We start from the raw sequence: 57671 nt of genomic DNA, 5'->3' as shown, positions 1-57671 counted from the left end.
GTAAGCGGTGTAGCTCTTGCCCTCGGGCCCGGTCAGGGGCGGCACGGCGTCGTACTGCTTGTCCCGGCCGTCCTTCTGGCCCAGCTGGACGAAGATGCCGGGGTAGAGCACCGGCGAGGAGCCGACGCGTACGGCCTTGGGGTCGTTGCCGGTGGCCTGCAGGGCCTCCGCGTTCTGGGTGAACGAGGCCCGGTCGATCAGGCCCTCCTTGTAGAGCGAGTTGATGTACTTCAGGCCCTCGCGCCACTCCGGCTTGTCGACCGGCGTCTGCACCGTGTCGCCGTTCAGCTCCAGCAGGGACGGCACACCGTTGCTGGCGCCGAACGGGGCGTACGCGAACGCGCCCATCAGGTAGCCGATCAGCGTGCTGTCCTGGGTGTCGGTGGTCATCGGGATCTCGTCGGCCTTGCCGTTGCCGTTCGGGTCCTTGGTCTTGAACGCCCGCAGGACGGTGCGCAGCTCCTCGGTGGTCTTCGGCATCGGCAGGTTGACCTTCTTCAACCAGTCCGAGTTGATCCAGAGCTTGTTCCAGTACGTGCAGTGGTAGCAGTCGGACCACTGCGGCAGCGCGTAGATGTGCCCGTCCGGCGTGGTCGACATCGCCTTGAGCACGGGGTTGCTGTCGAGCGCCTTCTGGACGTTCGGCGCGTTCTCCTTGATCAGATCCTCCAGCGGTACGGCGACGCCCTGCTGGCCGAGCTTCTGGACCTCGGGCTTGGTGAACGCGTCGATGTACGGCGTCAGCAGGAACAGGTCCGGGTAGTCGCCGCTGGAGATGGCGATCTGGCGCTTCTCCTTGGCCGGCCCGCCGTCCATGGTCGTGGTCGTGAACTGGAACTTGATCTTGAACTTGTCGCTGAGCATCTTGGTGGTGGCGTTGGTGTCCAGCTTGGTGTCGGCGTCGGCCGCCGCCATGGCCGTGATGACGACCTTGTCGCCGTCCATCTTGGCCTGCGGGGCATCTTCCTTGCTTCCGGAGCAACCAGCCGCGGTCACCAGCGTCGCGGCAACCCCGAGGGCGATGAATGATCTTCTCATGGTTCCTTATCCCTTGACGGCGCCGACGAGGACGCCCTTGGTGAAGAAGCGGGCGACGAAGGGGTAGATGATGAGTACCGGCAGGCTCGAGATGACGATGAGCGCGTACCGCAGCACATTGGCCAACTGCATTTGACGCATCGACTCGGCCAGATCGACGGAACCGGTCCGGCCGGGGCTGTTGAGAATGAGGATGTTGCGCAGCACGATCTGCAGCGGGAACAGATCGGGGTCCTTGAGATACACCAGGGCGTCGAAATAGGTGTTCCACTGGTAGATCGTGTACATCAGGGCGAGGACGGCCAGCAGCGGCTTGGAGAGCGGCAGCACCACCGACCACAGGGTGCGGAGCCCACCCGCCCCGTCCAGCTGCGACGCCTCGTAGAGCTCGTCCGGGACGGTGTTGGCGAAGAACGTGCGGGCGATGATCACCTGCCACACGCCGATCGCGTTGGGGATCAGCAGGGCCCAGCGGGTGTCCAGCATGCCGAGGTCGTGCACGACCATGTAGGTCGGGATCAGGCCGCCGGAGAACAGCATGGTGAAGATGAGCAGCGTCATGATGACGTTGCGGCCGTAGAAGGTCTTGCGGGACAACGGGTACGCGATGGCCACGGTCAGCGTGACGCTGATGATGGTGCCGGACACCGCGTAGATCAGCGAGTTGTAATAGCCCTGCAGGACCTCGGAGTTGTTGAGGGCCGAGCGGTACGCCTCGAGCGAGAACTCGACCGGCCAGAAGCTGACCCGGCCCGCGTTGACCGCCTCCGGGCTGCTGAACGAGCTGGCCACGATGTAGATCAGCGGGAACAGCACCAGGGCCAGAAGCACGACCAGCATGATCGTGATGACGATCAGGAACATCCGGTCGCGGAAAGGCTCGCGAACCTTGGCCGGCTTCTTCGCGATAGTCGTCGCTGTCATCGCCACAATCCGTTTCCGGTGACCCGCTTGGCGATGAAATTGACCACCAGCAGCAGGCAGAGATTGACCACCGAGTTGAACAGGCCGACCGCGGTGGCCATGCTGAAGTCGGCGTTGATCAGACCCGTCTTGTAGACGTAGGTCGGGATGATTTCCGACTGCGCGAGATTCAGGCTGTTCTGCAGCAGATAGGCCTTCTCGAAGCCGATCGCCATCATGTTGCCCACGCCCAGGATCAGCATGATCACCGCGGTCGGCATGATCCCCGGCAGGTCGATGTGCCGGATCCGCTGCAGCCGGCTGGCCCCGTCGACCTTGGCCGACTCGTGCAGCGCGGGGTCGATGCCGGCCAGCGCGGCCATGTAGATGACGGCCGAGTACCCCGCCGTCTGCCAGACGTCGGACCACACGTAGACGTGCCGGAAGAAGTCCGGATCGCCGAGGAAGTCGATCGGCCCGCCTCCGACGTGCCCGAGCCCGTCGTTGACGATGCCGTTCGGCGCCAGCAGCAGGATCGTGATCGAGACGACGACCACGGTCGAGATGAAGTAGGGCGCGTAGGTGACCATCTGCACGGTCCGCTTGAACCAGCCGTTGCGGATCTCGTTGAGCGCGACGGCCAGCAGGATCGGGATCGGGAAGCTGGCCAGCACCAGGTAGAACGCCAGGATGAAGGTGTTCTTCAGCAGCGTGCCGAAGACCGGGTTGGTGAACAGCCGCTGGAAGTTGTCGAACCCGACCCAGGGACTGCCCCACGGCCCCAGCACCGGGCTGTAGTCCTTGAACGCGATGACGTTGAAGGCCATCGGGATGTACTTGAAGATCACGAAGTACGCGATCGGGATGAGCGCCAGCAGGTAGAGCTGCCAGTGCAATCGCCAGGACTTCTGCGCCTGCGACCAGCGGCTCCGCCGGCGCACGGCCGGGGCGGGACGCCTCGGCTGCTCGGTCGCGCTCGGCGGCGCCACCGAGTGCGTTGTCGTGGTCGCCATCAGGCGCCGATCTCGGGAAACATGGCCGAAACCTAGGCTCAATAATTTCCTTCGTCAAGTATTGATTTCCGTGAGTCGCGGGTTCTAGGCTCGGCCCACTCTGTGCCGCCTCCCCGCTCTGACCAGGAGGTCTTTTCCGTGACCCGTCCCCACGCTCGTCTCGCCGCCGTCCTCGGCGCGACGATGCTGCTGGCCCTGAGCGCGAGCGCTACCGCCGCGCAAGCCGCCACCGGCCCCAGGCCGAGCCCGCCCCCCGCGGCACGGGCGCTGCCCGGCCCGGTCACCACGACCGCCGAGGGGCCGTCCGCCTCCACTCCGGACCCATGGGCGGTCAAGCCCTACATGGGGTGGAGCAGCTACAGCATGCAGGTCTACTCCGGCAACGGTAAGTGGATCACCGCCGACCAGCTGATCAAGCAGTCGGACGCGATGAAGAGCAAGCTGCAGAAGTACGGATACAACTACATCAACGTCGACGCCGGCTGGAACGACGGGGTCGACGCCAACGGCCGCCCCAAGCCCAGCGCCACGCTCTACCCGCAGGGTCTGCAGAAGGTCATCGACCACGTCCACAAGAACGGCCAGAAGTTCGGGCTGTACATGATCCCGGGCATCTCCCCCGAGATCTACAACGCGAGCCTGCCGATCGCCGGCGCGCCCGGCTGCACCACCCACGACATCGTCAAGCAGCCGATCCAGCAGGCCGACTACTGGAACATCGGCTACCGGCTCGACTTCACCAACCCGTGCTCGCAGAAGTACATCGACTCGATCGTCGACAACTTCGCGAAGTGGGGCGTCAACTTCGTCAAGTTCGACAGCGTCACCCCCGGCTCGGGCATCAGCGACCTGTCGCTCGACGCCCGCGACGACGTCGCCGCCTGGTCGTCCGCGCTCAAGAAGCACAAGATCTGGTTCGAGCTGTCCTGGGCGCTGGACCCCAAGTACGCCGACTACTGGCGCTCCAAGGCCAACGGCTGGCGGATCGACTGGGACGTCGAGTGCTACTGCGCCAACGAGGCGCTCACCCAGTGGCAGAACATCGCCCGGCTCTTCCCCGACCTGGCCACCTGGTGGCGCCACGGCGGCAACGGCGGCTGGAACGACCTCGACTCGCTCAACGTCGGCAACGGCAGCATGGACGGCCTGACCCAGGACGAGCGGCGCACTGCGATGACCCTGTGGGCGATCTCGGCCGCCCCTCTCTACCTCGGCAACGACCTGACCAAGCTCGACCCGTACGGCCTGAGCCTGCTCACCAACCCCGAGGTGATCGCGGTCGACCAGGCCGGCACCCCCGCCCGCCCGGTCTCGGCGACCGCGCAGCAGCCGATCTGGTATGCGCTCAACCCGGACGGCAGCTACACCGTGGCCCTGTTCAACCTGGGCCGCACCGACAAGGACATCACCGCCACCTTCGCCGACTTCGGCCTGACCGGCGCCGCCACCGTCCGCGACCTGTGGGCGCGCAAGGATCTGGGCAGGTTCACCGGCTCCTTCACCGCGGACACCGTGCCGATCCATGGCGTACGCCTGCTGAAGGTGACCCCGCAGCCCGGGGCCAAGGTGGCCGTCAACGACGACGCCCTGCGCGTCGGCTATCAGGGCGACTGGACCCGCAACGGCGGCAAGGAGGTCGCCGCCACGTCGCAGCCGCTCGACCTGACGGTCACCGACACCGGCACCCCGGCCCCGCCGGCGACCAGCGGCCCGGTCCGCATCATCACCCACGACGACAACGACACGGGCATCGCCTACGCCGGCACCTGGTCACAGAGCACCGGCCGCGGCCTCGATGACTACAACGACAACGTGCACTACACCGAACGCAACGGCGACTCGTTCCAGTACACGTTCACCGGCACCGGCGTCTCGTACGTCACCGAGATGGACAGCTCCCAGGGCGAGGTCGACATCTACCTTGACGGCACCCTCGTCAAGACGGTCAACGCGGGCCGCGCCGAGGGCGAGCCCCGCCTGTCCCAGCAAGCCGTCTTCTCGGTCAACGACCTGCCCAACGGCAGCCACACCTTGATGGCGGTCAAGAAGTCCGGCTCCTTCATGCTGCTCGACCGCATCGACGTGCTGCAGCCCAGCCTGCTCGACCCGCCCACGGCGTCGTTCGACAAGAAGGCCCCGGCCGACATCCAGGTCAAGCTGCTGCAGTCCGGCTTCCTCGGCATCACCGGGCTCAAGGAGGGCACCGACTACACCGTGTCGGGCTCCACCGTCACGCTGCGCTCGGCCTACCTGGCCACCCGCCCGGTCGGCGCGACCCGGCTCGACTTCTCCTTCCGCGGCGACTACCTGGACGACATCCACGCCACCACGAAGAACGGCGACGCCGTCACCTACACCTTCACCGGCACCGGCGTCGACTGGATCACCGCCACCGCCCCCGACCAGGGCCTGGTCGACATCTACATCGACGGCGCCCTGGCCAAGCGGGTCAACACCAACAGCGCCACCCGAACCACCCAGCAAACCCTCTTCAGCGTCGCCAACCTGAAGAACAAGCAGCACACCTTCAAGGCCGTGAAGGTCTCCGGCGACATCCTCCGCACCGACGTCATCCGCTTCACCACGAGATAACCCATGCATGAAAGGCCGGGAAGCGATGACGCTTCCCGGCCTTTCGTCTACAGAAGCGTACTTCTCAGAACTACGGTTCTGTGACTCACAGCACTCCTCCGGGTCGGCCTTCCGCCGTGGTCAGGTAGTTCTCGAGCGTCGCGGTCATCAGGTCGGCCAGCGTGCGGTTGTTGCCCGGCTGGTTCCAGTGGTTGCGGGCGACGAAGAAGATGGCGACCGCGGTCCAGGCGGCGACGGCCGCGGCCGGCTCATTGGTGTCGCGGGCGCGGAGGGCGGCGGCGATCGTGTCGGCCAGGGCGGCGCGTTTGACCAGCTCGCGTTCCCGCAGTTCGGGGCTGGCGGCGATGACCCGGCCGAGCAGGACGGCGCCCTCGCGGTACTGCTCGTAGAGGGTGTCGGCGGCGTGGGCGAGCCCGGCCACGGCGGCGGGCAGCGGCGGCACCCCCTCGGGCTGGGTGCGGATGGCGGTCGCGATGAGCTCGTCCGAGGTCTCCTGGCCGGCGAAGACCACCTCGCGCTTGTCGGCGAAGTGGTGGAAGAACGTGCGCCGGTTGAGGCCGGCCCGCTCGGCGATCTGGGCGACGGTCGTCTTCTCGAAGCCCTGCTCGTCGAAGAGCAGCAGCGCCGCCTCCCGCAGGCGTTCCTCCGCGCCGGGTTCCCATCTCGCCATGACGGCCAGCCTACGTGATTGCACTCAGTGGCATCACGGGCGTACGGTGATGCCACTGAGTGCAATCACCTGGGGAGCCCGTCATGAACGACCTGTCCGGCCGCACGGCCATCGTCACCGGCGCCAACTCGGGCGTCGGCCTGGCCACCGCCCGCGCCCTGGCCACCGCCGGCGCCCACGTCGTGCTCGCCGTCCGCGACCTGAACAAGGGCCGGGCCGCCGCCGCCACGATCCCGGGCCGCACCGAGGTCCGCCGGCTGGACCTCGCCGACCTCGCCGCCGTGCGCGCCTTCGCCGACGGCTGGGCCGGCCCGATCGACCTGCTCGTCAACAACGCCGGCGTCTCCGTGCCGGAGCTGCGCCGCACCGCCGACGGGTTCGAGATGCAGTTCGGCACCAACCACCTGGGGCCGTTCGCGCTGACCAACCTGCTGCTGCCGCAGATCACCGACCGGGTGGTGACGGTGGCCTCGCAGGCCGAGCGGATGGGCCGTCTCGACCTCGACGACCCGAACAACGAGCGCCACCGGTACCGCCAGACCGCCGCCTACAACCGCTCCAAGCTGGCCAACATGCTGTTCACCGCCGAGCTGCAGCGCCGCCTGGACGCGGCCGGCTCCAAGGTGCGCGCCCTCGCCGCCCATCCGGGCCTGGTCCGCAGCGAGATCTACACCGACGCCGGCCCGATGGCCAACCTGATGGTCCGCACCCTCGGCCAGAGCCCCGAGCAGGGCGCCCTCCCCGTCCTCTACGCCGCCACCGAGGACCTCCCCGGCGACAGCTTCACCGGCCCGAGCCGCCTCGCCCACATGCGCGGCGCCCCCGAGCTGATCAACCGCTCCGCCACCGCCCGCGACGCACAGCTGGCCACGCGCCTGTGGTCCCTCTCCGAAGAGCTCACCGGCACGCGGTTCCCGCTCGGCTAGGGGGCGCCCGTGGCGATGGCGGCCAGCTTGGGCAGCAGCCACGGGGCGATGACCTGCTGGACGCCGGACGGGGTGTAGTGCAGCCCGTCGCTGCGGACCCGCAGGCCGTCGACTTGCCAGGCCACCCCGGCGTGGAACAGCACCACGGACAGGACCGCGAAGGCCCGGATCCCGTCCAGCGCGGGCCGGTGACCTCGCAGCGGCAATGGTCTCGGGTCGTCCTTCGTGGTCATCGCGCGGGCGTACCCGCGACCGGTCCACTCATTCCGGGGGATCGTCCGGCTGCACCGCCGTCGCGTCGCCGTCGTCGGTGGCCAGGTCGTCCGGGTGGCCGGTGGTGCTGGTCGCGGTCAGGGCGGCGGCGAACAGGACCATCTGGTTGACGGCGCTGAGGAAGATCAGCAGCCCGACCGAGCCGGCGACGAGGTGATAGGCGGGATTCGCCTCGGTGCTACGGACGTACAGCCGGCCCAGGGTCTTGAGGAGTTCCAGGCCGAGCGCGACCAGGACGGCCGGTCCCAGGACGCGGCGCAACCGCATCCGCAGCCGCGGCAGCGCGGTCAGCATGCCCGCCGCCAGCACGGTGTTGACCCCGATGGCCAGCAGGAGCCCGACCGTGGCGGGCAGCCACGGCGACACGGCGACCAGCCGGTTGGCCGCCTCCGTGGTCACGTAGGCCACCAGCAGCGAGGCGATCAGCAGGACGCCCAGCCCGGCCAGCATGACCAGGTCGACGAGCACGCGGACGACGAACCGGCCCGGGTACTCGGGCAGCTCCCAGATCTTGCGGATGGACGAGCGCAGCACGTCGGCCCAGAACCAGGCCGTGACCGGCAGGCCGATGAACGCGATGACGCCGGCCGTGTCCCGGGCGTCGCGCCACGTCCGCACGTCGACGTACGGCAGGTTCTCGGCGACGTAGCGTTCCACCGCGCGCAGCACCGCCGGGTCGTCCAGCACGAACCCGAAGACCGCGAAGCCCAGCAGGCCGAGCGAGAACGCGGCGAAGAACGAGTAGTAAGTCACCGCCGCGGCGAGCCGGCCGCCGTCGGCCTCGTCGTACCGCCGCCCGGCCCTGATCAGATGGTCGAGCCAGCCGACCCGGCGCCGTAAGCGCTGCCACATCACGGCGCTCGGGTACCCCGGAGACCTCCCCGCTACGCCGACGTCAAACAGGGACAACTTGTCCTTGGATAACGGCGGCCTTCTCCGGGGCGGCCGGGCGCGCGATGCTTGATCCAACGAACGGGGAGGGCGAGAGATGGACCGGGCGCAACTGGCCGACTTTCTGCGGGCGCGGCGTGAGGCGCTGCAGCCGGAGGACGTCGGGCTTCCCCGGGGGCCGCGGCGCCGGACCGGGGGTCTGCGGCGTGAGGAGGTGGCCGCGCTGGCCGGCATGTCGGCCGACTACCTCGGGCGGATCGAGCAGCAGCGGGGGCCGATGCCGTCCGAGCAGATGCTGGCCTCGCTCGCCCGGGCGCTGCACCTGAGCCTGACCGAGCGGGATCATCTTTTCCACCTGGGCGGGTTCTCCGCGCCGCAGCGGATCCTGCGGGACGACCACATCAGCCCGATGATGATGCGCATCATCGAACGCCTCTCGGACATGCCGGCGATCGTGATGTCCCGGTTCGGCGAGACCCTGTTGCAGACCCGGCCGGCGGTGGCCCTGCTCGGCGACTACACCCGGTTCACCGGGATGTCGCGTTACCTGGTCTACCGCTGGTTCACCGGTGAGCCGACGACCCGCTACCTGTTCCCGGAGGAGGATCACGGCGCGCGGGGCCGGGTGTTCGCGGCGGAGATCCGGGCCGCGTACTCGGCCGACCCCACGGGGCGGCTGCAACTGGTGAGCGCGCTCACACCGTAAGCCTATTGCTTCGAATTCGAAGCGAGGTATTGTCAAGAAGTGCTTCGAGTTCGAAGCAACAAGCCAAGGAGAGTCGTCATGAAGGCAGTGCGTTTCCACGAGTACGGCGACCCGAGCGTCCTGCGTTACGAGGACGTGGAGCAGCCCACCCCCGGCGCCGGCCAGGTGCTGGTCAAGGTCGCCGCGACCTCGTTCAACGGGGTCGACGCCAACATCCGCGGCGGCTTCATGCAGGGCCCGATCCCGGTCACGCTGCCGCACACCCCGGGCATCGACGTCGCCGGCACGGTCGAGGCGCTCGGCGAGGGCGTCACCAGCGTCCAGGTGGGCGACCAGGTGATCGGCTTCCTGCCGATGGACAAGCCCGGCGCCGCCGCCGAGTACGTACTCGCCCCGGCCGAGGTGCTGACGCCCGCGCCGAAGAGCATCCCGCTGGCCGACGCGGCCGCGCTGCCGATCGTCGCCCTGACCGCGTGGCAGGCGCTGTTCGAGCACGCCGGGCTCAAGGCCGGTCAGCGCATCCTGATCAACGGCGCCGGCGGGGCGGTCGGCGACTACGCGGTGCAGCTGGCCAAGCGGGCCGGCGCCCACGTCATCGGCGTCGCCAGCGCCCGCACCAGCGGCAAGGTCCAGGCCGACGAGGTGCTCGACCCCACCGCGATCACCGTCGGCGAGCCGGTCGACGCGGTGCTCAACCTCGCCCCGGTCGCCCCGGAGCGGCTGGCCGCGCTGGTCCCGCTGATCCGCGACGGCGGCGTCCTGGTCAACACCACGGTCTGGATGCCCGCCCCGTCCGACGAGGCGCGCGGCGTGCGCGGCATCAACCTCTTCGTCCGCAGCGACGCCGCCCAGCTGGCCCAGCTGGCCGGTCTGGTCGACCAGGGTGAGCTGCGGGTCGAGATCGCCTCGCGGGTGCCGCTGGCCGAGCTGGCCACCCTGCACGCCGACGCCGCCGAGGGCAAGCTGCCCAGCGGCAAGACCATCATCTTCGCCTGACCTGCACCGAAGGAGAGATCCGCATGATCCCCGACGACGACCCGGCCCGATCACTGACCATCGCGAGCCCGGACGACCCCGGCACGAAGTTCATCTCGCTGGTCGGTAACACCTACGCCATGCTGATCACCGGCGAGCAGACCAACGGGCAGTACTGCCTGATCGACATGCGCGTCCCGGACGGCGGTGGCCCGCCGCCGCACCGGCACGACTTCGAGGAGATGTTCACGATCCTCGAAGGCGAGATCGAGTTCACCTTCCGCGGCGAGAAGCACGTGGCCAGGGCCGGCACCACGGTCAACATCCCGGCCAACGCCCCGCACAACTTCCGCAACGTCTCCGGCGCCCCGGCTCGCATGCTCTGCATGTGCACCCCGGCCGGCCAGGACGAGTACTTCACGCGGATCGGCGACGAGGTGGCCGGCTGGGACGCCCCGCCCCCGTCGCTCTCCCCGGACGAGATGGCCGAGCGCCGCCGCCGGGCGGGCGAGCTGGCCTCGACCTACCGCAGCGAGTTTCTCTAAGTCGCCGGACGGGGCGGGGCGGTCTCGGCCAGGCTAGGAGGGTGCGGTCATGGCGCGGGTACGCCGCCGGGATGGTGCTGACCATCCTCGGATATCTCGCGCTGCCGCTCGGGGGATGGCCCGCGGCGGGCTGGGCGGTCGTCATCACGCTCGGCCCCGTGGCGGCCGTCGTGACCGCCGCCCGCCGGCTGCCCCGCACCGCCCGGGCCCCCTGGCACCTGCTCGCGCTGGGCATCTTCGCCAACGGCGTCGCGGTGGTGCCGTTGACCATCGCCGGCAACGACTCGTACCCCACCGTGGCCGACGCGTTCTATCTGGTGTTCTACCCGGCCGTGCTGATCAGCATCGGGCTGATGATCCGCCGCTGGCCGCCCCCGCTGATCCGGCCGGCCCTGCTCGACGCGGCCACCATCACCGCCGGCATCGGCGTGCTGGCCTGGGTGTACGCGATCGAGCCGGCCCTGCGCGACGACGCCTACACCGTTTTCGGGCAGCTCGTCCGGGTGGCGTACCTGGTCGGGGATCTGCTGTTGATCTTCTTGGCGCTGATCCTGGTCCGCAGCGGCAACTCCACCGGCGCCCGCCGCGGGCGCCGGGGCCTGACCCCGCCCTGGCTGGCCACCGGCCTGCTCACCTTCCTGGCCGGTGACCTCGTCTGGCTGATCGTCGGCGACCGCGTCGTGCCCGGCTGGGTGGAACGCGGCATCGACGTCGTCTACTTCGCCGGGTTCGTGATCCTCGGATACGCGGTACGGCACACCACCACCACCGACGAGCAGCGCGCCACCGCCACGCCCCGGCCGCCGGGCATCCCGCTCATGTCGATGTTGCTGCTGGCGCTGCTCATGGCGCCGGCCGTGCTCGTGCTGCAGATGTCGCGGGGCTCGTTCCAGCACGGCGCGGCCATCGCGACCGGCTCGACCATCATGTCGATCCTGGTCGTCACCCGGCTGACCGTGCTGCTGCGCTTCGTCGGCCGGCAGACCGACCAGGTCCGCGAGCTGGCCCGCCGCGACGAGCTGACCGGTCTACCCAACCGGCGGGCCTGGACCGGCGAGCTGCCCCGGGTGCTCGAGCAGGCCCGGCACAGCGGGCACCCGGTCAGCGTCGGCATGGTCGACCTGGACCACTTCAAGAGATTCAACGACACGTACGGCCACCCGGCCGGTGACCAGCTTCTCCGGGAGGCCGCCGCCGCGTGGCTGGGGGTGTTGCGCCAGTCGGACATCCTGGCCCGCTACGGCGGCGAGGAGTTCATCCTGCTGCTGCCCGGCACCGACGTCGACACGGCGGCCGCGGCCATCGAGCGCCTGCGGCCGGTGACGCCCGCCGGCCAGACGTTCTCCGCCGGCATCGCCGCCTGGGACGCCACCGAGACGTCGGACGAGTTGATCGCCCGCGCCGACGCGGCTCTCTACGCGGCCAAGGCCGCCGGCCGCAATCGGAGCGTCGTGGCCGAGCGGACCGGAACCGCTTCCTTCCAATCACAATCTTGAATGTATGGGAGCGCTCCCGTAACGTTCTTGCCATGGTGTGGAAACGGTTCGTAGTCATGGTCGCGCTCGTGGCGGGCGCCCTCGGAATCATGAGCGGCGCCGCGGTCGCCGCCGGCCCGGCCTCCCAGGTGGCCGCGGGTTATCTGCACTCCTGTGCGATCAGGAGCGGCTCTCTGTGGTGCTGGGGTGGCAACGGCAGCGGTCAGGTGGGGGACGGCACGACCACCGGCCGTACGGCCCCGGTCCGGGCCGGAAGCGCTTCCAACTGGGCCGCCGTGGACGCCGGGACCAGCCATACCTGCGCCACCCGCACCGACCGCTCGCTCTGGTGCTGGGGCAGCAACCGCCGCGGCCAGCTCGGCGACGGCACGACCACCAACCGCACCTCCCCCGTCCAGGTCGGCACCGCCACCGCCTGGGCCTCGGTCAGCGCCGGGGACGCGCACACGTGCGGCGTCCGCACCGACGGCAGCCTGTGGTGCTGGGGCTTCAACCGGCTCGGGCAGCTGGGCACCGGCAGCGCCGACTACTACGCGACCACCCCGGTCCGGGTCGGCACGGCGAGCACCTGGGCGAGCGTCGCCACCGGCTTCGGGCACACCTGCGCCACCCGCACCGACGGCACGCTGTGGTGCTGGGGCGACAGCAGCAGCGGCCAGCTCGGCCTCGGCGCCGTCGCCTACACCACGACCCCGGCCCAGGTCGGCACGGCCACCACCTGGTCGCAGGTCACCACGGGGTACGCCTACACCTGCGCCGTCCGCACCGACCGCACCCTCTGGTGCTGGGGCGAGAACGGCTACGGCCAGCTCGGCGCCAACGTCACCTTCCAGCGGTCGCCCCTGCAGATCGGCTCCGGCGCCGCCTGGACCGCCGTCGACGCCGCCTTCGACACCACCTGCGCGACCCGCACCGACAACACCCTGTGGTGCTGGGGCAACAACTCGGCCGGCCAGGTCGGCGACGGCACGACCACCAACCGGTACGCGCCGACGTCCGCCGGCTCCGCCGCCACGCGCGACTTCGCCGTGGCCTACCACGCCTGCACGATCCGCACCGACGACAGCCTCTGGTGCTGGGGCTACAACGCCGCCGGCCAACTGGCCGACGGCACCACCACCAACCGCGGCACCCCGGCCGCGGTGAGCTTCCCCGCCTGAGATGGGGGAGGCTCACCGCGCCGCGGTCACTCCTTGACCGGGATCGACTGGGACTTCAGGGTGGCGATCGTGCTCGTCTGGGCCGCCTCGAGGGCCTGGACGAGCGTGCCCTGGCCGGTGACGGCCTTCTTGAAGCCGTCGGAGGCGTCGGCGTAGGTCTTGGTCATCGTCGGGCCCCAGGTGAAGTCGGGCTTCACCTGGGTCGAGGCCTCGGCGAAGACGTCGTAGATGGGCTGGTTGCCGTAGAAGGGGACGCCCTCCTTCAGGGCCGGCAGCGACGCGCCCTCCTTGGTCGCCGGGTAGAGCTGGGCTTCCTTGTTCAGCAGGGTCAGGGCCTCGGTGGAGGTGTTCAGCCAGAGCGCGAACTTGGCTGCCTCGTACGGGTGCTTGGAGTTCTTGAAGACCGCGGTGGACGAGCCGCCCCAGTTGCCGGCCACCTTCTCCCCCGCGGTCCACTGCGGCATCGGGGCGACCGCCCACTTGCCGGAGGTCTTCGGCGCGCCGGCCAGGATGGAGTTGGCCCCCCACACGGCCGAGACCCAGGTCCAGGCGCTGCTGGAGTTGTACGCGTTGTCCCACTCGGGGGTCCAGGGCGGCACCGAGGAGACCTGCTTCTTGTCGATCAGGCCCTGCCAGTAGCCGGCGACCTTCTTGCTGGCGTCATCGGTCATCGAGACGGTCCAGTTGGAGCCGTCGTTGGCGAACCAGTGGCCGCCGGCCTGCCAGACCAGGCCGGCGAACTGGTTGATGTCGCTCTGCGAGAAGTTGGTGATGTAGCCGCCCGCGGCCTTCACCTTCTCGGCCGCCGCCGCGTACTCCTCCCAGGTCGCCGGGACCGGGATGTTGTTCTTCTCGAACAGGTCCTTGCGGTAGAACAGCGCCATCGGGCCCGCGTCCTGCGGGATGCCGTAGACGTGGCCCTGCTCGCCGAAGGTGACCTGGTTCCAGGTCCAGTCGATGAACTTGCTCTGCGACTGGGTGACGATGTCGCAGCCGCCGAGGTCGGTCAGGCCGTCCTGGACGCGGAAGCTGGGCAGCGCGTCGTACTCGATGTGGCCGAGGTCGGGCGCGTTGCCGGCCTTGAGCTGGTTGAAGAAGTTGGCGTAGGTGCCGCCGTTGCCGTTCGGGCCGGTCTGCACCTTGACCTGGATGTCGGGGTTGGCCTTGTTCCAGACGTCGACGACCTTCTCGATGTTGGGGATCCAGGTCGTGTAGGTCAGGGTGACCGGGCCGCTCGCCGGGGCGCACGAAGCGGCCGCCGCCGGGGCGGAGTCCGGCGAATCGGATGAACACGCGCCCAATGACAAAGCTAGAAGAACTGCGACAGAGCCCGCGCGAATGCGCATGATTCCTCCTATTTAAGAGAGCCGGCACCCAGGCCGCTGCGCCAGAAGCGCTGAAGGGAGAGAAATGCGATGACCATCGGAACGATCGAGACGAACGCTCCGACCAGGACCAGGGCGCGCAGCTCCGGATGCTGGTTGACCTGGGAGTTCCACGAGTAGAGACCGAGGGTGACGGGGAACAGCCGCTCGTTGCCGAGCATGATGAGCGGCAGCATGAAGTTGTTCCAGACCGCCACGAAGTGGAAAAGGAAGATCGTCACGAAGGCCGGCGCCATCAGGCGTACGGCCAGGGTGAAGAAGGAACGCACCTCGCCGGAACCGTCGATCCGGGCTGCTTCCAGCAGCTCGTCCGGGACGCTGGCGGCGGCGTAGATCCGGCCCAGGTAGACGCCGAACGGGTTGACCAGGCTGGGCAGGAAGACCGACCAGAACGTGTTGGCCAGCTCGGCCTGGCTGAACATCAGGAACAGCGGCAGGGCGAGCGCGGTGGCCGGCACGAGCACGCCGCCGAGCACGAGGTTGAAGATCAGCTCCCGGCCGCGGAACACGTACTTGGCCAGGGCGTAACCGCACATGCCGGCCAGCAGGGTGCCGAGCGCGGCCGCCCCGACGGTGTAGGCGATGGAGTTGAGCATCCAGCGCAGGAAGACGCCGTCGTTGTAGCGGAACAGGCCGGCCAGGTTGTCACCGAGCGCGAAGTTGTCCGGCAGCAGCGCACGACCCTCGGTGACCTGGCCGTCCTTCTTGCCGGAGGCGACGAACAGCCACCACAACGGGGTCAGGAAGTAGAGCGTGAAGACGGCCATGACCAGCATGGCGGCGTACCGCGGGACCCTGAAGCCGGCCATCACTGCACGCCCTTGCGCTGGGTGAACTTGAGGAAGGAGAACGACAGCACGAACGTCGCCAGGGCCAGCACCACGGAGAACGCGGCGGCCAGGTGGAAGTTCGGGATGCCGGCGGCGCTCAGCACGGTCAAATTCGGGGTGTACGTGCTGGAGACGGCCGAGCTGAAACTGCGGAACACCTGAGGCTCGGCCAGCAACTGGAGCGTGCCGATGATCGAGAAGACCGTGGTCAGCACGATCGCCGGCATCACCATCGGGATCTTGATGGACCAGGCCGTACGGAACACGCCGGCCCCGTCGAGCTTGGCCGCCTCGTAGATCTCGGCTGGCACGGCCAGCAGCGCCGAGTAGATGATCAGCATGTTGTAACCGACGTAGACCCAGGTCACAACGTTGGCCAGCGCCCACAGGACCAGGCTCGGCGAGAGCAGGTCGGCGTTCGAGGTGACCGCGGTGAACGGCGACAGGTTGGGCGAGTAGAGATAGCCCCACATGATCGCGGCGACCACGCCCGGCACCGCGTACGGCAGGAAGTAGGCCAGGCGGAAGAACCGCCGCCCCTTGACCAGGCCGGAGTCGAGCAGCAGGGCCAGGAACAGCGCCAGGCCGAGCATGACCGGCACCTGCACGACACCGAAGAGCAGGACGCGCCCGACCGACTGCCAGAACGGCCCGTCGTCGAAGACCTGCCGGTACTGCGTCAGACCGCCGAAGACCTCGCGGGCCGGGCCGAACGTGCCGGTGCGCTCCACGGTGAACAGCGACTGCCAGACCGCGTAGCCGATCGGGATCAGGTAGAAGAGCGTGAACAGGACGCCGAAGGGCGCGATGAAGAACAGGATCGCCTTTCTCACGGCCGCGGCTCCTCCCGCACGACGCGTACGCCTCCGGGTGGCACCCGCAGCCGGCCGCGCACCTCGTCCCCGGTGATCAGGTCGCACCCGGTGACCTCGTGCTCGATCTCGTGCTCGCCGTGGTTGATGACGAAGACGTACGTGTGGTCGTCGCTCTGCCGCCGGACCACCTCGCCCTCGGTCTCCTGGGCCCCGGTGATCTCCTTGAGCACGGCGCGCATCGCGTCCGGGTCGAGGGCGGTCGCGATGTACCAGGCGTTGCCGTTGCGGGTGATCGCCGGAACGCCGGGCAGCGGGCCGTCGACGTACCGGGCCTCGGTCTTCGCGGTGGTGGTCCGCAGCCGCTCCGTCCACAAACCGGCGCGGCCGCCGTTGTCGAGCGTCACCGTCGTGCCCGGGGTGAGCGGCACGAACTCCTCGGCGGTGACGCCGAGCAGGTCACGGAACGCGCCCGGATAGCCGCCGGGCCGGATCCGGTCGTCACCGTCGGCGATGCCGCTGAAGAACGTGACGAGAAGACGGCCGCCCCGTTCCACGTGCTTCGTCAGGGCCGCGGCCTGCTCGTCGGTGACCAGGTAGAGGCAAGGGACAACCACGAGGCTGTACGCCGACAGGTCGCCGTCCGGGCTGATCACGTCGGCCGTGACGCCCAGATCCCGCAGTCCCCCGTGCACGGCGTGCACCTGGTCGAGGTAGTTGACCGCGGTCGACGGCCGGCCCTCCTGTTCGGCCGCCCACCAGGCCTCCCAGCTGAAGATCACCGCCGTGTCCGTACGCACGGTCGAGCCGGCCACCTCGGCGAGCTTCTCGACCGTCGACGACAGTTCGAGGACCTCGCGCCACTGCTCGGTGTCGGTGCCCGCGTGCGGCAGCAGCGCCGAGTGGAACTTCTCGCTGCCCTGGGCCGAGGCCCGCCACTGGAAGAAGCACACCGCGTCGGCGCCCCGGGCCACGTGGGTGAGGGTGTTGCGCAGCATCTCGCCCGGCGCCTTGGCCAGGTTGACCGGCTGCCAGTTGACCGCGCCGGTGGACTGCTCCATCAGCATCCACGGCCGGCCGCCGGCCAGGCCGCGGGTCAGGTCGGCCGCGAAGCTGAGCTCGGCCGCCGGGTGCCCGAGGCGGTGGTCCAGGTAGTGGTCGTTGGCGATGACGTCCATCCACGGAGCCCAGCGCCAGTAGTCCATGTTGCGGATGTGCGCGGTGACCATGAAGTTCGTGGTCACCGGGACGCTCGAGTGCCGGCGCAGCACCGCCGCCTCGGCCTCGTAGTGACCGAGCAGCTCGTCCGAGGAGAACCGGTGGAAGTCGAGCATCTGGGCCGGGTTGCGCAGCGACAGCGCGGCCCGCGGCGGCAGCACTTCCGACCACGCGCCGTAGCGCTGGCTCCAGAACGAGGTGCCCCACGCGGCGTTCAGGGCCTCGACGGTCTCGTAACGATCGGTCAGCCAGGCCCGGAAACGCTGCGCGCTGGCGTCGCAGTAACAGAGCGCGTTGTGACAGCCGAGCTCGTTCGAGACGTGCCACAGGGCCAGCGCCGGGTGCCCGCCGTAGCGCTGGGCCACCTGCTCGACCAGGGCCAGGGCGTGCTCGCGGAAGACCGGCGAGCTCGGGCACCAGGCCTGCCGGCCGCCCGGGTAGCGGCGGGTGCCGTCGGCCGCCATGGGCAGGATCTCCGGGTGGCGGGCGGCCAGCCACGGCGGCGGGGACGCGGTCGCCGTGCCCAGGTTGATCCGGATGTCGTTCTGGTGCAGCAGCTCGACGATCCGGTCGAGCTGCTTGAAGTCGTATTCGCCGGCCCGCGGTTCCAGGTCCGACCAGCCGAAGATGTTGACGGCGACCAGATTGATGCCCGCGGCCCTCATCAGCGCGGCGTCCTCGGCCCACACCTCGGCCGGCCACTGCTCCGGGTTGTAGTCGCACCCCAGAGTGATCACAGGCTCTCCTTTGTCTGTGCACGTGCACACATTTCCGATGGGTAAAATCACCGGCTCGAATGTGTGAACGTGCACACACTAGGTTTGTTGAAGGTCACCGTCAAGGGCGAAAAGCTAGGCTGATCACGTGAGCTCGCCAGGACTGCCGAACAAACCCGGCAAACGAGCAACCGTGCACGACATCGCGGCCGCGGCCGGGGTCTCCCGCGGCACCGTGAGCCGCGTGCTGAACGGTGGCTACGTGTCGGCGGCGGCCCGCGACGCCATCGAGGAGGCCATCCGCCAGGTCGGCTACGTGCCCAACACGGCCGCCCGCAACCTGGTCATGCAGCGCTCCCACGCGGTCGGCTTCATCGTCCTCGAGCCGCACTCGCTGTTCCTGGAGGACCCCAACATCGGCGGCATCCTGCTCGGCGCCAACGCCACCCTGTCCGCCGCCGACTTCCAGATGGTCAACCTGGTCGTCGACTCCGAACGCGACACCGCCCGGATCACCCGCTACCTGAGCGGCGGCTTCGTCGACGGCGCGATCATCGTCTCGGCCCGCAGCCACGACCCGATCATCCAGGTGGTCGGCGGCCTGGCCCTGCCCTCGGTCTTCATCGGCCACCCGCGCGACCTGCGCGCCGAGATCCCGTACGTCGGCATCGACAACCTGGCCTCGGCCGAGGAGATCACCACCCGCCTGCTCGCCACCGGCCGCCGCCGCGTCGGCATGATCGCCGCCGCCGTCGACCGCGACTCCGGCGCCGACCGCCTGGCCGGCTTCCGGCGGGCCCTCGGCCCGCTCTTCGACGACAACCTGGTGGCCGAGGTCCCGCTCTACGACTTCGCCTGCGGCGCCAAGGGCATGCGAACGCTCCTGGAGCGCGACCCGGACCTCGACGGCGTCTTCGCCGCCTCCGACGCGGTCGCCGCCGGCGCCCTGGAAGCGCTGCGCGAGGCCGGCCGCAGCGTCCCCGAGGACGTCGGCGTGGTCGGCTTCGACGACAGCTCCTGGGCCACCCGCACCCGCCCCCACCTGTCCACAGTCCACCAGCCGGCCGCCGACCTGGGCGCGCACGCCGCCGACCTGGTGCTCCGCCAGCTCAAGGGCGAGCAGATCCCCCAGCGCGGCGTCCTGCTCCCCTCCCCCGTCGTCTGGCGCGACTCGGCCTGACCCCCGAGCGCCCGCGCGATGGCGCAAGTAGCCCGGCCGGGCGGGTCAGCCGACCTCCGCGACGATCAGCCGGCCGACCCGCCGGCGCAGGACCGACTGCGCCCGCTCGGCCAGCCCGGCGTCGGTCACGACCACGTCGGCGCGCTCGAGCGGGGCGATCAGGGCGGCGCTGCTGACGCCCCATCTACCGTGGTCGGCCACCACCACGGCGCGGCGCGCGGCCGCGATCAGCGCGGCGCCGGTGCGGGCCTCGGCGGTGTCCGGCGTGGTGAAGCCGGAGCCCACGGCCATGCCGTGCGCGCCGACGAAGACCACGTCGAGGTTGAGCCCGGCCGCGGCCCGCTCGGTCAGCGGCCCGGCCAGCGCCCCCGACCGGGTGCGGACCCCGCCGAGCAGCAGCACCATCTGACCCGGCGGACCCGCACGGTGAAAAGCGTCGGCGATCGGGATGGCGTTGGTGACCACGTTCAGGCCCGGCACACCCAGCAATTCGCGGGCCACCAGGGTGGTGATGCCGCCGGCCAGCAGCCCGACCGCCTGAGCGGGCTGAACGAGCTGGGCGGCGCTGCGGGCGATGGCCGCCTTCGCTCGCCGCCCGGCGACCGGCGGCCGGCTCGTGACCGCCGACCCGGCCGCCCGCGCCATCGCCCCACCACGCACCCGCGTGACCAGACCCCGCTGGGCCAGGACCTCGACATCGCGTCGCGCGGTCACTTCGGAGACGCCGAGGCACCGGCTCAGGTCGGCGATCCGGGCCCCACCCGTGCGGTTGATCTCCGCGAGGATCCGGGCCTGTCGGTGCTCGGCGCCTTTCACACCGCCGCGAGGCGGGTCGCGTCGGCGGTCTCGTCGTCGGGCTGGTCCTGGGCGGCCAGTTCGGCCGCCACGCGCGACTCGTAGCGGGCGATCTCCTTCTCCGTGTCGGCCCGGGACCAGCCGAGCGGGACTGCGATCAGCCCGGCCGCGGCGCGGGCGGCCGTGACGCCGCGGTCCGGGGTCTCGATGGAGATGCGGGTGCGGCGGGTCAGCACGTCGTCCAGATGCCGGGCCCCCTCGTGGGTGACCGCGTACAGCACCTCGGCCGTCAGATAGTCGGGCGCGCCGGCCAGCGGCTCGCCCAGCGCCGGATCGGCGGCGACCATCGCGAGCAGTTCGTCGGCCAAAGTTCCGTACCGCTTGAGCAAGTGCTCCACCCGGTCCTGTCCCAGGCCCGACCGCCGGCCGAGCTGGCCCCGCCGGTTCCACGCAGCCCGGTAGCCGGCCGCGCCCAGCAGCGGGACCTGCTCCGTGCAGGACGCCGGCACGCGGGTGTCGAGGTCGGCCACGGCGGCGTCGACCGCGTCCTTGGCCATCACCCGGTACGTCGTGTACTTGCCACCCGCCACCAGCACGAGGCCGGGCGCGAGCCGGTCGACCGCGTGCTCGCGGGACAGCTTGGCCGTGCTGGCCGCGTCCGCCGAGAGCAGGGGGCGCAGGCCCGCGTACACGCCCTGCACGTCCTCGCGGGTCAGCGGCGTCGCGAGGGCCTTGTTGACCTCGTCGAGCAGGTAGTCGACGTCGCGGGCGGAGACCGACGGGTGCTCCTTGTCGAGGTCCCACGGGGTGTCGGTGGTGCCGACGATCCAGTGCCGGTCCCACGGGATCACGAACAGCACGCTGGTCGCGGTGCGCAGGATCATGCCGGTGGTCCCGCTGATCCGGTCGCGCGGCACGACGAGGTGGATCCCCTTGGAGGCCGTGATCTTGAATTGGCCGCGTTCGCCCTTCATCAACGACTGGATGTCGCTGGTCCACACCCCGGTCGCGTTGATCACCGTCTTGGCCCGGATCTCGAACTCGGCCCCCGTCTCGTTGTCGCGGGCCCGGACGCCGACGACCCGGCGCCCCTCCCGCAGGAATCCGGTCACCTCGGTCCGGGCGGCGACCTGGGCCCCGTACGCCACCGCCGTGCGCACCAGGAACATGGTGTGCCGGGCGTCGTCGACCTGGGCGTCGAAGTACCGGATGGCCCCGACCAGCGAGTCCGGCTTGAGCGCCGGGAACGCCTTGAGCGCCTCGGTCCGGCTCAGGTGCCGGTGATGCGGCAGCCCCGCGCCCCACCCGGACAGCGCCAGCGTGTCGTACAGGGCCAGGCCGGCGCCCATGTAGAGCCGCTCCCAGGCCCGGTGCCGGAGCGGATAAAGAAAGGGCACCGGCCGTACGAGGTGGGGCGCCAGCCGCTGGATCAGCAGCCCCCGCTCGCGCAGCGCCTCGCGGACCAGGCCGAAGTCGAGCATCTCCAGGTAGCGCAGGCCGCCGTGGATCAGCTTGCTGGACCGGCTGGACGTGCCGCTGGCGAAGTCGCGGGCCTCGAGCAGGCCGGCCGACAGCCCGCGGGTGGCCGCGTCGAGGGCCGCGCCCGCGCCGACCACGCCACCGCCGACGACCAGCACGTCGAGCTCGTCGGCGGCCATGCCGGCCAGGGCGGCCGTGCGCGCCTCGGGTGACAGAACTCCGGTGTTCATGAGGATCTCCGATTCAGCTGACCCAGTCGAGGGTGCGTTCGATGGCCGCTCGCCAGCGGGTGGTGCCTTCCTCGCGCCGCCGCGGGGACCAGGTCGGCTGCCACCGCCGGCCCTCCCGCCAGTTGGCGCGCAATTCCCCGGGTGACTGCCAGAAACCAACGGCCAGACCGGCGGCGTACGCGGCCCCGAGCGCCGTCGTCTCGGCCACAGCCGGGCGGCTCACCGGTACGCCGAGAATGTCGGCCTGCAGTTGCATGCACAGCGCGTTGGCCGTGATGCCGCCGTCGACCTGCAGGCAGTCGAGCTCGGTCCCGGAGTCCTGGGCCATGGCCGCCACGACGTCGCGCGTCTGATAGCAGATGGCCTCGAGCGCGGCCCGGGTGATGTGGGCCGCGGTGTGGTAGCGGGACAGCCCGACGATCGCGCCCCGCGCGTCGGGCCGCCAGTAGGGCGCGAACAGACCGGAGAACGCCGGTACGAAGCAGACGCCCTCACTGTCGTCGACCCGCGCCGCCAGTTCCTCGCTCTCACTCGCCGACTCGATGACGCCGAGCTGGTCCCGCAGCCACTGCACGGCCGACCCGGTGGCCGCGATCGACCCTTCGAGCGCATAGACCGGGGCGTCACGGCCGAAGCGGTACGCCACGGTGGTCAGCAGCCCGTGCGTCGAGCGCACCGGGGTCGTCCCCGTGTTGAGAAGAACGAAGTTCCCCGTGCCGTACGTGCATTTGGCCTCGCCCGGCTCGAAACAGGTCTGCCCGAACAGCGCCGCCTGCTGATCGCCGATGGCCGCCGCGATCGGCACGCCGGGCAGGACCGTGCCGGCCGTCCCGTACACCTCGGCCGACGACCGGATCTCCGGCAGCATGGCCCGCGGAATGCGGAACAGCTCGAGCAGCTCGTCGTCCCAGTCGAGGGTGTGCAGGTTCATCAGCTGCGTACGGCTGGCGTTGGTGACGTCGGTCAGATGCTTGCCGCCGGTCAGGTTCCAGATCAGCCAGCTGTCCAGCGTCCCGAACAGCACCTCGCCCTTCTCCGCGCGCCTCCGCAACCCCGGAAGGTTGTCGAGCAGCCACTGGACCTTGGTGGCGGAGAAGTACGTGGCCGGCGGCAGCCCGGTCCTTTCGCGCAGCAGCTCAGCATCCAGCCCGGAGATGGCCGCTGCGGTCCGGGTGTCCTGCCAGACGATCACGTTGTGGCACGGCTTACCGGTGTCGCGCTCCCAGACGAGGACGCTCTCCCGCTGATTGGTGATGCCGATCGCGGCCAGGTCGCCCGCCCCCAGCCCGGCCCCCGCCAGCGCCACGTCGATCGTCTTGAGCGTGTTCTCCCAGATCTCGTCCGCGTCGTGCTCGACCAGCCCCGCCCCCGGCAGGATCTGCCGATGCTCCAGCTGATGCCGCCCGATCTCGTGCCCCGCCCGATCAAAAATCATGAAGCGCGTGCTGGTGGTGCCCTGATCGATAGCCCCGACGAACCCCGCCACGCCGCCACCCTTCCCTTCGCCACCAGCGTCGGGCTGACCTGCCTGTCGCCGCCTTAGCGGGGCCACCCCGTCCTGCGTGAGCGACGCTATGAAGCGGTCCGGCCGGTAGCAACGGCGAGCGTGCGACAATGTCGCACGTTGTCGCGGCGCCAACAGCGGGGTAGTCTCGCGCGGTGCCCGGGATGATCCAGTCGGTGGAGCGGTCGTCGGCCGTGTTACGCCTGATCGCGGCCGGTCCGGGTCAACTGCGAGTCAAGGAGATCGCCGACGCGCTGGGGCTGCCCAAGTCGACCGCGCAGAGCATCCTGCGCACCCTCGAACACATCGGCTTCGCCGAGCAGGACCCGCGCACCGCCCGCTACCGCCTCGGCCGCGGCCTGATCGAGCTGGGCAACGGCGGCCTCGACGTCAACGAGCTGCGCTCGCGCGCCTTGGACTGGGCCGACGCCCTTGCTTCCCGCACCGCCGAGTCAGTCCGGATCGGCGTCCTGCACGGCACGACACCAACCGGTCCGGCGCCGACCACCGGCACCCGGGAGGCGATGGCGGGGACCGGCCGGGCACCGGCCACCAGCGCCCGAGACGCCACAACGACGACCGGCCCAGCGCGGGCCACCAGCGCCCGAGACGCCACAACGACGACCGGCCGAGCGCCGACCATCAGCGCCCGGGTGATCCACCACGTGTTCCGGCCGGACGACACCGTCCAGTCCATGGACATCGGCCTGGTGATCCCGGCCCATGCCACCTCGCTCGGCAAGGTCCTGCTGGCCTACGACGCCGCGGCCGCCGATGCCGCCGCGCGGGCGGGCCTCGACGCGTACGCCCGACGGACCTTGACCACCCGCCGCGAGCTGGCCGCCGCCCTGGCCGAGATCCGCCACCAGGGGTGGGGCGCCGCGGTCGAGGAGTGGGAGCCGGGCCGGGCCGGCATCGCCGCCCCGATCCGATCCATCGGCGGCCTGGTCGTCGGCGCCATCGGCATCTTCGGCCCGGTCGAGCGCCTCTGCGACACCCGCCTGCGCCCCCACCCCGCCTTGATCGCCCAGGTCCGCGCCACCGCCGAGTCGATCAGCCGCGACCTGACCGGCCCCCGCTCATGACCACGCCCGCATCCTCGGCCACGACGGCCACCTGGCCCGTGCTGACCGCGACCTCCCCCGCGACGGTCACCGCCTCCTCAGCCGGCCCAGGGGCCGCGACTCCCTATGCCAACACCGTCACTTTCTCCGCGGAGGTCGCCTCCTCCTTTGCCCCTACCCGGGCCGCTACCCCCTCCGCCGAGATCGCCGCCTCCCCCACCCCACCCAGTACCGCCATTCCCTCCGCCAAGATCGCGGCGACCTTGCCCGCGAACGGGGCGCTCTGGAGCGCGCCGATCGGACGGCACTCGTGACCGAGCGTTACATCTTGGCCATTGACCAGGGCACTACGTCGACGCGGTGCATTTTGTTTGATCGGCGGGCGACTGTGGTGGCGGTGGCGCGGGCTGAGCATTCGCAGAGCTATCCGCGGCCGGGGTGGGTGGAGCACGATGCCGCGCGGATCTGGCGGGATACGCAGAGGCTGATCAAGCGGGCGCTGGCCTCGGCACGGATCGGGGCGGATCAGGTGGCCGCGGTCGGGATCGCCAATCAGCGGGAGACCGCGGTCGTCTGGGATCGGCACACGGGGGTGCCGGTGGCGCCGGCCATCGTCTGGCAGGACACGCGGACGTCCTCGCTGGTCTCAACCCTGGACGCTGATCTTGTTAGGGCGACGACCGGGCTGCCGCCGGCCACGTACTTCTCGGCGGCCAAGGTGCAGTGGCTGCTCGACAACGTCGCGGGGCTGCGGGTGCGGGCCGAGAAGGGCGATGTGCTGTTCGGGACGATGGACAGCTGGCTCATCTGGAACCTGACCGGTGGGAAGCAGCACCTCACCGACGTCACCAACGCCAGCCGGACGATGCTGATGGACCTGGCGACGCTGGAGTGGAGTCCCGAGCTCGTCGATGTGTGCACGATCCCACACGCGATGCTGCCCGAGATCCGTTCGTCGTCGGAGGTCTACGGGGCGGCCGATTCGGTGCTGCCGGGGGTGCCCATCGCGGCCGCCATGGGGGATCAGCAGGCGGCGCTGTTCGGGCAGACCTGTTTCGCGCCGGGTGACGTCAAGTGCACGTACGGCACCGGGGGTTTTCTCCTGATGAACACCGGCCCGACACCGGTGCGGTCGACGCACGGGCTGCTGACCACGGTCGGTTACCGCATCGGGAGCGAGCCCGTCGCGTACGCCCTGGAGGGGTCGATCGCCATCGCGGGCTCGCTGGTGCAGTGGGTGCGCGACGGGCTGGGCCTGATCGGCACCGCGTCGGAGATCGAGACGCTGGCCGGCACCGTGAGCGACAACGGCGGGTGTTACATCGTGCCGGCCTTCTCGGGGCTGTTCGCCCCGCACTGGCAGAGCGAGGCGCGGGGTGTGATCGTGGGGCTCACCTCGTACATCCACAAGGGCCATCTGGCCCGGGCCGTGCTCGAGGCGACCGGGTGGCAGACGCGCGAGGTGGTCGACGCGATGAACGCGGACTCGGGGCTGGCGCTGACCGCGCTCAACGTGGACGGCGGGATGACCTCGGACAACCTGCTCATGCAGATCGTCGCGGACGTGCTCGACGTGCCGGTCGTACGCCCGATGGTGGCCGAGACGGTGTCGCTCGGCGCCGCCTACGCGGCCGGGCTGGCCGTCGGATATTGGTCGGACCTGCAGGATCTGCGCAACAACCGGCACCGCGCGGGCCGCTGGCTCTCGACGATGGACGCCGGACGGCGCGCCGCCGAGTACAAGAGGTGGCAGCGCGCCGTCGACTGTGCGGTCCTGTTCGCGGATCAGGGCCAGACGTAGGGGGACTTCGCCGGGCGCGGCTCCTTCGGCTGCTTCACCGGGTGCGTACGGAACTGGTCGCTGTGCAGGCCGAACGAGCGGTCCAGCTTCGGCATCCAGTACGAGTCGGCGTGGTTGCCCGCGCCGAGCTGGTAGTCGTGCTTGATGCCCTTCGAGGCCAGGGCCACGCTCATGTTCCTGGCCGCCGTGCCGAACCCGTACTCGTCCTGGTCGCCGCCGTCGAAGTAGTAGGTGTGCCGGCTGAGCTCGGCCGGCGTCATCGACTGGACCAGCTTGATCGGCTGCAGGTTGGCGTTGGCCGCCCGCTCGGCGGTCGTGCCGGCCAGCGGCGCGAAGCTGAGCGCGCCGATGTGGCTGGCGATCGAGCTGAACAGGTCCGGGTTGGTCAGGCCGACGGTGAACGCGCCCTGCCCGCCCATCGACACGCCGGAGATGCCGCGGTGCTCCCGATCGGCGATCGTGCGGTAGGAGCGGTCGACCAGCGGCAGCACCTCGTTGACGATCATCGACTTGTAGTTGCCGGCCGACGTGTCCACGTACCAGCCGCTGCCGCCGTCCGGGAAGACCACGATGGTCTCCTCGAGGCCCTTGTCCTTGATCAGTTTGTCGAGGACCGCGTCCATGTCGCGGGCCTCCCACTCGATGTTGCTGCCGTTGATGCCGTTGAGCAGGTAGACGACCGGGAAGCGCTTGGCGGTCGTACGGGTGTAGCTCTGGGGCAGGTAGACGTTGAACTGCACGCGCTTGTTCATCGCCGCCGAGACGTAGCTGTCGCGGAAGAACCGGGAGTGGTCACCCAGCTCGACGCCCTTGCGCGGGTCGAGATGAAGCAACTCGCGGGTGGGCACGTCGGCCGCGGACCAGCTGCGGATCGTGTCGACCACGAGGCGGCCCTGAGCATCGACGAACACGTCGGCCTGGGCGTCGGTCAACTTGACGCTCCGGCCCCGAGCCTTGATCTCGGCCAGCCGGCGGGCGGCGGTGTCGCCCTGGTGGAAGAAACCGTCGGCCAGGGTCGAGGCGTACGCCCGCAGGTCGCCGGCGGCGATCGCCTTGTGCTGCTTGGTGAGCAGGGCGCAGGCGTACGCCAGCTGGCTCCTGGTCGCCGCCTTACCGGTCAAGCCGGCGAGGGTCCGCAGGTGGGCCTTGGTGTAGAGGCCGACCGGCCCCGCGTAGAAGCCGCCGCCGCCCGTGCCGTCGTAGACCCGGACCGCGATGGTGTTGGTGGCGCCCCACTTGAGCAGCCCGTCCGCCGGGTAGTACTCGCGCGGCACCTCCCAGGTGGAGTCGAAGGTGGGCGGGAAGCCACCGGTCCTGCCGATCTCGGTGCCGTTGAGGAACGTCTGGTCGGCGTCGTCGATCTGCCCCAGGGAGGCCACGATCGCCGAGTCGGTCACCCCGGCCGGCCGGGCCGGCAGCGTGAAGGTCTTGCGATACCAGGCAAAGCCGTCGTACGCCTTCAGGTCCGCCTCGTTGTTCCAGTTGTCCGGCACACTCCACGACTTCCAGCCGGCGTCGTCGAACGAGGGCGCCGCCCAGGCGACGTCGTCGCCGGTGGTGAACTTCCAGCCGTCCCCGGCCAGGTCGAATCCATAGTCGACCGCCCCGGTGGTGGCACACGAGGTGTCCCCACCCCCGGTGGCCAGCGCCGGCTCCCCGGCGGCGACGGCCAATGAGCCGCCGGCAACAAGGGTTATGGCCAGTAGGGCACGTGAATAACGCATGCACCCGCTCCTTGCCTGCACAAAGTCAAACACGAAACATGACGGACGCACACTCGCAACAACCCGACAGGGGTGTCAATACGTCAATCTGTTGATCCATGTTCGTTTGTGTTGGCAATATCTAAGCGAATGTCAGCATGACGTGCCGACCGGGTTGATGATGACCAGGCGGTTCTGCATGGCCAGGGAGGGAATCAACGAGCCGTCCGGCCGGGTGTCGGGTTTGAAGCCGCTGAAGCCGGTGCCCACTCCTCCGGTGATCATCGAGTCGGGACTGACACCGAGATCGGCCAGGGTCTCGGCGACGCGCTTGGCCCGCTTGGTCGACAGCGGGAACGGCGGGTCCTCGGGCAGCGCGGTAGTGCCGATCACAGAGACATTGACCTTCTGAACTTTCAGGTCGGTGGCGATCGGGGTCAGCACGTCCCGGGCCGCCGCCTCGTCCCGGAAGACGTCCTTGCCGGGCAGGAAGCCGACTTGGTCGTCCCGGATCCGGTAGCACTTGCCGTCCGGCCGCGGCTTCTCGTCGAAAACGACCGGCGTCACCTTGGGCTGCCCGGCCACCGGGGCCAGATCGTCATTGAGATCGTTGGGAATGACCGTCACCTCGGCGCCCGCCTTGGTAAGTACGGTCTGCCACAGCTTCTGCACCCGTAACTGCACCGGACGGCCGAGCTCGGGCTGCGGGTCGAACCCGGCGCCGAGCCCGGCCATCAGCACGTCGACCTCGTCGAGCGAGGGCAGCGACTGGCTCTCGAGCACCGCCGCCGCCTGCTCGTCCGGGTCCACGGCAAGCGCGCCGGGCGCCTGCAGCGGCATGTCGCCCGAAGTCTGGAGCCCGTTGTCGATCATCAGGATCTGGCGCGGTCCGTCGTCGGTCAGGGCCCGCAGGTGGTCAGCGGCGGTAGCGATCGCCGCGAGCTGGTCGGCCTCCGGGCTGTCGGCGACCACGCGGGTGAGCAGCTTGTCGACCTTGCCGAGGTAGGAGTCGGCGGCCGCGTCGCAGGCGCGCTCGGAGTCACAGCCGTTCTCGATCTTCTCGGTGTAGAGCAGCTTCGGACTACCCGAGACGCCGACGATGAAAAGCGTGTCCTTACTGCGAAAGGCCTTCTCGACTTCGTCCCGGGCCCGACCGGCGAGCACCGGCCGGGGCATGTTGCTGCGGCCACCTACGACCAGCGCGATCCCTCCCGCGGTGTGCGGGGCCGACGGGCCGTCGCTGCAGCCGGCAAGGAAGGCGGCCGCCCCGAGCGCCAGGACGCCGGACAGCCGGGCGTATCTATTCATCGTCGCTCCGTAGGTTGTCGTCTGATTTGGGAGGGATCAGCTCGCTGGTCGCCGACGGGCTTCCCATGTTCTTGGCGATGTCCTGCGCGGCCTGTTCGTGCAGCGCCTGGCCGAGGTACTCCTTCTCACCGACCCGGCGGTCCCGGGAGGCCCGATGCATGTGCTGGATCTCCACCTGGGCGGCCAGGCCCTCCTCGGCCAGGTGCTTCTCGTACTGCCTCTCGGCGACCAGCCGGACGAGCCGTTCCTTCTCCTTCTCGGCGTCGCGCAGCTCGGCCGAGCGGGGGTCGCGGTACTGGTAGGCGTGGGTCATCGCCAGCACCCCGGTGAGGACGTAGAGCACCAGCAACAGGGCGGCCGCCCACAGCGAGCTGTCGTCGGCGCCGCCCGTCGCCGGCGCGGCCAGCGGGCCGCTGGCCTCGCCGGAGTCGGTGATCGGGTTCCGCACCCGGATCCACATGAGCGTGGCCCCGGCCGCCAGCCAGCCGATGGCCAGGATGGCCATCCAGATCAGGCTGCCCTGGAAACCCTCCCGGCGGGATCGCGCCAGACGGCCCAGCTCGTGCGCCGCGGCCACGGTGCCCAGCGCGATGGCCACCACGAAGACGAGCAGGAAGTCGGTGTCCTGCTGGAACAGCTTGATCAGGGTGATCCAGAAGCCGTAGGCGTCGGCCAGCGCCATCAGCGTGAGCACAGCCAGCATCACGTACTCGCGGGTCCGGCTGCGGGCCTGAGTACGCTGCCGCGATTTGCCGCTGTACTCACGCACGGAATGGAAGGTCACCGTCTCGTCGTTCGGGCCGCCGACCCGTGCGGTGGCCCGACCGACCGCTGACCGGTCCGGGGCCGGCGCCGGGCGTGGTCCGGGAATGTCCTGGTTCAGCCCAGTCATCTCTTCTCCGATCGGCCGAGCCGGCGCCGCGGGACGGCGGGCGGGTCCGGCATCTGGAACTCCCGGTTCAACTGGTCGTACCGGGTCTCGGACCGGCGTAGCTCGGCCTCGGCCCGCTCGACCAGATAATCGCGGCGGCGTACCTCGGCCTCGGCCTCGGCCACCCTCAGGCGCAGCTCGATGAGGCGGTCGTCGTACTCGTCCTGGACCTCGTCGCACCACTGCTCGACCCAGAGGTTGATCAGGTCGTCACAGACGTTGCCGTTGCCCTCGTCGAGGGCCCCGGAACGGGCCAGGTCGTCGATCCGTTGCCGCAGCACGTGCGGGGCGTCGTACATCTCCGGGGCCATGGTGTGCCGTTCATGGTGGCCGCCGACCGGGTTGAAGACGAGCCGCGGCGGGTCCCCGGTGCGCCGGCGGATGACGTACTCGGCCATGTGCCGCAGCACCCGGGCCGGTCGTCGCCAGCCGTCCGGCGGGGCGACCGGTGGTGCCGGCTCGGACTCGGGCTCGGCGCTCATCCGTTCGTCCTCTCACGATCGGTCGCGGTCAGCTCGTGCTGCCATGGCTGTAACGGAGGTAGCTTGTTGTCGAGCAGAAGGCCGACGAGGTCGCCGAGCGGGTGCCGGCGGAGCAGGGCCCGGTCGTAGATCGCGCGCTCATGGACGAACGTCGCCGCGAACCGGTGCTCGGACTCGAGAGCCTTACGGCGCAACGTCTCCATCCGCGCGATGGTCTCCTCCCGCTGGCGCCCGTTGTCCCGCAGTCTCCGTTCGAGCCGGCGGCGCTCCGCGGTCAGTTCGGCGACGCGTTTCGCGTGCTCCCGGGTACGCCGCGTGCGGGTCATCGTCGCGTCGTAGTACTGGTCCCCCGGCTCCCGCTCCGGCGGCCCGGCGGCGGACGGCTTCTCGCGCTCGGCCCGCTCCAGCCGGCGACGGGCATCCGCCAGCCGCTCCTGGAGATCGCGGGCGTCGTACCGCAGCCGCCGAACGGTCTCCTCACCCTGATCGATGGCCTCACCGCAGGTTTCCCGAACGCGGCTCACGTTTTTCACGAACCGGCCCGCCAGCATGTCCCGGGTGGCCGTCGAAACGCGCCCGTTCACGGGAAGCGGCGAGGGATGTCGTCGTCGGCCGTCGGATCGGCCCTGGTGGCTCAGCGCAACCCGCCGGTAGAGGGAACGGGCGACGTCGAGCACGGGACCGAACATCGGCGGCCGCTTGGTGTCGTCGTCCAAAGATGGGCCTTCCCCGGTGTCTCAGCGCTCGTGCGGATGGCGATCGGACCGAGTGTGAGCAGCCTTTTCGCGCGCGCGTCGCACACCGGGGCCGTCGTCGAGCGGTACCACCCCGGCGGGTGAATCCGCGCCTCGACCGGGTGATCGGCACGACCGGCTATCCGCACACGACGGAAATTTCTGGCGTTTCGGACGGCCTGGCCTGGCTAGGGTCGCCGGACACGACCCTCGAGGAGGAGCGATGACCGATGGCTTCCGGTCGGCGGCGGGGGCTCCGACCACCAAGGCGCGGACGGCGACCCTACGGCCCTTCGGCGACGGTGAGCCGATCACGCTGGTGGTCAACCAGCCGCTGATCCTGGGACGCGGATCGGCCGACCCGGCAGTAGGCCGCCTACTGGCCGACTTCGGCGACGTGAGCCGCGAGCACGCCGAGGTGACCCTGGGCGAAGACGGCACCGTCAAGATCGTCGACATGGAGTCGGCCTGCGGGACGTTCGTCGGCGGCGCCAAGCTCGGGCCGGGCCGGCCGCGCCTGGTCCAGCTTCCGGTGAAGATCCGGCTGGGCGGCCAGTGCTATCTGAACCTGGTCGGCAACCCGGCTCACGGGGAGCAGTGACCGCGGCTCCCGGGCCCGAGCCGGCCGCCAAGCCGGCGAAGACGGGCCCGGGCGCGGGGTTCGGCGTCCACGAAGGTCCGTTGCGGTTCCCGGCTCAGCTGACCGGCCGGGTCACCGAACTCGAAAAGATCGCCTGGGAAGGCGATTCGAACCTCTACCGTGGCCTGCTCAGCGACCGGCCGGTCGTCGTGAAGGTGATGACCGTCCCCGAGGCGATCGACGAGTGGGCCGAGATCTGCGCCTTGTGGCAGAGCTGCGATCCCCGCTTCGTCGTTCCCCTGATCGAGTACGGACGGACCGATCAGCCGCCCACGGTCTACGAGATCACCGAGTACGCGCCCGACGGTTCGCTGCACGACCTGTTGGAGAGCAACCGGACGCTGTCGGAACCGGAGGTCCGCCTGCTCCTGCGGCAGGCCGCCACCATCCTGCATCACCTGCACGAGGGCCTTCGCCAGCCGGTCATGCACCGAGATGTGAAGCCGGCGAACTTCCTGGTCGATGCGAGCGCCCGGCCGCGCCCGATGCTCCGCATCCGGATCACCGATTTCGGCAGCGCCATGCGCTATCCGCCGGCCGAGGGGGTACGAGAACTCGGCTTCACCCGGGCCTACGGGGCACCGGAGATGTTCCGCCCGCACAGCCAGCCCGTATCGGACTGGTGGTCGCTGGGCGTCATGTTGCAGGAGATCGTCCTTCGCCGGCACCCGTTCCGGGATGACTTCGAAGACGACAGGCGGCTCGCCGATCGGATGTCGGAGAAGACTCCGCCGGCACTCGACGACATCCCCCCGGTGTGGCGGGATCCGGTCTCCGGCCTGTGGCAGCGCGACCTCGAGCACCGCTGGCGGTTCGCGAACGTCGACGCCTGGTTACGCGGCGAGAAGCAGCCGGTGCACCGCCAGACCGGCCCGGACGAGGCGCCAGGGGCGGCGTTCCATTTCGCCGGCCGGACCGTCCGCAAATTGTCGGAGCTGGCTGCCGCGATGGGCGAGAACTGGCAGGAAGCGGCGGGCCTGTTGATCGGTGACCGCTGGCCGGCTCTGCTGGACTGGTGCCGCACGCTCAGCGAGGGGGCGGCCAAGGACCTGACCAGCATCGTGGACCTGGTCCGGCTACCCGGCCTCGACACTGAGCGGCCGCGGATCGATCTGCTGGTCACCGAAGTGATCGCACGATTGTCCCCGAGCGCCCGGCCGACGTTCCGGCGACATGAGGTGACTCCGGAGAACCTGGCCGAGATGGCCCGGTCCGCCCGCCACGGCGACCCCGACGCGGTCTCCTTCGTCGCCTCGCTCTACCGGTCCCGGGCGTTGTCGGCGCTCAGCGAGCATGTCGAGGGCTCTGCACTGCGGCGCATCCACGACGAATGGCAGTTCTGGTACCAGAAGGGGCAGCTGCTGGCCGCGCGGCATGTGAACGCGGCCGAACAGGTGCCGGAGGAGGAGCGTTTCCTCGCCCTGCTGCTCGAGGCGGCAGCCGACCCCGACGGCCGGAACCGGCTGGCCGAGCGGGCCGCGCTCTGCCTGAACCGCAGGACCCGGCGGGTGGGCTGGTACCGGGCACTGTTCGACGATGCCGTCGACGAGAACGCCCCGGCCCACCACGCTTTCATGATCGTCACGGAGAAGCTGGTGTCGAAGCCCGAGCTGCGGATCACCCGAGAGGCTCGGGCGTACGCCCAGGAGCAGTACCGCATCTTCCTCGAGCGCCCACCGAGGCCGGGCGGGCGGGCGCCGAAGCGCCGCCCGCGTACCGGGCCCGGGCGGTTCGGCGCGGTGGCCGTGACCGGCCGCACCCCGCCCTGGTGGCGCCGTCTGGGCGGCCGGTTCGGCCGGCTCACCCCGCTTCTGGCCTATCTGATCTTCGCTGCGGTGGCCGGGGCGGGTGTCGCCGACGGCACCACGGATCGTCAGGGCGTCCTGGTCGGGACGGTTCTGGCCCTGGCCGGAGTCATGTTCACAGTCGCGCTGAGCGCGCCGGTCAACCGGATGTCCAACGCCGTCCTCGGCGCCGGACTGGGCTGTCTCGGCGGCCTGTTCCTCGGTGCCGCCGGTGCGGTGATGGTCAATGGATTCGGCGGGCCGGCCGCTGCCTGGCCCACTTTTTGGACAACGTGGGTGGCGGCCACCGCCGCCACCGGGATTGCGGGGGCCGCGGAATGACTCATGAGCTTGTCGTCTCGATCGCCACCGGCAGCCGCGAGCGATCCAATCGGGACGCGATCGGGCTGCGCGGCTGGGTACTTTATGCCTCGCACAACTCCCTGACCGTTCGGCTGACGCTGCGAGCACACCATCCCGTCCGTGTCGCCCTGGCCGCCGGGCGGGAGACCACCGACGGCCACCGGGATGCCCGCCTGGCCGTCGAGCGGCTGTCCGCGCCGGACAACGAGCCGGTGATGTCGGCCCGGCAGGCGCTGACGTCGTTCCAGGAGGCCGACCGGGCGATCCGTGAGCAGCGGGAGACCGGGCGGCCCGGCGGCTGTGCGGCCGCACTGCTGACCGTCGCGGTCTCCGGTCACGCGGTGGCCGCGGCGGCGGGCGGAGTGCACGTCTACCGGATGGTGGAGGGTTACGCCGGCCGGGTGACCAGTGGTGACGGCCCGGGCGGACTCGGCGGGGCGGAACGCAGCGATCCAGGACCACCGTACGAGTTCCGCGCGCTGCCGGGCGACCGGCTCATCATGTCGACCGGCCGGCTGTCCGACGCCGACCTGGACGGCGCCGGCGACCGGTCCGGTCACGACCAGGCCGGGCGCCTCGCCTTCCGGAGCGACGGCCGGCCCGACCTGACGGTCTGCGTGATCGACGTCGTGCGGACCGGGCCCGGCGACCGGACGCAGGCCGAGGCCGGCCGGTCGGCGCCGGCCGACCGGCCGGCGGTGCGCGGCCCCTGGTCCGCCGAGGAGCGTCTGCCCGATGTCGTCCGCTGAGGATCGGGTCGCCGAGGCCATCGCGAGCGGCGCGACCGAGATCAACCTCGCTTACACCGGACTGACCGAGGTGCCCGCGGTCCTGCGTGAGCTGACCGGCATCACCCGGCTCGACCTGAGCTACAACCGCATCGGCGAGCTGCCGGAGTGGATCGCCGAGATGAGCTCGCTGACCGAGCTCGACCTCAACCACAACGACCTGGGGACCGTGCCTCCCGTCGTGTCCGACCTGACCGGCCTGCGCGGCCTGGGCCTTCTCGGCAACCGGCTCACCGGCCTGCCCGCCGAGTTGCACCGGCTCACCGGACTGCGCTGGCTGGCGCTGCGTGGCAACCAGTTCGCCGCTGTCCCCGAGGTGCTGCGGGAGCTCGGCCGGCTCGAGTTGCTCGACCTGCGGCACAGCTCGATCACCGAACTGCCGGACTGGATCGCCGAGCTCAGCCGGCTGCGCGATCTGAATCTGGCCGACGCCGCCCTGACCGGGCTGCCCGGCACGATCGGGCGACTGACCGACCTGCGCCGCCTGGATCTGCGCGGCAATCATCTGACCGGCCTGCCGGCCGGTGCCGCGAGTCTGAGCCGCCTCGAGTCGCTCTGGCTCAGCCGCAACCGTCTGACCGACCTGCCCGGCGCCGTACGGGGTATGACGGCGTTGACCGGCCTGGCGATCCGCGACAACCAGCTCACCACGGTCCCCGCCTGGATCGGCGAGCTGAACAATCTGACCTGGCTCGCGGTGGCCGGCAATCGCCTGACCGAGGTACCGGCTGCGCTCGGCGACCTGCCCCGGCTGACCGAGCTCGACCTCGCCGGCAACGATTTGACCACGGTGCCGGGCCGGCTCGGCGACCGGGTGTACGAGGTGTTCGACCTGTCCGACAATCCACTCGACCCGGCCCTGCGGGCCGCCTGCGACGCCGGCCCGGCCGAGCTGAGCGCCTATCTGAGGTTGCTGCACCAGGACTCCGAGGAGGTCCGCGAGGCCAAGCTGATCCTGGTCGGCGAGGGCGATGTGGGGAAGTCCTGCCTGCTCGGCGCGCTGCGCGACGAGGCCTGGCGCAGCCGGGACACCACACACGGCATCGAGATCAAGCCCCTCGACGTCCGTGACGGGGACGGCCCGCCGCTGCGCCTGAACGGCTGGGACTTCAGCGGCCAGAAGGAGTACCGCCCGACCCATCAGCTCTTCTTCACCGCACCCGCGGTCTATCTGGTGGTGTGGAAGCCCAGGGTCGGTGTCGAGCGCAGCTACGTCCACTACTGGATCGACCTGATCCGCAATCGGGTCGGCGCCTCGGCCCGGATCATCGTGGTCGCGACGCACCGGAGCCCGGACGAGCCGGCCGCGCTGCTCGACCAGGCCGAGCTGACCGCCGAGTTCGGCAACCTGATCTGCGGCTTTCACCATGTGGACAGCCGTAGCGGGAATCGCATCGGCGAACTGAGCGCTCACATCGCCCGGGTCGCCGCGGCCCTGCCCGGCGTGCAGCGGCGCTATCCCCGGTCCTGGCAGACGTTCCGGGCCGGACTGAAACGGCTCGACGCGCCTTATCTGCGATACCACGAGTACGAGCAGCGAGCCGGGGAGGCCGGCCTGGGCGACTCGGCCGCCCTGCTGGCCCGCATCGCCAACCGGCTCGGTCAGTGGATCACCTTCGGCGACTCCGACTCCGACCCTGACGCCGCCACCGATCTGGTCATTCTCAAACCGGACTGGCTCAGCACAGCGATCAGCCTGGTTCTCAACGACGAACAGACGTACGCGGCGAAGGGTCTGCTGCCGCACCGGCGGCTGCCGGAGATCTGGAACGACCCGAACCGCCGGCACCACTACCCGCCCCGCTTGTTCCCCGCGTTCCTGGCCCTGATGCAACGCTTCGAGCTGAGCTACCCGGTGACCGACCCGACCCGGGGCGGCGAGCAGATCAGCCTGATTCCGCTCCTGCTGGCCGCCACCCGCCCCGACCTGTCCGTGGCCTGGAACGACTACCGGCCGGACTGGCCCCGGGCGTCCCAGGTCTGCGAGATCACCGAGGACGACGGCGGCCCGGCCCGGCTGCCGGAGGGCTTGATGTGCCGGCTGATCGCGCGGTTCCATCCGTACTCGTTGGGTCTGTCGGACGTACGGGACAGCGTGCACTGGCTCAACGGGATGGTGCTGCAGGACTCGTACCAGGGCCGGGCGCTGGTCGAGGCGCGGGACAACCTGATCTGGGTAACGGTCAGCGGCGTCTCCCCGGGCTTCCTCTTGTACCGGCTGACCGACGAGATACGTCAGGTCGTCGACGACTGGAAAGGGTTCCAGGTCACGGTGAAGGTGCCGTGCCGGACCTGCCCGCCTGGGCAGCGCAACCGCGGGCTGTTCGCCATTCGGCTGCTGCTGCGGATCCGCGAGACCCACCCCGAGCTGCATTGCCTGACCTGTGGCGAACCACAGGTCATCGACGAGCTGCTGACCGGGGTGAGCCCGGCCCAGCTGGACCGCCGGGCCGACGCCCGCACGGCGGCCGAGTTGCGTCAGGTCGTTCGGGAGGAGCTGGAACCGCTGGCCGAACTGATCGCCGGGATCGGGCCGTACGCCGAACGAGCCCTCCAAAGCCTCGGCCGGACACAGATCAGTCATCTCGTGGCCCGCGACGAGTTGTTCCTGCAGCTGCTCGAGGCCCTCGACGACGAGGTCCGCGACGGCCCCTGGCTGGCCGGCATCGACAAACTGCCGGCCACCGTGCTCCGACCCGGCTGGACCCGCGCCCGCCTGCGGCTGAGCCTCTGGTGCGAGCACGCGCGGCTGCCGCTGTCGGTGCTGCGCGACGATCCCGGGGCCGGCGTCTACGAGCTGGAGGTTCCCCGGGACTGGCTGATCAAGGCGGCGCCCTACCTGCGCGTGGGCCTGGCCCTGTTGCGCACCTTCACCCCGATCGTCGGCGAAGGGCTGGACGACGTGCTGTCCGACACCGCCCGGCAGACTCTCGGCGACCAACTGAAGGCGGCCGGTGAGTCGCTCGAACCGATGCTGAACGAGGCCGCCTCGTACCACGTCCTGGAAGCGGCTCCCGGTGACCGGGCGGCCAGCGCCGTCGCTGTCGACCGGGCCGAGCGTCCCGACGCCGCCGTGCTGCGCGGCCTGCAGCAACTGATCGCCGATCAGGACAAGACTTTCGCCGGCCTCGTACGGGTCCGGAACCACATCGGTGGCCGCTTGCGGTACCAGTGGGTCGACGCCCGGTTCGTTCCGCTCTACCGCAACTGACGCTCGGTGGCGCGGCGTCATCGAGGCCGGCGGCGCGGATCGGGTGATCGCCGCGGGCTCAGGTCAGGTCGTCCGCGGCCAGCAGGGCGGCCAGGCCGAGGAAGACGACGCCGGCGCCGAGGTCGACGCGGCGCTGGGTGCGGGCGGGGATGCCGGTGGCGCCCAGGCGGGTGCCGGCGGCGATGTAGAGCAGGCCGATCAGCAGCTCGACCAGCATGTAGGCGAGACCCAGGACGGCGATCTGGAGGCCCGCGTCGCTCGCGGCCGTGTCGGCGAACTGGGGCAGCAGCGCGGCGAACAGCAGCAGGGCCTTGGGGTTGCTCATGGCCACCGCGAACTCGCGGACGACGATCGCGCGGGTGCCGCCGCGGGCCGGCTCGACGTGGGACGGGCCGGGATCGCGGGCGGCGCTGCGCAGGCTGGTGAGGCCGAGCCAGACGAGGTAGACCACGCCGACCCACTTGATCGCTTCGAGGGCCGTGGCCGAGGTGGCCAGCACCGCGCCCAGGCCGGCCACGACCAGACCGATCAGCACCACGAACGCGGCCAGCCGGCCGGCCACCCCGGCCAGGGCGCGCCACGGCCCGTACCGCACGGCGTTGCTCAGCCCGAGCAGCTGGTTCGCCCCCGGAATCAGCGAGACCAGCACGGCCGCCGGGATGAACCCCGCCCAATCGATCATTGAAGGGAAGATACCCTCGGCCCATGGTTGACCTCGGCCTGGCCACCTGGCGGCGTGATCCGGGCACCGCGGAGCCCCCTACTTCGTTTGGCTGGTGCGCCGGTCCCGAGCTTAGCTACCTCCGTGAAAGGCGAGAGCCCGGCGCGGTGGGCGCCGGGCTCTCGTCAGCAAAGGCCGGTGTGCCGGTCGCCTGAAGGCGAGTGGCGCGACGCGGCTCCGTCCAAAAGGTATTCCGCGAGGGCAATGGGTGAGGCCCTGGGACACAGGATCACACCGGCTTCTTTCACAACCACGGCGGACCGCAATCCAGTCCCTCTCCCGAGGTGACGCCGGTCATAGTCACCGCCGGCCCGGAGACCGACGACACCGCGCCCTGACAGGTGGCCGCCCGACTCAGACTTCGGCGAGGTCGTAGTAGCGCTCCGCTTCTTCGGGATGACCTTCCGTGTGCAGCATGTCGCCGAGATCGGCGTACACATCGGCGTAGCCGGCCTCAATCGCCTCGCGGCAGTAGGCCTCGGCTCGCTCATCGTCATGCTGCAGCGCATACAGCATCGCGAGGTTAAGCAGCCCACGCAGGTTGCCTGCCTCCGCCGCCTGGCGATACCAGGACTCCGCCCCGGGCAGATCCCCTCCGTTCTCGAGGACCAGGCCGAGCCCGATCATCCCCTCGGTGTGGCCCCACTTGATCGCACGGTTGTAGTGCTTGATCGCGCCGGCCCGGTCGTCGCGTTGGGCGGCGATGTCGCCGAGCAGGACCTCGGCGTTGGGGAAACGAGCCTTCGCGGCCTTCCGGAAGTTCGCCTCGGCGAGATCGTGCTCGCCGCGCTCCTGCTCCAGCAGACCGACGTTGACCAATGATCCGAGATGACCGGCGTCGGCGGCCCGCCTGTACAGCGCTTCAGCTTGCCCGGCATCGCCTTCCTCCTCCCGCAGTGACGCGAGTCCGTACCAGCCGAGGCCGTGACCCGCCTCAGCGGCACGCCGGTACGCCACTTCCGCTCCCGCGATGTCATCCAGGTCGTGCAGAACCGATCCAAGACCGGCGTACGCCGCAGTGGAGCCGCTGTAGACCGCACGCTGGAAGAGGTCGGCTGCCTCCTCGAGGTCGCCGTCTTCCGCGTTCCTTTCGGCGTACTCCAGGAGCGCATAGGTGTTGCCGTGGTCGGGAGATCGCCGGACTCCGTGGTGACCGTCCCGCTCGGCGCGGTTGTACCAGATCTCCGCCTGCTCATCCTCGTGCAGCTCCGCGTGCAGCTCGCCGAGACGGAACGCCGCCTCGGGCTGTCCGGCCTCGGCGGCCTGCCGGTAGAAGTGCGCCGCCCGCGGAAGGTCACCCAAGGCGTCGGCGACAAGGCCGCGGTGGAGAGGAGCGCCGCCGGCCCGCTCGGGTACCGGGCCGAGCATAAGGCCGGCGAGACCGAAGGAGTGGCTCTTCCACTGCATGGCCGCTCCCTTGCGCATCATGTCGAGGTTGAGCCGGCGGGCTGCCTCGACGACACCCTCGACGTCCAGCAGGCGCATGAAGTTTCGGGCGCCCTCGACCGACAGTTGAAGCACGCCCGGGCGCACTCGGTAGAGAGTGTCGGTCACATACGCGGCTCCGAAGTCGTCGACCAGATCTCCGAGGTTCGGCCAGTACCGCTGCATCGTGGCCAGGTCCACGTTCAGCACGAAGATCGTCCGATGCTGTTCTTCGAACGGCGCATAGACGAACAGCGTCTCCAGCGTGTGCACGGTGACGGTGAACAAACGCGGTGACGAGTTCTTGTTGGTGTCCGGGACGGCGCTGATCGACCACCGGGAGAACTCGGTACGCCGCGGGAACGGAACCGTCCGGGCGAAATAGCGGCGGACCGCAGGCAGCAGTGCGGCCGTACGCGGATCAGCGGCGACCCGATCGAACCTGCCCTGATTGGCGATGCGGACCTGGGGCCGGTCCGGGCGCACTTCGTCGCCGAGATGGTCGGAAGCGGCGGACGCCAACCACTCCTGCTGTTCCAGCGACGAGACGATGTCGTCCAGGCCGCCGGCGCCGAGCCGGCCGGCCGCGTAGGTCACGTTGCGCAGGAGGAAGCCCTCCCCCTGCAGGATCCGGATGGCGTGCTGCTCGAAAGCGTCGAGAGCCGGGAGGGGAACCGGCCAGAAGTGCGCCTCGACGATGTCGGTGTACGTTTTGCGGTGGTCGCCGAGGCGGCTCACCACGTTGACGGCCTGACCGACGTACAGCTGGCCGTCGCTGAAAGACAGCACGTAGATGCCGCATCGGCTCTCGGCCGCCGGCAGTTGCTCGGCGATCGGCGGCGCGTTCATCACCGCGACGTGCTGGGCGCTCGTCTGCGGCCACTGGCCGTCAAGAAGGGTTACGTGCTGCCGCAGGGGCGTCTCCACCGACATGGTCGTTCAGTCGGTCAACGCCGGCCGCGGATGAGAATTCCAGGACCTCAACCATGCTGCGCACCTCCGTGTGCAGGTGGCGCAGCTCGCCCGCCGTCAGGGCGAGCTCGTACCCGTGATGGTGCCCGGCCCGCGACAGCGCCCACCACAGGTACGCGGCGCGGCTGGCGGTTTCCGCACCGGTGTACTGGCGCAGCATGAGCAGCTGAGCCCGCCGACTCCGGCATTGCGCCACCGACGGTGCCACTGTCGTCCAGAAGCGGTCGAGGGCGGCCTCCAATGCGAGCCGCAGCAGCCAGGCGCTGGCCCGGGGCCACAGGCCGCGGGTGCCGGTGGCCGGCTTGGTCATCAGGCTGGCCGCGTTGAGGAGGTAGTTCTCGGCGGTGATCACTTGAGCCTCGCTACGAGTCGGGCCACGTCGGCGACGAGTTGTTCGGGATCGGCGACTACCGCGCCGTGGGCGCCCTCCTTGCAGACGCGCAGGGCGGTCGCGGCCCAGCCGCCGTGGGCGCTGTTGAGCTTGGTGAAGACCTGGCCGCCGGCGTCCAGGTCGTCGAAGAGGGCCAGCGCCGCCACCTGCATCGTGGTGCGGGCGCGGCCGATCAGCGCGTCGACGTCGCGGTGGGGTTCGCCGCGGGCGATGCGCCGGGCGCGGATGATCTGGTGGAAGCGGGCCTCGAGGGCCGACCGGCAGTAGGTGACCACGACCGGCGCGCGTACCTCCGTTGGCATGTCTGTTGTCCTGGCCAGTGACCCGGCGTCGTCGAGGTAGCGTTTCACCGGGTCGATGTTCTTGCGGATCTCCACCGTGGAGTTCTCGCGCCGGGCGACCTCCCAGATGGTCGCGTCGATCTCGAGGCGGCGGACAGCTTCGGGCAGCCGGTCGTCGTGGGTGAAGACGATGACCTGGCGGGTGGCGGCAAGCGTGGCGAAGACACGGGCGAGACCGTCCACCTTGGCCGGGTCCATGCTCTGCACCGGGTCGTCGATGATGAGGAAGCGGAACGGGCTGGCGTCGGCGCTGGCCCGCGGCAGGAACACGGCCAGGCCGAGGGCCTGCATCTCGCCCTGGCTCATCACCGACATCGCGCTGGTCGCCGTGCCGTCCACGGTGGCCGGGAAGGCGACGCGGCGCCGGGTGCTGGAGCCGTCGAGTTTCATGCCGGCGAGCTCGACGTTGCTCTCCTGCCGTAGCTCTTCCCAAATTTGCTGCGACCGGGCGGCGAACGGGGCGAGCTGCGAAGCGCGCAGGTCCTCGACCACCGGCCGGAACCAGTCGAGCGCCGCCTTGACCCGGGCCAGCGGCGCCTCGTGGACCCGCGCGGCCGACGCGTCCGCGTGCCACTGCTGGAGCTGGGCGGCCAGGTCACGCCATTGGTCGTGCCGTGCTTGCAGCCACGCGGCCGCCACGTCGCGGACCGCGGCAACGGTCTCCGACAAGGCCGGGTAGGTACTGGTCAGGTGGCCGGCGACCGCGGCCGGGTCCGCGTCGGCGGTCAGGCTCGCCCACGCGGACCAGGCCGCCCGCAGTCGCTCACGGAGCTCAGCCGGGACGTCGGCGGGCAGGCTGTTCGGCACACCCGGCCCCACCGGAAGTGCCTGGACGCCCCGACGGGCGGCCGCCAATCCCTGGGCGGCTTCCCGGTGCACCGCCGCGTCGGTGCGAATGCGATCCAGCTGAGCCGCGGCTTCCGTACGCCATTGCTGGTCAAGCGTGCCGGAACCACACAGCGGGCAGGCGCCACCGCCGTGGCGGTCGTAGTGCTCGGTGGCGGCCTCGAGCAGCCGCGCCATGCCCTCCGCGACGCCGGTGTCCGGGGCCGATCGCACCCGCTCAGCCGCCGCCAGCAGCGCGTCGGTCACCGCGGCGATCTCCTCGACCGGCGGCAGGTCGGGCAGGCTGAGGAGCTTGCGGTACGCCGCCACCTGCGGGTCGAGCTCGTCGGTGCGCCCGAGCAACCGGTCCACAGCGTCAAGGTCCGGCCGGGTGGACGCCAGCAACTTGGCGGCCGCGCGGGCCCGGTCGTCGTCAACATCGCCGAGCAGTTTGCGAAGCTCCCGCCGACGCTCCGAGACGGCCTTGCCCTGCGTTTCCAGCTCCCGCTTGACGCGCTTGAGCAGCGCTTCGGCGTCGGTCACCGGTTCGATGGCGAGCAGCGGCGCGAGGGCGTCGAACAGGTCACTGGGCCGTGACGAGATCAGCCGCCCCAGGTCATTTGCGGTCAACAGCGGGCGGTACGCCTCCAGGGGCTGCCGCCATCCGAGCGCGTCGGCGTCGGCGTACTTCTGGTCGCCGTGCCGGACATCGGCCAAGGCCTGGCCCGGCTCGGTGGCGTCGTCGCGCCAGCGACGGCGAAGGTGCACCGGCGCCGCAGCGCCGTCGAGCCGCGCGGTGACCTCAATCGAGGCGTTGGCCGGGTGATGCAGGTTGCGCCAGCCCTCGCGGAAGATGCGATTGTTCTCGGCCCAGCGCTTGCTGTCACCGGTGAGCGAAAGCTCGACGGCCTCGGCAAAGCTCGACTTGCCCGACCCGTTGCGCCCGATCACCAGCGTCAACCCGGGCCGGGCCTGCAGGTGCAACGCCGCAGTGGGCCCGATGCCCCGGAAACCGGTCACGCTGATCCGCTCCAGGAATACGTGCCGCTGCTCAGCCGCTTGCGGCTCGCGAACGGGCAGGTCGGCGGGGTCGCCGTCGAGCACAGCTCGAAGCTGCGTCTCCCCGGCGTACGCGCCGAGGACGACCTCGGCGGTCTGATCGGTGGTGCCCAGCTCGGTCAAACGGTCGAAAAGATGCTCCAGAAGTGCGTGAGTCGTGCTCACCGTCTGCCTCCATGCCGACGTTACGGTGTGCTGCCCTGGGGGTGGCGGCCAGTTCGCATTACTGGGGATTGCTGGAACTTGCTGGGAGACTGTACGGTATCGCCATGGACCAAGTCGAGGCCCTCGATCGGCGGATCGAAGCCCTGCGCACCGAGGTGCGGCGGGCGCTGACCGCCGGCGACCGCGAGCGCGTCACGAGCCTGCGCAAGCAGTTGCGCCAGGCCCAGCGCGAGTGGGAAGCGCTCCTCGATGAAGAACTGGCGGACGAAACCCCGTTCGTCCCGGCTCCGCGGCCCGCTTCCGGGCCACTTCTGCCCGTACGCGAGCAGGTGCACCAGGCATTGACCCTGCTCGGCGCTCCGGCGGCCCCCAAACTGGTGGTTGCCGTGCACGAGGCGTTCGCGACCGGCGAGCTGACTCCCACGAAGCTCACCAGCCTGCGGCGCGACGAGGAGCGCTCGTTCCAGTCCGCGCCCTACTCACGTCCGTACTATCTCTGCGCCGCGCTGACCGCCGACCACCTGGCGCCGGCCCGCGGCCTGATCGCCGTCTCGTCGTGGCCGATGGCCACCCGGATCATCGGCCCGCTCAGCCTGCGCGTCGATTTCCTCACCGCGGCGGCCCGTCTTGCCGATCATCTGGAACGGCTCGGCGACACGGGCCCGAACGCCCGGCGGCTGCTGTGGCGCTTCGCCGCCACCATCCCCGGAGCCGCCACCAGCGCCGACGCCATGACTCCGGCCGCCGTCGCCGCGGCCGCCGAGGCCGAGCTGGCCATCCACCTCGACGCCGACCGGTCGCACCGCGAAGCGGCCGCGAAGCGCGCCACCGACCAGCTGACCTCGGCCCAGCAACTGTTCGGAGCCCGGCTGGGCCGCGCCGCGGCCACCGGCTCCTGACCCCCGCTCTCCCGTTCTGCCGCGAAGGAACGCACGATGCCCGACGACACCCCCCACCGCCTCCGCCAGCTGCGCGGCTCCGCTCCCGCGAAGCGGCACAACGCCCGTACGGTCGCCGCCCTCACCGGGAACCCGGGCTGCGCCCGGCGGGCCGTGCTGGACGCGGCCGGCGTCGACAAGGACGCGCTGGCCAAGCAGATCGGTTACCCCGCGAAGTTCGGCCAGTCCCAGTTCGCCATCACCCGCGGCAACTCCTTCGAGGCCCAGGTCAAGGCCAACGGGTACGCGGAGTTGCTGCGCCTGCTGCGCGAGGTGCTCGGCCTGGAGATCGAAGAAGTGGGCAGCACCGACCTCAACGAGGTCGGCGGCAACGCGACCCAGGAAGTCCGGCACACCCGCGCCCGCCAGGCCCTGAAGGCCGCCGTCGAGGGCCGCGAGCCGCTCACCTTCCTCGACCACCCTCTGCTGCGCCTGGACGTCGGCGGCAACGACGTCTACCTCGAGCCCGACCTGGTCGCCTTCCACCACGACGGCGTCATGCACGTCGTCGAGATCAAGTCGTTCGCCATCATCGACGAGCAGGCCGACGGCGCGAAGGTCGCCGCCGCGGCCCGGCAGTCCGCGGTCTACGTCTTGGCGCTGCGGCGCCTGCTCGGCGACGACGCCGTCTCGCACGAGGTCGTACTGGTCTGCCCGAAGGACTTCTCCAACCAGGCCACCGCGGTCAAAATCGACGTACGCAAGCAGCTCATCACGCTCGACCACCAGCTCACCCGCCTGGCCCGCATCGACACCCTGGTCGAACAGCTGCCGGACGGGCTCAGCCTCGACCTCGGCACCCACACGGCCGAGGAGCTGGTGTCGACGTTGTCCATCATGGAGGCGCGCTACGCGCCCTCATGCCTGAACAGCTGCGAGATGGCGTACTTCTGCCGCCACGAAGCCGCCGGCTGCACGTCCGCGCTGGGCACGACGGTCCGCGAGGAGCTCGGCGGCGTCGAGTACGTCGCCCGCGCCCTCGACCTGGCCCACGGAACGGCCGTCGCGTCGGTCGAGGAGGAAGAGGCCGCCGCGATGCTACGGACCACGGCCCAGATCTACGGGTCGGTGGCGGCATGAGCGCGATCTCCTCGTACGCCCGCGCGCTGGCGGTCGACGGCGGACGCGCGTACCCCATAGCCACCCGCCGCCACCTGCACCTGAGTGACCACCCGCTGGTCTTCGTACCCCTCACCATGGCCGGCGAGGCCAACGCGCCGCTCGCCGCGATGATCGGCACCGACCGCGATGCGCCGACGATGCTGTTCGTGCCCCAGCCGCGCAACCGCGACCTGCGTTTCGCCTTCGCCGACGAGCTCGCGTCGATCGTGCTGCGCTACATCGAGGACCGCCCACGGCAGGGCCTCGAGACGTACGGCAAGGAAGCCAGGGCCCGCTACCTGGACGCGCCGCAGATGCTGGTGCCGAACCCCGCCGGCGCCGCCTTCGTCCGCCTTTTCGGCCGGTCGACCCGGTTCCGCCGCACGACCGGCGAGTACGCCGTGGCCCCACAGGTCCCGCTGCTCGGCCGGTGGCTGACCTGGTGGGGCGAGCGCTCGGAGCACCCCGGCTCATCGGCCCTCGTACCCATGACGTCCGCCCTCGGCCAGCACTGGGCGACCGGGCAGAGTGCGCTCGAGGACGCTAACCTGGCCGCCCTGGTCGGCTGGATCGCTTCTGGCGCCGAGGCCGCCCGTGACGCCGAGGACCCTACGATCTGGCCGCCGGCCGGGCCGAGCACCGACCCTACGTTCGACAACGAGATCCTCGCGCCGGCGATCCGCCTCTACGACCAGGGCAAGCACGAGCGCGCCCTGGTCGTGTTGGAGCGCGATCTGCGCTCGCAGCTAGAGCCCACCTGGCGGCTGATGTGGCAGGCGATCGACCTGCTGCGTGCGCTGCCTGCCGGCGACACCGTGCCGGATCGCTGGGCCGACGACCGCATCGAGTTCACCAATTACCACCAGTACGTCGGTGGGGGCGGCTTCCCGCAGGCCCGCCGCGACGGTGCGGTCGCCGCGGCTCGCCGCCTGCAGCGCCTGGAACGCGAGCAGAACGAGTACGACGCCACCCGCGCCCTGGACGACCCGCTGGTGATGGCGAACTTCCGGGTGACCGGCGAGGCCTTCACCGGCACGGTCGTCGAGGTCGAGCCCGACCGCCGGATCGTGTCCGACAAGGGCCGTCGCATCCTGCGCCCACGCGTCGTCGTCCGCACCGGCGATCCCGTGCGGCTCACCGCCGGAACGACACTGCGCTCCCCCAGCCGCCCGAAGCAGAACGCCACCATCCTGAGCATCACCGGCGACCGCGTGGAGCTGCAGATCGAGAACGACATGGGCCGCGGCGCGACCGCCGCACCCGGCAGCGTCCCGTTTCTGAGCGACGAGCTCACCTACACCAGCGTTTTTCCGGAAGGCATGCGCTCACCTGCACTGCCGGCGCCGGAGGACACGCCGTGGACCCATGGCGGACCGCCGCGCCCGTACCAGCCCACCGACGACGACGCCCGCGAGGTGTGGGAATGACCTTCGACCCCGCCCAGACCGCCGCCGAGGCCACGCAACGCATCCTGTCCGACTTCCGTTCAGGCCAGCACCGCGGCGTGGTCGTCAACTCCCCACCCGGCGCCGGCAAGTCGACCCTGGTCGTCCGCGCCGCCGCCGAGCTGGTTCTCGACGGCCACCGTTTGATGATCGTCGCTCAGACCAACGAGCAGGTCGACGACCTGACCGCCGCACTGGCCGCCCGTCTGCCCTCCGCGCTGATCGGCCGCTTGAGCGCCGGCGGTTACGTGCCGTCGGCCCGCATCGCCGGCCTGTCCAACGTCGCCTGCGACAACGACGCCGGCAACCTCGCCGGCTGCGCCGTCACCATCGCCACCGCCGCGAAATGGGCGTACGTGAAGGACCGCTCCTGGGAGTGGGCGATCGTCGATGAGGCCTACCAGATGCGCTCGGACGCCCTGCTGGCCATCGCCCGCCTGTTCGAGCGCGCTCTGTTCGTCGGCGATCCGGGCCAGCTCGACCCGTTCTCAGTGGTGGAGAACGACCGCTGGCGCGGTCTGAGCTGGGACCCGATGCAGTCGGCGGTGGCCGGCCTGCTCCGCAACAACGACGGCATACCGGAACACCTGCTGCCCGTGTCGTGGCGCTTGCCGTACACCGCCCAAGAGGTGATTGCGTCGGCGTTCTATCCGTTCTCGGGTTTCCGCACCGGCACCGGCCCTGGCGAGCGCGAGCTGACGTTCACCACGCGGGCGCTCGGGCATACCCCCGTGGATGCCGTCCTGGAGGAAGCCGCCACTTCGGGTTGGGGCTACCTTGAGCTGCCCGCCCGGCACACCATGCGCACCGACGCCGAGGCGGTCGACGCCGTAGCGGCCGTGGCGCGGCGCTTCGTCGAGCGTGGTCCCGTCGCCCGCTCCGGCTCCACGTCAGCCCCCGTCACCGCCTCACGCATCGCCGTCGGAGCCGCTCATCGCGACCAGGTCGCCGCCTTGCGAGCCGCCCTAGCCGACCAGCCCGACATCACGGTAGACACGGCGAACCGCCTGCAGGGCCGCGAGTACGACGTCACGGTGATCTTGCATCCTCTGTCGGGCCGCCGAGACGCCACCGCCTTCCACCTCGAGGCCGGGCGCTTGTGTGTCTTGACTTCCCGCCACCGCCAGGCTTGCGTCATCGTCGGCCGGGCCGGCATTCACGAGCTACTCGACGCCCACCCGTCAACAGAACCAGTCCACATCTACGAGCCCGTGAAGTTCCCGGACGGCTGGGCCGCCAATCAGACCGTGATCACACATCTCGAACGACACAAGCAGTCGATGTAGCAGGCAGTCGAAGCTTAAGGATGAGCGCCGATGGGTTTCCAAACACCACTGTACGAACTCGCCGACTACCTGAAGTGGACCACGAGCGGGAAGATCCAGCTGCCTGACTTCCAGCGCGGCTACAAGTGGGAGGACGAGCGGATTCGCCAGCTGCTGGTCACGGTTCTCCAAGGCCACCCCATGGGCGTCGTGATGCTGCTCAAGACAGGCAATGACCAAATTCGCTTCAAGCCGCGGCCTGTCGAGGGGGTGGTACTGCCTCCCGGTACGGAGGCGGAAACGCTGCTCCTGGACGGTCAGCAGCGCTTGACCTCGCTGACACAGGCGTTGACCGGAAAAGGCATAGTCTCGACCAAGGACAGCCGCGGCAAACTGATGGACCGCCGCTACTACATCGACATCAAACTTGCCCTACAGGGCGAGGACCGCATGGATGAGGCGGTCGTGTCGATCCCGGGGGACGGTGTGGTGCGCACCAACTTCGGCAAGGAGATCGTGCTCGACCTGTCGACGGAGGAGAAGGAGCGAGCGGCGGGCTTCTTTCCGCTGCGGTTGCTCTTCGGCGGTGTCACCTGGCTGTTCGCGCTTGAGGACAAAGTCCAGGCCGGTCAGCTTCACGAGCGCGTGATCCAACCGGCCTCGACGTACAACATTCCGGCGATCGAACTCGACAAGGAAACCAGCAAATCCGCGGTCGCAACCGTCTTCGAGAAGGTCAACACCGGCGGCCTGACCCTCAATGTTTTCGAGCTGCTCACGGCAACCTTCGCGGGCGACAAGGACTACTATGACGCTCACGGGGAGGACTTCCGCCTCAACGATGACTGGCTGCGGACGCAAGAGGCTTTCGCCGCTCACCCGGTGTTGCACGCCGTTGAGAACACGGATTTCCTCCAGGCAGTCACCATGCTGGCGACGCTCAAGCGCAACAAGGCCGACACGTCGGACCGACCGCCGGCGGTATCGGCCAAGCGCGACGACGTCCTCAAGCTCCGCCTGAGCGACTACCTGGAGTGGGTACAGCCGCTGCGCCAAGGTTTTCTGTGGGCCTCCACCTTCCTGGCAGATTTGCACATCTTCGACCAGCGATCGGTGCCGTACGCCAAGCAACTGGTTCCCATGGCAGCGCTGCGGGTGGCCCTCGGCGAGGACATCGACCTGCACGGCGTCCGCGAACGGATCACCCAGTGGTACTGGTGCGGCGTTCTCGGTGAGCTCTATGGCAGCGCCAACGAAACCCGGTTCGTCCGCGACCTGGAACAGGTGCCGGATTGGGCTAGGGGCCACGACGGCGCCATAACTCCCCGCACGATTCAGGACGCCGCGTTCGTCGAGTCGCGCCTGCACTCTCTACGCACTCGTGGTGCCGCCGCTTACAAGGGCATTCACGCGCTGGTCATCGCCGACGCAGTGGACTGGATGTACGACAAGGCTTTCGACAAGATTCAGTACATCGACATGAGCGTCGACATCCATCACATCTTCCCGTACAAGTGGTGCGTTGATAACAAGATCGACGCCGAGCGGCGCGAGAGTATCGTCAACAAGACCCCTCTTTCAGCCCTCACGAACCGCAAGATCGGCGGAGCCGCGCCGTCGAGATACCTGGCGACCGTCGAGAAGGCCGCGGGGATTCCGTCCGACAAGCTGGACGCCCTGGTGTCATCCCATCAATGTGACCCGCACGCGATGCGCCTGGATGATTTCGACGCCTTCTTCACCGCCCGCCGGGAGGCACTGGTGCGGCTCGTCGAGAAAGCGATGGGTAAAGCTGTGCAACGTGACGCCTCGGAAGGCACGATGCAAGAGGCGGTCGACCAGTTCGACGCTGCGGACAGTGCCGTAATCCCGGACGAGGACGAGTCCTACAGCAATGAAGCTGCTTGACGACTACCAGACCATGCCAGGAAAGCGCTCCAGGGCGCTGACCGGCATTGATTCCGCCGTTCAGCCGACACTGCATCGGTTGAACGGTTCACCGGCAATCAAGAACGCGCCGGAGTGCTCTCGTGGCGATCAGTATACGATCGGCCGCACCCTTGGCGACTGAATGGAACGTGGGGACAACCGTGGAAGACATCCGTTCCGGGAAAAAGCTGGATGTGGCGCCGGGTTCGGTGGTGGTCATCCGCGACGAGGAATGGCTTGTACAGGCCGTCGAAGAAACCACGGATGGACCGCTGATCCACGTCCGCGGTCTCAGCGAATTGGTCCGGGACTCTACGGCCTCGTTCTTCGACAACCCGGACTTGGACGTCATCCAGCCGATGGATCCGGCGGCCGCCGATGTGGTAGCCGACGACAGCCCGCAGTATCGCCAGGCTCGCCTGTGGTTGGAGTCCACCTTCCGCAAGACGGCCGTGCCGCTCGGCGACCGCTCTCTGACCGTGTCCACGCAGGCCCTCGCCCGACCGCTTAGCTATCAGCAAGCCGCCGTACGCAAGGCGCTCGACCCGACGAACCTACGGCCGAGGATCCTGCTCGCCGACGCGGTTGGTCTCGGCAAGACGCTCGAAATCGGCATGATCTTGTCGGAACTGGTTCGCCGGGGCCGAGGGGACCGGATTCTTATCGTCACGCCACGTCACGTTCTCGAGCAAATGCAGCAGGAACTGTGGTCGCGGTTCGCGCTGCCGTTCGTCCGGCTGGACACGGCGGGTATTCAGCGGGTCCGGCAGAAGCTGCCGGCCAACCGCAATCCCTTCACCTACTTCCGGCGAGCGATCATCTCGATCGACACGCTGAAGTCCGAGCGTTACGTCACGAGCCTGCGCCGTCAGCGCTGGGACGCGGTCGTCATCGACGAGTCGCACAACCTCGCCAACGCCTCGACGCAGAACAACAAGCTCGCCCGTCTGCTGTCCCGCACCGCCGAGACGCTGATCCTGGCGTCGGCGACGCCACACAACGGACGAGCCGACTCGTTCGCGGAGTTGGTCCGACTGCTCGATCCGTCCGCGATCCCGCCGAGCGGTGACCTCGTTCCGGCCGAAATCGAGCGGCTTGTCATCCGGCGGCACCGACACAGCCCCGAGGTCGCCGGAGTGGTCGGCGCCGACTGGGCTGAGCGCCGCGAGCCGGAGAACCTCCTGGTGCCGGCGACACCCGCCGAGAACAAGGTCGCACACGAGCTCGAAGACGTGTGGCTATGGCCGGCCAACAAGCGCACGCCATACTCCGGACAGAACGCGTCGCTTTTCCCTTGGACTTTGGCCAAGGCGTTCCTATCTTCCCCGGAGGCGCTCGCCGAGACGATCCGGCAGCGCATCAACCGTCTTGGTGCCGATGCAGCCGCAGATGCCGAGAAAGATGCGCTCAATCGTCTGGCCGGGCTGAACGCGGATGTCATCGCCAAGGGTTCCGCAAAGTTCGCCCGCCTGGTCGACAGGCTGAAAGACATGGGTGTGGCGGCCGGCTCGCCGGAGCGGGCGGTGGTCTTCGCGGAGCGCGTAGCCACGCTCACCACGTTGCGCAAGCAACTGCCCAAGGCCCTTGGACTGCCACCCGAGGCCGTCGAGATCTTGCACGGCGGCCTCCCTGACGACGAGCAGCAGCGCATCGTCGATGCGTTCAAGCAGGAGCACACGCCGGTACGCGTACTGGTCACCGGTGACGTGGCCTCCGAGGGAGTCAACCTGCACGCCCAGTGCCACGAGCTGATCCACTTCGACATCCCGTGGAGCTTGATCCGGATCGAGCAGCGCAACGGCCGCATCGACCGATACGGCCAGAAGTTCCCTCCGCGTATCACGGCGTTGCTGCTGGAGCCGACGAGCGACCGGTTCGCCGGCGACATCCGGGTGCTGACGAAGCTGGTCGAGAAGGAGAACGAGGCGCACCACGCGCTTGGCGACGTCGCGTCCCTCATGGGCAAGTACGACGTCAAGGGCGAGGAGGAGGCCATCCGCGCCGTCCTCGCCGGGCAGCGGGACCTCGACGACGTCGTACGGACGCCGGATGAGGTGCTGGACGGCGACGACTTGTCGGCGATGTTCTTCGGCTTCGACGACGATGACGACGACGCCGGCCAGGCGGCGGTTCCCGAAGACACCGCTCCCGCCGGTTCCGGGCTCTACGCCGATGACGTCTCCTACCTCGAGGAGGCCCTGCACGCCGCGTTCGTCGACCCGACCAAGCCGTTGAGCAACAACGGCGTCGCCTGGCGGCGGGACGCGGCGTTCGGCACCGCCGAGCTGACTCCCCCGCCCGACCTGGTGCAACGGCTCGACGTCCTGCCGCAGAGCTACCTCGCGGATCGCCGGGTCACCGAGAAACTCGTGCTTGCCACGACTGTGGCCCGCGGGATGGACCGGCTCACCGAGGCGCTCCGCGACGACAACGGGTCAAGCTGGCCGGACGCGCACTATCTGAGCCCGCTCCACCCCGTCCTCGATTGGGCGTCCGACCGCGCCTTGGCCGGTCTGGGCCGCAACGAGGTCTTCGCCGTCCGCGGTGACGTCGAAGATCCGACCGTCCTGCTGCTGGGCACCCTGACCAACCGGCGGGGGCAGGTCGTGTCTGCGACGTGGCTGACCGCGGCCTTCCCGGCGCCGGCTGACCTGTCTTTCGCCCTGATGGAGGTCCACCCTTCGGCGGCCGCCGCCCTGGCGCATCTGGGCTGGGACACCGCGCGCGCCAACCCCGGTCCGGTGGCCGATGCCGCCGCCCTGCGCCGGCTGATCGAACCGGCGGTCGAGAACGCCCGCAAGCAGATGTTGGACGTGTTCAAGGCGGCCGAGACCGACGTCGCCGAGCGGATCGAGAAGTGGTCAGGCCGACTGGATAAGTGGCAGGAAGCCGCGAGTAAAGAGGCCCAGCGCCTCGATCTCAAACAACGCCGAGTCAGCATCGAGCAGGAACAGAAGCTCGTCGCCGAGATGAATCCCGACCGCCAGCTCGTCCGTCCGCTGCTGGTCGTCACGCCGCTTACTGGAGTGCAGGCATGAGTGTTTCCGACGCGATCCTCGTCGGCGAGGGCTGGATCTCCGAGCATTACTTCACCACCGACGCCACCAAGGAGTCGTTCCACGCGCGGGTCCTGGCCCGCCGCAAGGAGTGGGACGCCGAGGCCGCGGAGAAGCGCCCCACGCCGCGCAGCCGGTTCACCGAGAAGCGCCAGGAGCTGGAAGCCGACCTGGCCAAGTTGACCGAACTGGCCCAGACCGAGGCCGGCGTCGGCGCGACCGACACCACCACGCTGGCCGACGCCGTCGCGTCGATCTACGACCGGATCATCGGTATCCTGGAACTGCGTGAGCACGGTCTCTCCGTCCACGAGAACGGACCGGTGCTGCGCATCTCCGCGCCCGGCATCATCGACCGCTCGCCGCTGGCCGTCGTCCGCGCCCAGCCGGTCGAGGACGTGGAAGACGTCATCGCGAAGGACGCGGAAACTCTGGCCCAGCCGGTTCAGCTGCACGATGACGGCGACGAGCTCACGTCGGCGGCCCGTCTGGTCTCCGCCCTGTTCGTCGACGACGACGCTCCCGACCTGGTGCTGGTCCTGGCCGGCCGCTGGGCCGTGCTGACCGAGGCCTCCCGCTGGGCCGAGGGCCGCTACCTCGCCATCGACCTCCAGCTCGTCTGCGAACGTAACGACACCAAGCGCGGCGGCGAGATCGACCGTGCCCTGACCTGCCTGAGCGCCGCCTCGATCGCCCCGGACGCCGACGGCAACCTGTGGTGGAGCGGCGTCCTCGAAGAGTCCATCAAGCACACGGTCGGCGTCTCCAAGGACCTGCGCGACGGCGTACGCCTCTCCATCGAGATCATCGCCAACGAGGTCGTCACCCGCCGCCAAGCGAAGGGCCTGGAGCCGCTGCCCGGCTCCGAGGCCCAGCCGCTGGCCAAGCAGTCCCTGCGCTTCCTCTACCGCATCCTGTTCCTGCTGTACGCCGAGGCGTCCCCTGAGCTGAGCGTCCTCCCGGCCGGGGTTGCTGCTTACGACCAGGGCTACGGGCTCGACCGGCTCCGCGAATTGGTCCAGGTCGAGCTGGCCACCCCGCGCGCCCGCAGCGGCACCCACCTCTACGAGTCGCTGGGCACCCTCTTCCGCCTCGTCGACCAGGGCCACCGCCCGGAAAGCATCGGCGACGAGGAGAGCGTCTCGGCGGACGGCCTGGAGTTCAACCCACTGCGCGCCGACCTGTTCAAGCCCAGCGCCACCGCCCACATCGACGAGGTCGGCCTCGGCAACGCGGCCCTCCAAGAGGTCCTCACCCATCTCCTGCTGAGCAAGGAGAAGCGCGGCAAAGACCGAGGCTTCATCTCGTACGCCGAACTGGGCATCAACCAGCTCGGCGCCGTCTATGAGGGCCTGATGTCGTACACCGGTTTCTTCGCCGAGACCGACCTGTACGAGGTAGCCAAAGGCGGCGACGGCAGCAAGGGCTCCTGGGTCGTCCCGGTCGACCGCGCCGACGGCATCTCGGCCGACGACTTCGTGAAGCAGCCCCACAAGGTGACCGGCGAGATGCGCCCGGTCGTGCACGAGCAAGGCTCGTTCGTGTTTCGTCTCGCCGGCCGCGAACGCCAGCAGTCGGCGTCGTACTACACCCCCGAGGTCCTGACGAAGTTCACCGTCGGTCAGGCCCTCGAAGAGCTGCTTACAGACGACACGCGCGCCGAAGAAATCCTCGAAATGACGATCTGCGAGCCGGCGCTGGGCTCCGGCGCCTTCGCCATCGAGGCGGTACGCCAACTCGCCGAGCAATACCTGAAGCGCCGCCAGGACGAGTTGGCCGCCGAAGGCAAGCGCATCGACCCCGACGACTACCAGCGCGAATTGCAGAAGGTCAAGGCATACCTGGCCCTGCACAACGTCTACGGCGTAGACCTGAACGCCACCGCCGTCGAACTCGCCGAGATCTCCCTCTGGCTCGACACCATGGTCGAAGGTTTGTCGGCCCCGTGGTTCGGCCTGCACCTGCGCCGCGGCAACTCGCTGATCGGCGCCCGCCGAGCCGTCTACCGCCGCAGCCAGGTCACTGACAAATCGTGGTTTGGTGCCGTCCCCACCGAGGTCCCGCTGACCTCCCTGGTCGAGGACATCGACGACGATCGTGTCGCCACCGACGGCATCCACCACTTCCTGCTCCCCGCCGAGGGTTGGGGTTCGGCGGCCGACGCTAAGGAGGCCGCCGCTCTCGCCCCCGAGGCCGCGAAGCGGCTCAAGACGTGGCGCAGCTCCACCAAGACGAAACCCACAAAGCAATCCGTTGACGCCTACGCCGAACTCGCCCATCGCGTCGAAACACTCTGGCAGATCGCCTACCGCCGCCTGGACATCGCCGAAAAGCAGATTCGCCGGCACATCCCCGTGTGGGAGGCGGGCGAGCTACCGGTCGGCGGGAAGGTTTCGCGGGAGGAGATCGAGCAAGCGCTGGCCGACGAAAACGGCGCCTACCGGCGACTGCGGCGCGCGATGGACGCGTGGACGGCGTTGTGGTTCTGGCCCCTTACCGAGGCCTCGGCCACCGTCGACGGCGAGGTGATCGCCCCACCGACGACCGCGCAGTGGATTGCCGGTCTGCAAGCGCTGCTAGGGCGCAACCCCGACTTACGCAAGCGCACCGCTCCCGGCCAGACGCTCATCTCGGCCATGGGCTGGAGCGAACTCAACGAAGCCGAGAAGGTCGAGATCGGCTTCGCGGGAGCTCGGGAGATCGAGACGGTCCTCCGTGACCACCCGTGGCTGGTCGTCTGCGAACGCATCGCCCAGCGCCAGGGCTTCTTCCACTGGAACCTCGACTTCGCCACCGTCTTCGCTCGCAGCGGCTTCGACCTCCAGGTCGGTAATCCACCATGGGTTAGGCCGACCCTGGACATGAACGCTCTGTTCGCGGAGGGTGATCCGTGGTGGCAACTCGCGCTGAAACCGACTCAGTCGCAGATCAGCACCAAGCGCTCGGCCACATTGGCGTTGCCAGGCATGAGGGAGCTCGTCGTCGACGGGACCGTCGACGTGTTGTCGGTTGCGGCCTTCGTCGGCGCACCAAATCAATACCCGCACCTTGCCGGTCTGCAACCCGATCTCTATCGCTGCTTCATGGAGACGTTGTGGCGTCACGGATCGCAGCGCGGAACCATCGGAATGATCCACCTGAACTCGCACTTCACCGATGAGAACGCAGGCCTGCTTCGCTCCGAACTGTATCTTCGACTCCGCCGACACTGGCACTTCGTGAACGCTCTCATCCTGTTCGAAATTAAGGACAGCAAGTTCTTCGGTGTAACCGTGCACGGCTCCCGGCGCGATGCGCCCGCCTTTGCCCAGGCGAGCTGGCTTTATCATCCCGATACAGCGGTGCGATCCCTAGTTCATGACGGATCCGGACCAGAACCGGGCTTGAAAGACGACGACGGCAACTGGGACGTACGACCTCACCGCTCCCGAATCACCCACGTCACCGACGAGACCCTCCGCGCATGGCACGCGACCATGGAGAGCGACAAGGTCCCCGTCCGGCAGACTCGGATGGTGTATGCGGTTAACCAGTCGAGTGCGGCTGTTCTGGAGAATCTTTCTCGCCGTCCGCGCATCGGTGATCTTGGATTAAATTTTTCCGCCGGCTGGCACGAGAAGAGCGACCGAACGAAGGGGTATTTCGAGTCGGAATGGGCCGTTCCATCATCATGGAACGACGTGATTCTACAAGGGCCACACCTGTTCGTGGCAACGCCGCTATACAAGATGCCGAACCCCACCATTCGCAACAATCAGGATTGGTCGGCGACGGACTTCGAACAGTTGCAAGCTAATGCGATCCCGGCCACCGCCTACCAGCCCACCGGCGACCGATACGCGTACGACTGTGACTACACCGACTGGGGCGACGAGGCTCATCCCGATCCCGC

44 protein-coding genes (2 of these 44 running past the window's edge) are annotated in these 57671 nt (G+C 69.5%); 22 read left to right on the top strand and 22 right to left on the bottom strand.

The window, feature by feature from the left end; all coding sequences use genetic code 11:
- The 3 genes in view from AB0J66_RS12795 to AB0J66_RS12785 are tightly spaced (at most 6 nt apart) and all read right to left on the bottom strand, a layout consistent with a single transcriptional unit that may run on beyond the window.
- A protein-coding gene (locus tag AB0J66_RS12795; RefSeq protein WP_364659223.1) for an extracellular solute-binding protein crosses the window boundary here: on the bottom strand, window positions 1-1038 show its 5' portion. The gene continues 618 nt to the left of window position 1, outside the view; only the first 1038 of its 1656 coding nucleotides appear in the window; the start codon lies at window positions 1036-1038; its stop codon lies beyond the left edge, outside the window.
- Between the two features lie 6 nt (window positions 1039-1044).
- Window positions 1045-1962: a carbohydrate ABC transporter permease gene (locus tag AB0J66_RS12790; protein WP_364659221.1), complete on the bottom strand. Its 918-nt coding sequence runs from the start codon at window positions 1960-1962 to the stop codon at window positions 1045-1047.
- Window positions 1959-2954: an ABC transporter permease subunit gene (locus AB0J66_RS12785; protein WP_364659219.1), complete on the bottom strand. Its 996-nt coding sequence runs from the start codon at window positions 2952-2954 to the stop codon at window positions 1959-1961. The genes AB0J66_RS12790 and AB0J66_RS12785 overlap by 4 nt, the downstream gene beginning before the upstream one ends.
- Before the next feature lie 138 nt (window positions 2955-3092).
- On the opposite strand from AB0J66_RS12785, the gene AB0J66_RS12780 reads away from it, so the two are divergent.
- Window positions 3093-5546, top strand: a complete 2454-nt coding sequence (locus AB0J66_RS12780; RefSeq protein ID WP_364659217.1) for a X2-like carbohydrate binding domain-containing protein — start codon at window positions 3093-3095, stop codon at window positions 5544-5546.
- An 85-nt stretch (window positions 5547-5631) separates the two neighbouring features.
- Here the strand turns inward: AB0J66_RS12780 and AB0J66_RS12775 are convergent, their stop codons facing one another.
- Window positions 5632-6216 (bottom strand): helix-turn-helix domain-containing protein, encoded by a 585-nt coding sequence (locus tag AB0J66_RS12775; protein WP_364659215.1) that lies wholly within the window; start codon window positions 6214-6216, stop codon window positions 5632-5634.
- 83 nt (window positions 6217-6299) lie between these two features.
- On the opposite strand from AB0J66_RS12775, the gene AB0J66_RS12770 reads away from it, so the two are divergent.
- On the top strand, window positions 6300-7142 hold the full coding sequence (locus AB0J66_RS12770; protein ID WP_364659213.1) for an oxidoreductase: 843 nt from the start codon (window positions 6300-6302) through the stop codon (window positions 7140-7142).
- Here the strand turns inward: AB0J66_RS12770 and AB0J66_RS12765 are convergent.
- Both AB0J66_RS12765 and AB0J66_RS12760 read right to left on the bottom strand, forming a co-directional pair.
- A complete protein-coding gene (locus AB0J66_RS12765; protein WP_364659211.1) occupies window positions 7139-7375 on the bottom strand; it encodes a hypothetical protein in 237 nt (78 codons plus the stop codon). The genes AB0J66_RS12770 and AB0J66_RS12765 overlap by 4 nt on opposite strands.
- A 28-nt stretch (window positions 7376-7403) precedes the next feature.
- On the bottom strand, window positions 7404-8267 hold the full coding sequence (locus tag AB0J66_RS12760; protein ID WP_364659478.1) for a YhjD/YihY/BrkB family envelope integrity protein: 864 nt from the start codon (window positions 8265-8267) through the stop codon (window positions 7404-7406).
- 136 nt (window positions 8268-8403) lie between these two features.
- On the opposite strand from AB0J66_RS12760, the gene AB0J66_RS12755 reads away from it, so the two are divergent.
- From AB0J66_RS12755 to AB0J66_RS12735, 5 genes are all read left to right on the top strand, one after another.
- A complete protein-coding gene (locus tag AB0J66_RS12755; RefSeq protein ID WP_364659210.1) occupies window positions 8404-9012 on the top strand; it encodes a helix-turn-helix domain-containing protein in 609 nt (202 codons plus the stop codon).
- Window positions 9013-9090: 78 nt separating this feature from the next.
- On the top strand, window positions 9091-10008 hold the full coding sequence (locus AB0J66_RS12750) for an NADP-dependent oxidoreductase (protein WP_364659208.1): 918 nt from the start codon (window positions 9091-9093) through the stop codon (window positions 10006-10008).
- A 23-nt stretch (window positions 10009-10031) separates the two neighbouring features.
- A complete protein-coding gene (locus AB0J66_RS12745) occupies window positions 10032-10532 on the top strand; it encodes a cupin domain-containing protein (protein WP_364659206.1) in 501 nt (166 codons plus the stop codon).
- Between the two features lie 41 nt (window positions 10533-10573).
- Complete coding sequence (locus AB0J66_RS12740) at window positions 10574-12028, top strand: GGDEF domain-containing protein (protein WP_364659204.1); 1455 nt, start codon at window positions 10574-10576, stop codon at window positions 12026-12028.
- 32 nt (window positions 12029-12060) lie between these two features.
- Window positions 12061-13188 (top strand): hypothetical protein, encoded by a 1128-nt coding sequence (locus tag AB0J66_RS12735; protein WP_364659202.1) that lies wholly within the window; start codon window positions 12061-12063, stop codon window positions 13186-13188.
- A 26-nt stretch (window positions 13189-13214) separates the two neighbouring features.
- Here AB0J66_RS12735 and AB0J66_RS12730 read toward each other — a convergent pair whose 3' ends face one another.
- Genes AB0J66_RS12730 through AB0J66_RS12715 form a run of 4 tightly spaced genes read right to left on the bottom strand, consistent with a single transcriptional unit; the run spans window position 13215 to window position 18170 of the window.
- Entirely contained in the window at window positions 13215-14489 is a 1275-nt protein-coding gene (locus AB0J66_RS12730) for an extracellular solute-binding protein (protein WP_364659200.1), read from the bottom strand.
- Between the two features lie 53 nt (window positions 14490-14542).
- Window positions 14543-15382, bottom strand: coding sequence for a carbohydrate ABC transporter permease (locus AB0J66_RS12725; RefSeq protein ID WP_364659198.1), 840 nt, complete (start codon window positions 15380-15382; stop codon window positions 14543-14545).
- Window positions 15382-16236, bottom strand: a complete 855-nt coding sequence (locus tag AB0J66_RS12720) for a sugar ABC transporter permease (RefSeq protein WP_364659196.1) — start codon at window positions 16234-16236, stop codon at window positions 15382-15384. The genes AB0J66_RS12725 and AB0J66_RS12720 overlap by 1 nt, the downstream gene beginning before the upstream one ends.
- Window positions 16233-18170 (bottom strand): beta-galactosidase, encoded by a 1938-nt coding sequence (locus tag AB0J66_RS12715; RefSeq protein WP_364659194.1) that lies wholly within the window; start codon window positions 18168-18170, stop codon window positions 16233-16235. Before AB0J66_RS12715 ends, AB0J66_RS12720 begins: the two co-directional genes overlap by 4 nt.
- A gap of 127 nt (window positions 18171-18297) precedes the next feature.
- Between AB0J66_RS12715 and AB0J66_RS12710 the strand changes: the two genes are divergently transcribed.
- Entirely contained in the window at window positions 18298-19329 is a 1032-nt protein-coding gene (locus AB0J66_RS12710) for a LacI family DNA-binding transcriptional regulator (protein ID WP_364659192.1), read from the top strand.
- A gap of 45 nt (window positions 19330-19374) precedes the next feature.
- Here AB0J66_RS12710 and AB0J66_RS12705 read toward each other — a convergent pair whose 3' ends face one another.
- The 3 genes from AB0J66_RS12705 to glpK (AB0J66_RS12695) are packed head-to-tail and all read right to left on the bottom strand — an operon-like array spanning window position 19375 to window position 23319.
- Window positions 19375-20145, bottom strand: coding sequence for a DeoR/GlpR family DNA-binding transcription regulator (locus tag AB0J66_RS12705; protein ID WP_364659190.1), 771 nt, complete (start codon window positions 20143-20145; stop codon window positions 19375-19377).
- Window positions 20142-21833 carry a glycerol-3-phosphate dehydrogenase/oxidase gene (locus AB0J66_RS12700; RefSeq protein ID WP_364659189.1) on the bottom strand — a complete coding sequence of 564 codons (1692 nt, stop codon included), beginning with the start codon at window positions 21831-21833 and terminating at the stop codon, window positions 20142-20144. The genes AB0J66_RS12705 and AB0J66_RS12700 overlap by 4 nt, the downstream gene beginning before the upstream one ends.
- Before the next feature lie 13 nt (window positions 21834-21846).
- On the bottom strand, window positions 21847-23319 hold the full coding sequence (glpK, locus tag AB0J66_RS12695; protein WP_364659187.1) for a glycerol kinase GlpK: 1473 nt from the start codon (window positions 23317-23319) through the stop codon (window positions 21847-21849).
- 182 nt (window positions 23320-23501) lie between these two features.
- Here glpK (AB0J66_RS12695) and AB0J66_RS12690 point away from each other — a divergent pair, with 182 nt between their 5' ends.
- Both AB0J66_RS12690 and glpK (AB0J66_RS12685) read left to right on the top strand, forming a co-directional pair.
- Complete coding sequence (locus AB0J66_RS12690; protein WP_364659476.1) at window positions 23502-24422, top strand: IclR family transcriptional regulator; 921 nt, start codon at window positions 23502-23504, stop codon at window positions 24420-24422.
- 289 nt (window positions 24423-24711) lie between these two features.
- Window positions 24712-26202, top strand: a complete 1491-nt coding sequence (gene glpK / locus AB0J66_RS12685) for a glycerol kinase GlpK (protein WP_364659185.1) — start codon at window positions 24712-24714, stop codon at window positions 26200-26202.
- Here the strand turns inward: glpK (AB0J66_RS12685) and AB0J66_RS12680 are convergent.
- The 5 genes from AB0J66_RS12680 to AB0J66_RS12660 all read right to left on the bottom strand — a co-directional run bounded on the left by AB0J66_RS12680 (window position 26187) and on the right by AB0J66_RS12660 (window position 31150).
- The gene (locus tag AB0J66_RS12680; RefSeq protein ID WP_364659183.1) at window positions 26187-27926 is read right to left on the bottom strand and encodes an alpha/beta hydrolase-fold protein; all 1740 of its coding nucleotides are present in this window, start codon (window positions 27924-27926) and stop codon (window positions 26187-26189) included. The two genes, glpK (AB0J66_RS12685) and AB0J66_RS12680, sit on opposite strands and share 16 nt — an antisense overlap.
- 132 nt (window positions 27927-28058) lie before the next feature.
- On the bottom strand, window positions 28059-29213 hold the full coding sequence (locus tag AB0J66_RS12675; protein WP_364659181.1) for a hypothetical protein: 1155 nt from the start codon (window positions 29211-29213) through the stop codon (window positions 28059-28061).
- A complete protein-coding gene (locus tag AB0J66_RS12670) occupies window positions 29206-30105 on the bottom strand; it encodes a hypothetical protein (RefSeq protein WP_364659179.1) in 900 nt (299 codons plus the stop codon). Before AB0J66_RS12670 ends, AB0J66_RS12675 begins: the two co-directional genes overlap by 8 nt.
- Window positions 30102-30626: a hypothetical protein gene (locus AB0J66_RS12665; RefSeq protein WP_364659177.1), complete on the bottom strand. Its 525-nt coding sequence runs from the start codon at window positions 30624-30626 to the stop codon at window positions 30102-30104. The genes AB0J66_RS12670 and AB0J66_RS12665 overlap by 4 nt, the downstream gene beginning before the upstream one ends.
- Window positions 30623-31150: a hypothetical protein gene (locus AB0J66_RS12660; RefSeq protein ID WP_364659175.1), complete on the bottom strand. Its 528-nt coding sequence runs from the start codon at window positions 31148-31150 to the stop codon at window positions 30623-30625. Before AB0J66_RS12660 ends, AB0J66_RS12665 begins: the two co-directional genes overlap by 4 nt.
- A 433-nt stretch (window positions 31151-31583) precedes the next feature.
- Between AB0J66_RS12660 and AB0J66_RS12655 the strand changes: the two genes are divergently transcribed.
- The 4 genes from AB0J66_RS12655 to AB0J66_RS12640 are packed head-to-tail and all read left to right on the top strand — an operon-like array spanning window position 31584 to window position 38146.
- On the top strand, window positions 31584-31961 hold the full coding sequence (locus tag AB0J66_RS12655; RefSeq protein WP_364659173.1) for an FHA domain-containing protein: 378 nt from the start codon (window positions 31584-31586) through the stop codon (window positions 31959-31961).
- Window positions 31958-34126, top strand: a complete 2169-nt coding sequence (locus AB0J66_RS12650; protein ID WP_364659171.1) for a protein kinase — start codon at window positions 31958-31960, stop codon at window positions 34124-34126. The genes AB0J66_RS12655 and AB0J66_RS12650 overlap by 4 nt, the downstream gene beginning before the upstream one ends.
- On the top strand, window positions 34123-34896 hold the full coding sequence (locus tag AB0J66_RS12645) for a hypothetical protein (protein ID WP_364659169.1): 774 nt from the start codon (window positions 34123-34125) through the stop codon (window positions 34894-34896). Before AB0J66_RS12650 ends, AB0J66_RS12645 begins: the two co-directional genes overlap by 4 nt.
- Window positions 34883-38146 carry a COR domain-containing protein gene (locus AB0J66_RS12640; protein WP_364659167.1) on the top strand — a complete coding sequence of 1088 codons (3264 nt, stop codon included), beginning with the start codon at window positions 34883-34885 and terminating at the stop codon, window positions 38144-38146. Before AB0J66_RS12645 ends, AB0J66_RS12640 begins: the two co-directional genes overlap by 14 nt.
- Window positions 38147-38204: 58 nt before the next feature.
- Here the strand turns inward: AB0J66_RS12640 and AB0J66_RS12635 are convergent, their stop codons facing one another.
- From AB0J66_RS12635 to AB0J66_RS12620, 4 genes are all read right to left on the bottom strand, one after another.
- The gene (locus AB0J66_RS12635) at window positions 38205-38828 is read right to left on the bottom strand and encodes a LysE family translocator (protein ID WP_364659165.1); all 624 of its coding nucleotides are present in this window, start codon (window positions 38826-38828) and stop codon (window positions 38205-38207) included.
- Window positions 38829-39221: 393 nt separating this feature from the next.
- Entirely contained in the window at window positions 39222-41141 is a 1920-nt protein-coding gene (locus tag AB0J66_RS12630; RefSeq protein ID WP_364659475.1) for a tetratricopeptide repeat protein, read from the bottom strand.
- Window positions 41142-41181: 40 nt separating this feature from the next.
- Complete coding sequence (locus AB0J66_RS12625) at window positions 41182-41616, bottom strand: hypothetical protein (protein ID WP_364659163.1); 435 nt, start codon at window positions 41614-41616, stop codon at window positions 41182-41184.
- Window positions 41613-44045: an AAA family ATPase gene (locus AB0J66_RS12620; protein WP_364659161.1), complete on the bottom strand. Its 2433-nt coding sequence runs from the start codon at window positions 44043-44045 to the stop codon at window positions 41613-41615. Before AB0J66_RS12620 ends, AB0J66_RS12625 begins: the two co-directional genes overlap by 4 nt.
- A gap of 104 nt (window positions 44046-44149) precedes the next feature.
- Here AB0J66_RS12620 and AB0J66_RS12615 point away from each other — a divergent pair, with 104 nt between their 5' ends.
- The 8 genes in view from AB0J66_RS12615 to AB0J66_RS12580 are tightly spaced (at most 36 nt apart) and all read left to right on the top strand, a layout consistent with a single transcriptional unit that may run on beyond the window.
- Window positions 44150-44944 (top strand): hypothetical protein, encoded by a 795-nt coding sequence (locus AB0J66_RS12615; protein ID WP_364659159.1) that lies wholly within the window; start codon window positions 44150-44152, stop codon window positions 44942-44944.
- A 36-nt stretch (window positions 44945-44980) separates the two neighbouring features.
- On the top strand, window positions 44981-46063 hold the full coding sequence (locus AB0J66_RS12610; protein ID WP_364659157.1) for a hypothetical protein: 1083 nt from the start codon (window positions 44981-44983) through the stop codon (window positions 46061-46063).
- A complete protein-coding gene (locus tag AB0J66_RS12605; RefSeq protein WP_364659155.1) occupies window positions 46060-47511 on the top strand; it encodes a hypothetical protein in 1452 nt (483 codons plus the stop codon). Before AB0J66_RS12610 ends, AB0J66_RS12605 begins: the two co-directional genes overlap by 4 nt.
- A complete protein-coding gene (locus tag AB0J66_RS12600; RefSeq protein ID WP_364659153.1) occupies window positions 47508-48815 on the top strand; it encodes an AAA domain-containing protein in 1308 nt (435 codons plus the stop codon). The genes AB0J66_RS12605 and AB0J66_RS12600 overlap by 4 nt, the downstream gene beginning before the upstream one ends.
- Before the next feature lie 30 nt (window positions 48816-48845).
- Complete coding sequence (locus AB0J66_RS12595) at window positions 48846-50702, top strand: DUF262 domain-containing protein (RefSeq protein WP_364659151.1); 1857 nt, start codon at window positions 48846-48848, stop codon at window positions 50700-50702.
- Window positions 50689-50865 (top strand): hypothetical protein, encoded by a 177-nt coding sequence (locus AB0J66_RS12590; RefSeq protein ID WP_364659149.1) that lies wholly within the window; start codon window positions 50689-50691, stop codon window positions 50863-50865. The genes AB0J66_RS12595 and AB0J66_RS12590 overlap by 14 nt, the downstream gene beginning before the upstream one ends.
- Window positions 50866-50884: 19 nt before the next feature.
- Window positions 50885-53761, top strand: coding sequence for a helicase-related protein (locus tag AB0J66_RS12585; RefSeq protein WP_364659148.1), 2877 nt, complete (start codon window positions 50885-50887; stop codon window positions 53759-53761).
- Window positions 53758-57671: the 5' portion of a class I SAM-dependent DNA methyltransferase gene (locus AB0J66_RS12580; protein WP_364659147.1), read on the top strand. Its footprint extends 796 nt past the window's final position; only the first 3914 of its 4710 coding nucleotides appear in the window; the start codon lies at window positions 53758-53760; its stop codon lies beyond the right edge, outside the window. The genes AB0J66_RS12585 and AB0J66_RS12580 overlap by 4 nt, the downstream gene beginning before the upstream one ends.

This window comes from Actinoplanes sp. NPDC049598 (assembly GCF_040675435.1).
Lineage (GTDB): Bacteria > Actinomycetota > Actinomycetes > Mycobacteriales > Micromonosporaceae > Actinoplanes.
The sequence above is the reverse complement of the archived record's forward strand: the minus strand, read 5'-3'. Positions and strand labels throughout refer to the sequence as shown.

Bases quoted from the DNA above. Each gene is read 5' to 3' on its own strand.
- AB0J66_RS12790 (WP_364659221.1), bottom strand. From the start codon at position 1,962: ATGACAGCGACGACTATCGCGAAGAAGCCGGCCAAGGTTCGCGAGCCT.
- AB0J66_RS12785 (WP_364659219.1), bottom strand. From the start codon at position 2,954: ATGGCGACCACGACAACGCACTCGGTGGCGCCGCCGAGCGCGACCGAG.
- AB0J66_RS12775 (WP_364659215.1), bottom strand. From the start codon at position 6,216: ATGGCGAGATGGGAACCCGGCGCGGAGGAACGCCTGCGGGAGGCGGCG.
- AB0J66_RS12770 (WP_364659213.1), top strand. From the start codon at position 6,300: ATGAACGACCTGTCCGGCCGCACGGCCATCGTCACCGGCGCCAACTCG.
- AB0J66_RS12765 (WP_364659211.1), bottom strand. From the start codon at position 7,375: ATGACCACGAAGGACGACCCGAGACCATTGCCGCTGCGAGGTCACCGG.
- AB0J66_RS12760 (WP_364659478.1), bottom strand. From the start codon at position 8,267: ATGTGGCAGCGCTTACGGCGCCGGGTCGGCTGGCTCGACCATCTGATC.
- AB0J66_RS12755 (WP_364659210.1), top strand. From the start codon at position 8,404: ATGGACCGGGCGCAACTGGCCGACTTTCTGCGGGCGCGGCGTGAGGCG.
- AB0J66_RS12750 (WP_364659208.1), top strand. From the start codon at position 9,091: ATGAAGGCAGTGCGTTTCCACGAGTACGGCGACCCGAGCGTCCTGCGT.
- AB0J66_RS12745 (WP_364659206.1), top strand. From the start codon at position 10,032: ATGATCCCCGACGACGACCCGGCCCGATCACTGACCATCGCGAGCCCG.
- AB0J66_RS12735 (WP_364659202.1), top strand. From the start codon at position 12,061: ATGGTGTGGAAACGGTTCGTAGTCATGGTCGCGCTCGTGGCGGGCGCC.
- AB0J66_RS12725 (WP_364659198.1), bottom strand. From the start codon at position 15,382: ATGGCCGGCTTCAGGGTCCCGCGGTACGCCGCCATGCTGGTCATGGCC.
- AB0J66_RS12700 (WP_364659189.1), bottom strand. From the start codon at position 21,833: ATGAACACCGGAGTTCTGTCACCCGAGGCGCGCACGGCCGCCCTGGCC.
- AB0J66_RS12690 (WP_364659476.1), top strand. From the start codon at position 23,502: ATGATCCAGTCGGTGGAGCGGTCGTCGGCCGTGTTACGCCTGATCGCG.
- AB0J66_RS12680 (WP_364659183.1), bottom strand. From the start codon at position 27,926: ATGCGTTATTCACGTGCCCTACTGGCCATAACCCTTGTTGCCGGCGGC.
- AB0J66_RS12675 (WP_364659181.1), bottom strand. From the start codon at position 29,213: ATGAATAGATACGCCCGGCTGTCCGGCGTCCTGGCGCTCGGGGCGGCC.
- AB0J66_RS12670 (WP_364659179.1), bottom strand. From the start codon at position 30,105: ATGACTGGGCTGAACCAGGACATTCCCGGACCACGCCCGGCGCCGGCC.
- AB0J66_RS12665 (WP_364659177.1), bottom strand. From the start codon at position 30,626: ATGAGCGCCGAGCCCGAGTCCGAGCCGGCACCACCGGTCGCCCCGCCG.
- AB0J66_RS12655 (WP_364659173.1), top strand. From the start codon at position 31,584: ATGACCGATGGCTTCCGGTCGGCGGCGGGGGCTCCGACCACCAAGGCG.
- AB0J66_RS12645 (WP_364659169.1), top strand. From the start codon at position 34,123: ATGACTCATGAGCTTGTCGTCTCGATCGCCACCGGCAGCCGCGAGCGA.
- AB0J66_RS12640 (WP_364659167.1), top strand. From the start codon at position 34,883: ATGTCGTCCGCTGAGGATCGGGTCGCCGAGGCCATCGCGAGCGGCGCG.
- AB0J66_RS12635 (WP_364659165.1), bottom strand. From the start codon at position 38,828: ATGATCGATTGGGCGGGGTTCATCCCGGCGGCCGTGCTGGTCTCGCTG.
- AB0J66_RS12630 (WP_364659475.1), bottom strand. From the start codon at position 41,141: ATGAACGCGCCGCCGATCGCCGAGCAACTGCCGGCGGCCGAGAGCCGA.
- AB0J66_RS12615 (WP_364659159.1), top strand. From the start codon at position 44,150: ATGGACCAAGTCGAGGCCCTCGATCGGCGGATCGAAGCCCTGCGCACC.
- AB0J66_RS12610 (WP_364659157.1), top strand. From the start codon at position 44,981: ATGCCCGACGACACCCCCCACCGCCTCCGCCAGCTGCGCGGCTCCGCT.
- AB0J66_RS12605 (WP_364659155.1), top strand. From the start codon at position 46,060: ATGAGCGCGATCTCCTCGTACGCCCGCGCGCTGGCGGTCGACGGCGGA.
- AB0J66_RS12600 (WP_364659153.1), top strand. From the start codon at position 47,508: ATGACCTTCGACCCCGCCCAGACCGCCGCCGAGGCCACGCAACGCATC.
- AB0J66_RS12595 (WP_364659151.1), top strand. From the start codon at position 48,846: ATGGGTTTCCAAACACCACTGTACGAACTCGCCGACTACCTGAAGTGG.
- AB0J66_RS12590 (WP_364659149.1), top strand. From the start codon at position 50,689: ATGAAGCTGCTTGACGACTACCAGACCATGCCAGGAAAGCGCTCCAGG.